This window comes from Microbacterium sp. 05N427 (genome assembly GCF_056397105.1).
The window spans coordinates 1-56,059 of the sequence record NZ_JBFTMT010000023.1 but is presented as its reverse complement, the minus strand read 5'-3'; the positions used below and the strand labels follow the sequence as shown (position 1 = coordinate 56,059).

The window sequence follows — 56,059 nt, the reverse complement described above, 5'->3', positions numbered from 1 at the left end:
TCACCAAGATCACCGGCCAGAAGCCGATCGTCACGAAGGCCCGCAAGTCCATCGCGCAGTTCAAGCTGCGCGAGGGGCAGCCCATCGGCGCGCACGTCACCCTCCGCGGTGACCGCGCCTGGGAGTTCGTGGACCGCCTCGTGAACCTCGCACTGCCCCGTATCCGCGACTTCCGCGGTCTCTCGGACAAGCAGTTCGACGGCAACGGCAACTACACCTTCGGTCTCACGGAGCAGAGCGTGTTCCACGAGATCGATCAGGACCGGATCGACCGCGTCCGCGGTTTCGACATCACTGTCGTGACCACGGCGAAGAACGACGACGAGGGTCGCGCCCTGCTGCGCCACCTCGGCTTCCCGTTCARGTCGGCCGACGCGCAGGCGTAACCGATCGAAGACGTCCTTCGTCTCGTCGCTTCGCTCCTCGCTCAGGAACCGGCCATTCGGATCCGGTTCCTGAGCGAGCGAGCGAAACGAGACGAAGGACGCTTGACGTACAATTGAAAATTGCGTGCTCATCGCAGGCCGTCTGCCGTGTAACGGCAGCCGGAACCTCATGAACGAAAGAAGACAACTATGACGATGACAGACCCGGTCGCAGATCTGCTGACCCGTCTGCGCAACGCGAACTCGGCGCATCACGACTCCGTGACCCTGCCGTCGAGCAAGCTGAAGACCCACATCGCTGAGATCCTCCAGCAGGAGGGCTACATCTCGGGCTGGGAGGTCACCGACGCGCGCGTCGGCACCAACCTCACCATCTCGCTGAAGTACGGCCCGAACCGCGAGCGGTCGATCGCCGGCATCAAGCGCGTCTCCAAGCCCGGCCTCCGCGTGTACGCGAAGTCGACGGAGCTGCCCAAGGTGCTCGGTGGCCTCGGCGTCGCGATCCTGTCCACCTCCTCGGGGCTCCTCACGGACCGCCAGGCTGAGCAGAAGGGCGTGGGCGGAGAAGTTCTCGCCTACGTGTGGTGATCTGAAATGTCGCGTATTGGACGACTTCCCATCGAGATCCCCGCGGGCGTGACCGTTTCGGTCGACGGCCGTGCGGTTTCGGTGAAGGGCCCGAAGGGCGAGCTCTCGCTCACCGTGGCCTCTCCCATCGAGGTGTCGGTCGAGGAGAACCAGGTTCTCGTCACGCGTCCGGATGACGAGCGCGCTTCGCGTTCGCTGCACGGGCTGACCCGCACGCTCATCAACAACGACATCATCGGCGTGACCCAGGGGTACTCCAAGGGCCTCGAGGTCGTCGGCACCGGTTACCGCGTGCAGCAGAAGGGCGGCTCGGTCGAGTTCGCCCTCGGCTTCTCGCACCCGGTTCTGATCGACCCGCCCGCCGGCATCACCCTGACGGTCGAGGGCAACAACAAGCTCACCGTCAGCGGTATCAGCAAGCAGGCCGTCGGTGAGGCGGCTGCGAACATCCGCAAGATCCGCAAGCCCGAGCCGTACAAGGGCAAGGGCGTTCGCTACGCCGGCGAGATCGTGCGTCGCAAGGCCGGAAAGAGTGGTAAGTAACCATGGCTATCAAGACGAAGTCCGACGCCCGCTCGCGTCGTCACGCCCGTCTTCGCAAGAAGATCCAGGGCACCGAGGCGCGCCCGCGCCTGGTCGTCACCCGTTCGGCCCGCCACGTCTTCGTGCAGCTGGTCGACGACAGCAAGGGCCGCACCGTGGCCAGCGCCTCCACCCTCGAGACCGACCTGCGCGGCTTCGGCGGTGACAAGACCGCCAAGGCCCGCAAGGTCGGCGAGCTCGTCGCCGAGCGTGCGAAGGCTGCCGGCGTCTCGGAGGCCGTGTTCGACCGCGGTGGCAACCGCTACGCCGGTCGCGTCGCGGCCATCGCCGACGGCGCCCGCGAAGGGGGACTGGCACTGTGAGTGACAACAAGGAGAACGAAGTGACCGAGACGGCTCCTGTCGTCGAGAACGCGGCCGGTACCGAGGCTCCGCAGCGCGATGAGCGCCGCGGCSGCCGTGGTGGCCGCGACCGCGGCCAGGGCGGCCGTGACCGCAACTCCCGCGACCGTGGGGACAACCAGTTCCTCGAGCGCGTGGTGACCATCAACCGCGTGTCGAAGGTCGTCAAGGGCGGCCGTCGCTTCAGCTTCACCGCGCTCGTCGTGGTGGGTGACGGCAACGGTCTCGTGGGTGTCGGCTACGGCAAGGCCCGCGAGGTTCCGCTCGCCATCTCGAAGGGTGTCGAGGAGGCCAAGCGCAACTTCTTCCGCGTGCCGCGCTCCGCGAGCACCATCCCGCACCCGGTGCAGGGCGAGGCCGCTGCCGGCGTCGTGCTGCTCCGTCCGGCTGCTGCCGGTACCGGTGTTATCGCCGGTGGTCCGGTCCGCGCCGTGCTCGAGTGCGCCGGTATCCACGACGTGCTGTCGAAGTCGCTCGGTTCGTCGAACACGATCAACATCGTGCACGCGACCGTGGCCGCCCTGAAGCAGCTCGAGGAGCCCCGTGCGGTCGCCGCGCGTCGCGGCCTCGAGTTCGACCAGGTCGCCCCGGCGCGTCTCGTCCGCGCAGAGGCCGAGGCCATCGCTGCGCAGAAGGCAGGTGCCTGATGGCTGCGCGCCTCAAGGTCACGCAGGTCAAGTCCAAGGTGAGTGAGAAGCAGAACCAGCGCGACACGCTGCGTTCGCTCGGCCTCAAGCGGATCGGCGACTCGGTCGTCCGTCCCGACGATGCCCAGACCCGCGGTTACGTCCGCACGGTCGCTCACCTCGTCAAGGTTGAGGAGATCGACTAATGGCTGAGAAGAAGGAAGCGGCCACCAAGACCGCCGCCAAGAAGCCGGCTGCCAAGAAGGCCGAGGAGACCACGGTCTCCCGTCCCGGCGTCCTGAAGGTGCACCACCTGCGTCCGGTCCCCGGCGCCAACACCGCGAAGACCCGTGTCGGTCGCGGTGAGGGCTCCAAGGGCAAGACCGCCGGTCGCGGCACCAAGGGCACCAAGGCCCGCAACACCGTTCGCGTCGGTTTCGAGGGTGGGCAGATGCCGCTGCACATGCGCACCCCGAAGCTGCGCGGGTTCAAGAACCCGTTCCGCGTGGAGTACCAGGTCGTGAACCTGGAGAAGCTCGCCGAGCTCTACCCGGCCGGTGGCGACGTGACCGTCGCCGACCTGGTCGCCAAGGGCGCGGTCCGCAAGAACGAGAAGGTCAAGGTCCTGGGCAACGGCGACATCGCCGTGGCTCTGACCGTGTCGGTCGACAAGGTCTCCAGCTCCGCTGAGCAGAAGATCGTCGCCGCCGGCGGATCCATCAAGTAACACCCGTCGAGAGGGGCCGGAGATATCTCCGGCCCCTCTTGCGTTACCCTGGGTAATTGACTGTCCCTCGTCGGGCGTCATCCCTTTGCAGGAAGGCAAGCTTTTGTTCAGCGCCATCGCGCGGATCTTCCGCACGCCTGATCTTCGACGCAAGATCGGCTTCACGATCGTGATCATCGCGATCTACCGCCTTGGATCCACCGTGCCCGCTCCGTTCGTGAGCTTCCCGAACGTCTCGGAGTGCCTCGCACAGAACAGCGGCACCGAGGGGCTCCTCGGGCTCGTCAACCTGTTCTCCGGCGGCGCGCTGCTGAAGCTGTCGATCTTCGCCCTCGGCGTCATGCCGTACATCACGGCCTCGATCATCACGCAGCTGCTCCGCGTGGTCATCCCGCACTTCGAGGCGCTGCACAAGGAGGGCCAGGCCGGTCAGGCCAGGCTCACGCAGTACACCCGCTACGTCACCATCGCGCTCGCGCTGCTGCAGTCCACGACCCTCGTCACGGTCGCGCGCACCGGCCAGCTGTTCGGCCAGACCGGCGTCGCAGCCTGCAACCAGCTGCTCACCAACGACGTGTGGTGGGCGCAGCTGCTCCTCATCATCACGTTGACGGCCGGCACCGGCCTCATCATGTGGTTCGCCGAGCTCGTCACGGAGAAGGGCATCGGCAACGGCATGTCGCTGCTGATCTTCACCTCGATCGCCGCGACCTTCCCCGGCGCCATGTGGGCCATCATGCAGACCAAGGGGTTCGAGGTCTTCCTGCTCGTCCTGCTCGTCGGCATCCTCGTGATGACGCTGGTCGTCTTCATCGAACAGTCGCAGCGTCGCATCCCGGTGCAGTACGCGAAGCGCATGGTCGGTCGCCGCACGTACGGCGGCACCAACACCTACATCCCGATCAAGGTCAACATGGCGGGCGTGATCCCGGTCATCTTCGCCTCGTCGCTGCTGTACATCCCGATGCTGGTCGCGCAGTTCAACATCCCGCAGGACGGCAAGACGCCGCCCGCGTGGGCGACCTGGATCATGACGTACTTCGTCAAGGGCGACCACCCGATCTACATGATCACGTACTTCCTGCTGATCATCGGCTTCACGTACTTCTACGTCGCGATCACGTTCAACCCGACCGAGGTCGCGGACAACATGAAGAAGTACGGCGGCTTCATCCCGGGCATCCGCGCGGGCCGTCCCACGGCCGAGTACCTCGACTACGTGCTCACCCGCATCACCCTGCCCGGATCCCTGTACCTCGGTCTCATCGCGCTGATCCCGCTGATCGCGCTGGCCACGGTCGGCGCGAACCAGAACTTCCCGTTCGGCGGCGCGTCGATCCTGATCATCGTCGGCGTCGGCCTCGAGACGGTCAAGCAGATCGATGCACAGCTGCAGCAGCGACACTACGAAGGGCTCCTACGATGACGGCATCCGCAACTTCCACCGCACGCCTGCTGATCGTGGGCCCGCAGGGCTCCGGCAAGGGCACGCAGGGAGTGCGGATCGCTGAGGGGTACGGGATTCCGGTGGTCTCCACGGGCGACATCTTCCGCGCCAACATCAAGGCCGGCACCGAGCTCGGCGCGCAGGTCACCGCGATCCTCGATGCGGGCGACCTCGTGTCGGACGAGCTGACCGGCGCGCTCGTGCGCGACCGCCTGTCCCAGCCCGATGCCGAGGCCGGCTTCCTCCTGGACGGCTATCCCCGTAATGCGGCGCAGGTCGAGCACCTGGATGCGTTCCTGGCCGAGTCGGACGCGGCGCTCGACGCCGTGATCGTGCTCGACGTGCCCCGCGAGGAGAGCATCGCCCGCCTCGCTCTGCGCGCGACGGAGCAGGGTCGTGCGGACGACACTCCCGAGGCGATCGCCCATCGACTGGACATCTACGAGGCCCAGACCGCGCCGATCCTCGACGCCTACGGCGCCCGCGACATCGTGGACACCATCGACGGCGTCGGCAGCCTGGACGAGATCTCCGAGCGCATCTTCGCGGCGCTGGCCGCCCGCGGCCTCGTGCGCACGGCTGCGGTCTGACGTGGCGTTCCGCCGTTCCATCTACAAGAGCCGTGCCCAGCTGGGGACGATGGTCGAGCCCGGCCTGATCACCGGTGCGGCGCTCACCGCGGTGCGCGCCGCCGTACGCCCCGGCATCACCACGGGGGAGCTCGACGCGATCGCCGAGCGCGTGATCCTGGATCGTGGCGCCGAGTCGAACTTCAAGCTCGTGCGCGGCTACCGGCACACCACCTGCATCTCGGTCAACGACCAGGTCGTGCACGGAATCCCCGGATCCCGCGTGCTGCAGCCCGGCGACATCGTGTCGATCGACTGCGGTGCGCAGTTCCGCGGCTGGAACGGCGACAGCGCGATCACCGTCATCGTGCCCGACGAGGCGCAGGCGGAGCTCGTCGCCGCGCGACAGGCCCTGTCGGATGTGACGGAGGGATCCATGTGGGCCGGGATCGCCGCGATGGCGTCCGCGAAGCACCTGGGCGACATCAGCGCGGCCATCGAGGACCACATCCTCGGCGCCGGCCCCTCATCCGTCTCGGGGAGGCCCTACGGGATCCTGCGCGAGTACGTCGGGCACGGCATCGGCCGCAAGATGCACGAGGCGCCGAGCCTGTTCAACTACCGCACGCCCGACCGCGGCGCTGAGGTGCGCCCCGGTCTCGTGCTCGCGATCGAGCCCATGGTGACCGCGGGCTCTGACCAGACCTACGTGGAGGACGACGACTGGACCGTCTCCACGACCGACGGATCCGACGGTTCGCACTGGGAACATAGCGTCGCCCTGCACGACGACGGCATCTGGGTGCTGACCGCGGCGGACGGCGGCGCCGCCGGCCTCGCCGCGTTCGGCATCACGCCCGCGCCGATCGCGTAGCTCGCGACTTCGCGAGAAATCAGATACAGCATGAGACCTGCCTTCTGCAGGTAGGTCTCATGCTGGATGTGGTTTCTCGCGCCTGGGAGGGCGGTGGCGCGTCAGTTCGCGCGGGCGACGCTGCAACGTCGCGAGCATGGCGGACTCACGCGGACGGACCAACGGCACCCCGGCAGCGTCCAGCGCGCGGCACAGCGGATCCACCTTCCACGCATCGGCGAGCTCCCAACGTGCGAAGGGGTGGTGGTGGCGCCGAACCCGATCCTCGCGCCGCTTCTCATCGCGCAGGTGCTCGGTGGCCTTTCCCGGATCCGTGAGGTCGTACTTGCCCCAGCCGTCGGCCTCGCCGACGGCGCCGACAGAGCGGAACAGGAAGTCGACCCGGTCCAGAACGCCCTCATAGTGGAACTCTTGCTGCAGATCCGGGTCCTCGTAGCCGCACCAGGAGATCACGGCGCGGCTGACGCTCTCGGCGGGCGACTCCGCGCGAGGGTCTACCCGGCCCCACAGCCATCGCAGTTGGGCGGAGCCTCGGCCGGCGACCTGCGCCGCAGCGTGTGTGCGCAACGCCGTCGATCCCAGTGCTCCGCCCTGCCTCGGCGAGATCGCGGCGTCGACGACCGCGAGGGCCTGCGCCGGCGGCAGGACCCGTGCCAGATCCACGGCGGTGTCGAGCAGTGACGTCACCCACAGCGCGCCTCGACGCTCGACGCTGCGCGGGTCTCTGCTGGTGTGCACGCAGACGTCGCCGTAGCGCCGAGAGTGCGCCCGCCCGGGCTCGAAGACGTGGATGTCCCGCGCTTCGCCGAAACGCGGCAAGCCGTGAGCGACCGCGGCGGACTCCAGGCAGAGCACGGCGTCCGGATGGGTCCGCGCGAAAGCGTGGACGCGCGCGGCGTAGCGATCCCAGGCCGGAAGCTCCGCGAACGGTGCGGCCGGCGCATAGACGCCCGGGCGAATCCGCGTGTGCGCGGGCGTATCGAGGGTGATCCCTCGGGCGCGCGCCTCACCCCGCGTCACGAGCGGCGCAGGGGAGGCGAGCACGGCGCGATCGGCGAGCAGCAGTGGCATCCCGCCAGCGTGCCCTGCCTGCGACAGCCAGCGGACACCGTTTCTCCAATCTGTGCGCAACCCGCAGTATCGCGCTCGTGTGGAGGGCACTCGCCTGCACACGAGAAACCAGATCCAGCGTGAGACCCACTGTCTGCAGGTAGGTCTCATGCTGGATCTGGTTTCTCGCTGGCTCCCACGGCCCTCAAAGGCAGGACACGGCACAATGGGGAGACACAGCTGAGCGGATCCGCCGGGCGGGTCTTGACTAAGGAGACACACACATGGCCGCTGCCAAGGGCAGGACCAACGGGTTCGCCATCGGAATCACCGCCGCGGTCGTCGCCGTGCTCATCGCACTCGTCGGCGTCGTCGTCTGGATGAACAACAAGGCCACGGACCCCGGTGCCGCGCCGAAGAGCGCGATCATCAACTCCGACACCGGCGCCGTGACCACCGGCTCCGGCAAGGACAAGGTCGCCGTCTTCGTCGACTTCCAGTGCCCGGTCTGCAAGAGCTTCGAGGAGCAATTCGGCAGCGACCTGCAGAAGCTCGCGAAGGAGGACAAGATCACGCTCGAGTACCACCCGATCGCGATCCTGGACCGCTTCTCGCAGGGCACGAACTACTCGTCGCGCGCGGCCGCGGCTGCGTACAGCGTCGCGCAGGAGAACCCGGACAAGTTCCTCGACTATCTGAACATCCTGTTCCAGAACCAGCCGACGGAGAACACGCCCGGTCTCACCGACCAGCAGCTGATCGACTATGCGAAGCAGGTCGGCGCCGACAAGGCCGAGGCCACGATCAAGGCGGCTACCTTCTTCAAGTTCCCGACTGCGCAGGCGTCGTCTCACAAGATCAAGGGCACGCCGACCATCGAGATCAACGGTGAGCGGCTCGACCTGACCAAACAGGCCGATCTCGCCAAGGTGCAGGCGATCGCGAGCCAGAAGTAACCACGCCGCATTTTGCGGATCCGCGGATCCGGACTACCATAGATCCTTGGTGCTTTGCGCCTTGGTCCGGCGTGTCCGGATCCGCATAGTTCCACCACCACCCAACCACCGCAGATCGACCGGTCTGCAGAAGCGTCAGCGAGGCTATGGCTAAGAAAGACGGTGTCATCGAGATCGAGGGCGTGATTTCCGAGGCGCTGCCCAACGCGATGTTCCGCGTTGAGCTGTCCAACGGACACAAGGTCCTTGCAACGATCTCCGGCAAGATGCGGCAGAACTACATCCGCATCATCCCCGAGGATCGCGTCGTCGTGGAGCTCTCGCCCTACGACCTCACGCGCGGTCGTATCGTCTACCGCTACCGCTAGACCGGTCGAGAAGTAACACCCCAGGCGCTCGCGCCTGCCCGGTGAAGACAGCGATAAGGAAAAAACATGAAGGTCAACCCCAGCGTCAAGCCGATCTGCGACCACTGCAAGGTGATCCGCCGCCACGGCCGCGTCATGGTGATCTGCAAGAGCAACCCGCGCCACAAGCAGCGCCAGGGTTGAGCAGCGGGCTCCGGCCCGACACTCTCGCAATCTCACAATTCAAAATGAAACGGCAGGATCAGACGCTTCGACGGGCTCAGCGGCCCGAAGAAGCCGACACCTCGGGCGGAGGCCCGGGCACCGATCCTGCTCCACACCTCCACAACACTCCAGGAGTTACCGCATGGCACGTCTTGCCGGCGTCGACATCCCGCGCGACAAGCGCGTGGTGATCGCCCTCACGTACATCTACGGCATCGGCCGTACCCGCTCGGTCGAGATCCTCAAGGCCACCGAGATCGACGAGTCGATCCGCGTCAAGGACCTCTCCGACGACCAGCTCGTCGCCCTCCGCGACCACATCGAAGGCACCTACAAGGTGGAGGGTGACCTCCGCCGCGAGGTCGCCGCCGACATCCGCCGCAAGGTCGAGATCGGCTCCTACGAAGGCATCCGCCACCGTCGTGGCCTGCCGGTCCGCGGTCAGCGCACCAAGACCAACGCGCGCACCCGCAAGGGCCCCAAGCGCACCGTCGCCGGCAAGAAGAAGGCCCGCTAAGCGGCGGCCAGGGAATAGGAGAAAACTTTCATGGCTGCACCCAAGGCCGCCGCGCGCAAGCCGCGCCGCAAGGAAAAGAAGAACATCGCGCTGGGCCAGGCCCACATCAAGTCGACGTTCAACAACACGATCGTCTCGATCACCGACCCGTCCGGCGCGGTCATCGCCTGGGCTTCCTCCGGTGGCGTGGGCTTCAAGGGCTCGCGCAAGTCCACCCCGTACGCCGCCGGCATGGCCGCGGAGTCGGCTGCCCGTCAGGCCGCCGAGCACGGTGTGAAGAAGGTCGACGTGCTCGTCAAGGGTCCGGGCTCCGGCCGCGAGACCGCGATCCGCTCGCTGCAGGCCGCCGGCCTCGAGGTGGGCTCGATCCAGGATGTGACGCCGCAGGCGCACAACGGCTGCCGCCCGCCGAAGCGCCGTCGCGTCTGACGCGTTCTGAGGATCCTCGGATCTCGATCCTGTCGAGACCGGGGATCCTCGCCCGCGTTCTTCCACAACTCAAGACCTCACCCACACGTGTCATATAGCGGGCACGTGATCGAAAGGAACACACAGTGCTCATCGCACAGCGTCCCACTCTCACCGAGGAAAAGATCTCCGAGAACCGCAGCCGGTTCGTCATCGAGCCGCTCGAGCCCGGTTTCGGTTACACGATCGGCAACGCGCTGCGTCGCAGCCTGCTCTCCTCGATCCCCGGCGCGGCCGTGACCAGCGTCCGCATCGACGGCGTCCTCCACGAGTTCAGCACCATCCCCGGTGTCAAGGAGGATGTCACCGAGATCATCCTCAACATCAAGCAGCTGGTCGTCTCCTCGGAGCGCGACGAGCCCATCACCGCGTACCTGCGTAAGACGGGTGCCGGCGAGGTCACCGCGGCGGACATCTCCGCTCCGGCCGGCGTCGAGGTGCACAACCCCGAGCTGGTCATCGCGACCCTCAACGACACCGCCAAGTTCGAGCTCGAGCTCACCATCGAGCGCGGCCGCGGCTATGTCTCCGCAGCGCAGAACCGCAGCGAGTACGCCGAGGCCGGCCAGGTCCCGATCGACTCGATCTACTCGCCCGTGCTCAAGGTCAGCTACCGCGTCGACGCCACCCGCGCCGGCGAGCGCACCGACTTCGACAAGCTCGTGCTGGACGTCGAGACGAAGAACTCGATCCTCCCGCGCGACGCGGTCGCTTCGGCCGGTCGCACGCTGACCGAGCTGTTCGGTCTGGCCCGCGAGCTGAACGTCGAGGCCGAGGGCATCGAGATCGGCCCCGCGCCGGTCGAGGCCGTGCTCTCGAACGAGCTGTCGATGCCGATCGAGGACCTCGATCTGTCGGTCCGCTCGTACAACTGCCTCAAGCGCGAAGGCATCAACACGGTGTCCGAGCTCGTCGCCCTCTCGGAGACGCAGCTCATGAACATCCGCAATTTCGGACAGAAGTCGGTGGACGAGGTGCGCGACAAGCTCGTCTCGCTCGGCCTGTCGCTGAAGGATTCGGTGCCCGGTTTCGACGGCGCCCACTTCTACGRCGGCTCCGAAGACGAGTCCTTCTGATACCCGAACCTTTCCGATCCAGGAGTAACAACAATGCCTAAGCCCACCAAGGGTCCCCGCCTCGGAGGCGGCCCGGCCCACGAGCGTCTGCTGCTTGCGAACCTCGCTGCGCAGCTGTTCGTTCACAAGTCGATCAAGACCACCGAGACCAAGGCCAAGCGCCTGCGTCCGCTGGCTGAGCGCCTCGTCACCTTCGCCAAGCGCGGCGACCTGCACGCACGCCGTCGCGTGCTGACGGTTCTGCGCAGCAACAAGGAGGCGACGCACATCCTGTTCGCCGAGATCGCGCCGCTCGTCGCCGAGCGTGAGGGCGGCTACACCCGCATCACCAAGGTCGGCAACCGCAAGGGCGACAACGCGCCCATGGCCGTGATCGAGCTCGTGCTCGAGCCCGTCACCCCCAAGGTGAAGAAGGCCGCCGCGAAGCCCGCCAAGGCTGAGAAGGCCGCTGCTGCTGAGGCTCCGGCCGAGGTCGTCGAGGTCCCCGTGAGCGGATGCCATAGGGTGCGCTCACGGGGACGACTCGGAATGTGGTGGGGGGTTCACGGGAGCGGCGGGCCGGGCTTCGTGGCTCCCCGCCAACATCCCACTCCCGCCGCCGGCTCCATCTCCGCGTCGTCCCCGTGAGCGGACGCCATAGGGTGCGCTCGTGGGGACGACCCGGAATGTGGAGGGGTCAGGGGGCGGCGGGGCAGATCACGAGGCCGTTGGCCGCCGCGAGGGGGGATCCGGTCGCGCAGGTGCCGTAGCCGAGGGTGGGCGTATGGCGCATCGCGGGGGCGTCGAACAGCCCCACGTGGGCGCCGGTGAACATGACGGACGAAACCGCGCCGCCCCAGGGCTTCGCAGCGAGCCACTCCACGTCGTTGTCGCGCACCCACTCTGCGAGCGGCGTGATCGCGGCCCGCTGCTGGGCCAGCGACTCGGCGGGGGCCCGGGTGGCGCGCACGGTGTCTCCGACCGCCCCGCCGGACACCACGGCGACCAGTGCGACGGCGGCGGCGACCGCTGTCGCGCGGATGGGGCCGCGCATGCCCGAGGCCCCGCGCCGCCACAGCGCCACCACGGCGCGCACCGCGATCGCGGCGAGGATCGGAGCGAAGGCGAACACGCCCACCGAGGGATGACGCACCCACAGCGGCAGCTGAGCCGCCTGCGCCCACCAGCCCACGAAGGCGAGCAGGCCGACGGCGGCGCCGAAGCCGATCGCGAGCAGCTGCGGATCCCGCTCCCACCAGCGCGGGCGGTGAGAGCGCGGGTGGTGCGGCCGCGGGAGGGTGCCGGAGCCCTGCGGATCCGCGTCGAGCCGGAGCGGGCGAGCGCCGAGTCCGGCGTCCGCACGCCTGCCCGGCAGCGCGGCCCACAGCACCACGACGCCGACGAGCAGAACTGCGATGACGACGAGCCACCACGGCACGAACCAGGATCCGGCCAGCGTGCCGAGCTTCTGCGGCACCGTGGTCGGCTCGATGTGCTGGCCGCCGCTGAGCAGGAAGACGCCCAGCGCGCGCACGTGGCCGGCGTAGCCCCTGAAACCGAGCGAGACGAGCGCGATCAGCTCCATCAGCACGGTGGGCGCGGCCACGAACACCAGTGGCACGATCGCACGACGCAGGGTCGCACCGAGCCTCCGCCGGAACGGAGCCGCGGGTGTCAGCAGGAACAGAGCGATGGCGAAGGCGGGCAGCGCGAGCAGGGCGATGAGCTTCGCCTGCACCGCCAGCCCGAGCAACAGCCCCGCGAGCCAGGCGCGCCGCGGGAGCACGATCAGCGCCCACACGATGAGCGCCGCCGCGGCGATCTCGCCGAGCAGATCCGCGGGGCCCTGGATCGGGGAGATGCTGTCTGCCGTGTTGAACGCGAGCGGGAGCGCCACGGCGATGAGGGCGCCGAAGCGGCCCGCCAGGCGTCGTCCGAGCACGCCGAGTCCGACCAGCAGCAGCACCCAGTATGCGAGCGGCACGAGTCGGGCGCCGATTACCGGATCCACGCCCAGTGCCAGCACCCCGGCGACCGGCAGCAGCACGACCGGACCGGTGGAGATCCGCGGATCGAACGGCGTCAGGGTCGAACCCGACAGCGTGCCGTCGCTGGCGTAGCCGAGGCCGGCGAGCAGGTTGCGGGGAACGGTGAGGTTGAAGGCCTCGTCCTCCCAGAATCGCAGCACGGTCAGGCTGTGCCACATCACGGTCGCGTTCGCGACGATCAGCAGCCCGAGCAGGATCCAGAATGCGATTCCGGAGAGGCGTTGCGTCATACGGATCCGGATCCTTCGAACTCGAGGGCGCGCAGCGGTGCTCCAGGGCGCAGCGACCACATCCAGGCCTCGCGCAGCGCGCTGAGGGCGAAGAGCACGAGCTTCTTGGGCGGCAGCGAAGGGCGGGAGACCTTGCCCCACATCGTTCCGGTGCTTGAGGAGCCACGGCGCGGGATGCTGCGCACACGCAGATAACGCACCGCGAATCCGGCGCGCACCTCGCCGAAGGAGAAGTGCACGTGCGGCACGAGGGCGTCGGACGGCACGGCGTTCACGAGGATCTGCAGCGCTTCGGGGCGGTACGCGCGCAGAGGAGTGTTCACGTCGGGGACGCCGCGTCCGACCACGACCGCGGTGAGCAGGCGCACGCCCGCGGTGAGCAGACGGCGGTACCACGCATCGGTGCGGGAGTGGCGGACGCCGTGCACGACGTCCGCGCCGGTGCTGCCCAGGGCGCGCACGGTGGACGCGATCTCGGATCCGAGGAACTGCCCGTCGCCGTCGACGTGCACGATCGCATCGGGGGAGAGCGCGAGGCCTCCGCGGTACGCGGCGAGAGCCGTGGGGCCGTGGCCGCGGTTGGCCGGCTGGGTCTGCACGTCGATGTCGTCGATGCCGGACAGCGCGCTGGCCGTTCCGTCGGTGGAGCGGTCGTCTGCGACCACGAATGTCACGCGCTCAGCGAGCGGGGCGACCGCGGCGCGGATCTCGTCGATGAAGCCGCCGATCCCCTCGGCCTCGTTGTAGGCCGGCATCACGACGGCCAGATGGGCGTACTTCACTCGAACCTCGAGCCTTCTCCTGGAGGGCCCGTCCGGGCCGGGGCGGGACCTCCCGGAGCCACGGCGGCACCGGCGGAGTCTTCGCGGAGGACGGAGCGGGGATCCGCCCCGTTCGCGCTGACGTCCTGGGCCGCACCGTCTCCCGGGTATTCTAGTAGGGCTATGGATCGCCGCTCACGGTTGCGCCGTCTGGCGGGGGTCGGCACCCGCTTCCTGATCGTCGGCGGTATCAGCACGGTCATCGAGGTCGGCGCGTTCAACCTCTTCGTCTTCACCTTCGGGTGGGATCTCGTCGTCGGCAAGATCGCTGCGAGCCTGGTCGCCCTGGTGAACGCGTACATCGGAAACCGCGAGTGGGCGTTCCGCGGGCGCGACCGGCGCGGACGCGTCGCCGAGATCGTGCTGTTCATCGCGGTCAACCTGGTCTGCACCGTGCTCGGCGCCGGCATCGTCTGGCTCGGCGCCGATGTGGTCGAGGGCATGACCGGCCACGCGCCGGGGCCGGCGATGGTGAACCTGATCAACCTCGGCAGCATCGCGGTGATCGTGCTGGTGCGCTTCGTGCTGTACCACTACATCGTCTTCCGCCACATGCCCAAGGCCCTGCCCGCCGCGGCGGACACCGCGCGAGACTCCTGATTCTGCGTGAGACACCACGCCAGGTGTGGTGTCTCACGCAGAAAGTGATGTCTCACGCAGGGCGTGCGCGCAGGTCCTTGCGCAGGATCTTGCCCGAGGCGGACTTGGGGATCGCATCGATGAATTCCACGAGGCGCACCTTCTCGTGCGGGGCGACGTGGGCCGCGACGTGCGCCTTCACGCCCTCGGCGTCGAGCTCCGCACCCTGCTGCAGCACCACGAACGCCTTCGGCACCTCCTGGCCGTCCTCGTCCGAGACGCCGATCACGGCGGCGTCGGCGATCGCGGGGTGCTCGAGCAGTACGGCCTCGAGCACAGCGGGCGCGACTTGATAGCCCTTGTACTTGATGAGCTCCTTCAGGCGGTCCACGATCCGGAACACCCCGCCCGCCGTCACGGTCGCGACGTCACCGGTGTGCAGCCAGCCGTCCGCATCCAGCATGTCGGCAGTGGCGTCGGGACGGTTGAGGTACCCCTTCATGACCTGCGGTCCGCGGATGAGCAGCTCTCCGGGGTCGCTCGCGCCATCGGCAGGCACGACGACGTCGGATCCGTCCTCGGCGAGCAGGCGGGCCTCGGTGTTCGGGATCAGCAGCCCGACCGAGGAGAGGTCGATGTCGTCGCGCTCCACCGGGATCGTGTGCGTGACGGGGCTGGTCTCGGTCATGCCGTAGCCCTGCCGCACGGTGCAGTCCAAGCGCTCCGCGACCGCGTGTGCGAGGGCGCCGTCGAGCGGTGCCGCGCCGGAGAACACGACCTTGACCGCGCTCATGTCGTACTGCGCGACGAGCGGATGCTTCGCGAGCGCGACGGCGATGGGCGGCGCGATGAAGAGCCAGCTCGTGCGCTGCTCCGCGATGATGCGCAGGAACTCGACCAGATCGAACTTCGGCATCGTGACGAGCGTGGCGCGCAGCCGCACGGCGAGGTTGAGAAGCACGGTCATGCCGTAGATGTGGAAGAACGGCAGCACGGCGAGGATCCGGTCTTCGTCGGTCAGCTCGATCGAGACCGTGCTCTGCGCGACGTTCGCGACGAGGTTGCGGTGCGTGAGCATCACGCCCTTGGGGCGCCCCGTCGTACCGGAGGAATAGGGGAGCACCGCGACATGTGTGGCGGGGTCGAACGTGATCTCGGGGGCGTGGTGCCCTTCGGAGAGCAGGTCTCGCAGCGAGGGGTGGCCCTCGGCGCCGTCCAGGACGATGAGCTGATCGGCGGGCAGGCCCAGCTGGGCGGCGGCGGCCTCGGCCTGCGGCAGCAGCGGGCTGACCGTGATCAACCAGAACGCGGAGGCGTCGCGCAGTTGGTTCGCGATCTCGTCCGCGGTGTACAGCGCGTTGATCGTGGTCGCCGTGGCGCCGGAGCGCAGGATCCCGTGGAACACCGTCGCGAACGCCGGCACGTTCGGGCAGAGGAGCCCGATCGCGTCTCCGACTCCGATCCCGCGCGCGGCGAGCGCCCCCGCGAAGAGGTCGATCTGTCCGATGAGCTGGCGATAGGTGGTCTCGGCACCGGACATGCCGTCGACGAGCGCCACCCGGTCGAGGTCGTGCTCCGAGATGTCGCCGAAGAGGTACTCGTGGATCGGGACCGCGGGGATCTCGATCTCGGGGTGGATGCTGCTGACCATGGGATCTCCTTCGATCTCGGTCGCGTGCGGTCGGGTGCCGCGTCGCTTGCGATTCAGTGTCGCATGAAATGGCACTGGGTGTCAGGGCTGGTTTCGGGGCCTTCCGTGGGCCGGCAGAACTCCGCGAAGCGGATCCCGAGCGAACGCCTGCAGAGCGACTCGGCAGGGCGCGGGCGGCCCCGGGTACCCTGGATCCGTGCGCATCCGTCTCGACATCGCCTATGACGGCACCCATTTCCGGGGCTGGGCGAAGCAACCGGGACTGCGCACCGTGCAGGGCACGATCGAGCAGGCGCTCGCGCGCATCCTCGGGCCGTCGGCCAGTGGCGACGCCGCGGACGGACTCGATCCGCGCCTCGTGGTCGCCGGACGCACCGACGCGGGCGTGCACGCCACGGGGCAGGTCGCCCACGTCGATCTCGACGAGCAGCAGTGGGCCCGTCTCAGCACCCGCAACGGGCGGGCAGCGGCGGATCCGGCCGCTTCGCTCGCATCGCGGATCCGCGGAGTGCTCGGTCAATATCCCGACGTCACGGTGTCGCGCACGTCGTCGGCCCCGGAGGGTTTCGACGCCCGGTTCTCGGCGGTGTGGCGCCGCTACCGCTACCGCCTCGCCGATGCGCGCGCCGGCTACGACCCGCTGCTGCGGCATGACACGACCACCATCCGAGGGGCCCTCGACGAGGCCGCCATGGACGCCGCCGCGCAGACCCTCATCGGCCTGCACGACTTCGCCGCGTACTGCAAGCCTCGTGAGGAGGCCACCACGATCCGCACGCTGCTCGACTACCGCTGGACGCGCGACGCGACGGGAGTGCTCGTCGCCGAGGTGAAGGCCGATGCGTTCTGCCACAGCATGGTGCGCGCCCTCGTCGGCGCGTGCGCGGCCGTGGGGGAGGGGCGTCTCGAGGTGGCCGACCTCGGCCGCCTGCGCGATGAGCTCACCCGGACCAGCGAGTTCACAGTGCTCGCCGCACGCGGCCTGACGCTCACCGAGGTGGGGTATCCCGCCGACGCGCTGCTCGCCGCCCGCGCAGATCAGACCCGCAACCGGCGCGACCGTGACGACTGAGCGGCGGATCCGTAACACCGGGTGAATACCGTGCGCTCGCCCAGGGTAAGAGGAGAGCGCGCGAGTAGCGTGGGGATGTGCGGATCATCTCCTACAACCTGCGCAAGCACAGGGCGGCGCATGAGCTCGACGACCTCGTCGACGCTCATGACCCCGATGTGCTGTGCCTGCAGGAGGGGGACACCGCCTCGCTGCCGGAGCGTGCAGGAGGGCTGACGCTCGCGCACACCACGCAGCGCAATCGGCTGGGGCTGGCCATCTATTACCGTTCCAGCGCGTACCGCCTCGTCGACATGGCGGCGGTCTCGGTCAAGAAGTCGCTGCACGACCACGTGCTCCGTCCCGCCCACGAGCGCCTCCTCGGCGTGCGCCTGCGCGACATCGACGCCGGACGCGACTTCCTCGTCGCGTCGCTGCATGCGGCACCCCTGACCGCACGCAATGCGCTGCGACGGGACCAGATCCGCGCGGCGCTGTCGGAGCTCTCCGAACTCGGCTGGGGCCTGCCGCAGCTCATCGTCGGCGACTTCAACTACCCCGTGTTCAAGGAGCGGCTGAGCGAGCACATGCGCGATGTCGGGTACGAACTCGTCATGAGCGATCAGCACACCTACACGCGGTACCGGGTTTTCCGAGGGTTCTACGACTTCGCCGCCGCCTCCGGGTTCATCGTCGAGTCCGTGCGCACCCTGCCGCAGGGGGAGTCCGACCACCTGCCGATCCTGGTCACGGCGACGCCGAAGTAGCCTGCGCCGCGACGATCCTGCGTCGTCCCGCTCGCGCGCCGGACCGAACTCAGGATGGATTGCCTCCCAGGCTGTGAAACCGGGCCAGAATCCGCGGATCCGCAGAATCCATCCTGAGTACGGTACGGGCGGTTTCCGGCACCGCCAGCCGATCGTTCATCCGGAGGTCACTCGGCGGTCGCCTCGAAGCCGTCTGCGCGAGAGGGGACCGCGCTGAACTCGTCTCATGCGGATGTCTGTGATCGGCTGCGGGTATCTCGGGGCCGTGCACGCGGCGGCCATGGCGTCGATCGGCCACCAGGTGGTGGGGATCGACACGCATCAGGGCAAGGTCGCGGCGCTTGCCGAGGGGCGCGCGCCGTTCTTCGAGCCCGGACTGGACGAGCTGCTGGCCGCCGGCGTCGAGAGCGGGCGCTTGACCTTCTCCTCGGACATCGCCCAGGCGCGTGGCGCGCAGGTGCACTTCCTCGCCGTGGGCACCCCGCAGCAGGCCGACTCGTCGGCCGCTGATCTGCGCTACGTGCATGCCGCGCTGGACGCGCTGCTCCCGCAGCTGCGTCCCGGCGACGTGGTGGCGGGCAAGTCCACCGTGCCCGTCGGCACCGCCGCCGCGCTCGCCGCAGCGGTAGCCCGGACCGATGCGACCCTGGTCTGGAACCCCGAGTTCCTCCGTGAGGGGTGGGCGGTGCACGACACGCTCCGCCCCGACCGCCTCGTGGTGGGGGCCGCTGCAGACGACACCGGTGCCCGTGCGACGGAGGTTCTGCGCGAGGCGTACTCCGAGGCGATCGCCGCCGGCAGCCCGTTCCTCGTGACGGACCTGGCCACGGCCGAGCTCGTGAAAGGCGCGGCGAACGCCTTCCTCGCCACGAAGATCTCGTTCATCAACGCGATGGCCGAGATCGCCGAGGCCTCCGGAGCCGACGTCACTCTGCTCGCTGACGCGATCGGCCATGACGAGCGGATCGGCAGGCGATTCCTCGGCGCCGGGATCGGCTTCGGCGGCGGCTGTCTGCCGAAGGACATCCGTGCGTTCGCGGCGCGGGCGGAGGAGCTCGGCCGCGGGGCGTCCGTCGGATTCCTCCGCGAGGTCGACGCGATCAACCTTCGTCGACGCGAGCATGCGGTGCGGCTGGTCGTCGACGCGTTCGGCGGCAACGTCGTGGGACGGCGGATCACGATGCTCGGCGCCGCGTTCAAGCCGCACAGCGACGATGTGCGCGACTCCCCGGCGCTCGAGGTCGCGACGCGGCTGCGCGGGCTCGGGGCGAAGGTGACGGTGACGGATCCGGAGGCGATCCCGAACGCGAAGCGCCTGCACCCGCAGCTCAAGTACAAGGCCGACCGCGACGAGGCGATTCGCAAGGCGGAGGCCCTCGTGCTGGTCACCGAATGGGACTTGTACCGCCGTGAGCTGGATCCCGCGCACGCCGCGACCCTGGCGGCCGGGCGCATCATCGTCGACGGACGCAACTGCCTGGATCCAACCGCGTGGCGCGCGGAGGGCTGGACGTATCTCGGGATGGGGCGTCCGTAGCGCACGCCAGACGAGCACGCCACGCATCCCGAGGATCGGCAGGCGACACGCCCCGAGCGCCCACCGCTTTGTCGATAGAGTCGAGTACCGCATCGACGTGGGAAGGCGGGGGACAGATGCCGGATGACGACCCGCCCCGGGACGGGGCCGGCGCCGCAGAGACTGCGGGCGCCGATCGTCTGCAGCCCGAAGACGGACGCGACTTCGATCTCTCCTCGCTGTTCCCGCACGAGCATGAGGAGACGCTCGACGGCGTCCAGCACGATGACGTGGGCGCCCTGTTCGGGGATCGGGCTCCGACGCCATCGCGTCCAGAGACGCTGCCGGCGCCGGTCGACGACGACCTGCGGCTGACCCCCGCAGCCGTTCTCGTCGACACCGCCGAGGGGCACCTGTTCGACGAGGCCGCGACAGAGGCGCACCCCTACACGCATGCGTTCCCTGCTCCCGTGCCCGCCCGGCCCGAGCCGCAGCACGCCCAGGCCTACGGCTTCGCGCGCCCGCAGATGATCGCGATGGCCATCGGGCTCGTGATCACCGCCGCCGGTGCCGGATGGGCCCTCGCGTCGCCCGTCGCATCAGCCCCTGTGGCCGTGCAGGCGTCTCCGACCGCGACGGTCGACCCCGACCGCGTGGCGAAGGTCGACGGATCGGTCGACGCGCTCGTGGCCGCCGTGGCGGCCGCGCAGGCGAGCGCGGACTCGTTCACGGCGCCGCTGGCGGCGATGGCCGGATCCAGCGATGAGTCAGCCAGGCTCGCGGCGGACGCCGCCCGTCAGGCGTACGTCGCGGCGCTCGCCGCCGTGAAGGTGCCCAAGCCTGCCGGCAAGGACGCGACCAGCGCGTCGCTGGACCAGCTCGAGCGCGACGTCACCGCGGCGAACGCATCGCTCAGCGCCGCGACCGCCAGCTTCCGCGCCGCGATCACGACTTTCCGGCAATCGCTCCCGGCGTTCGCGGCGACCGCTGTCGCCGACAATGCCGACGCGGCGGAGCCGTTCCGCACTGCCGTCACCGACGCGGCCGCAGCGGCCGCGGCGGCGGATCCGTTCGGCCCGACCCCGTTCGCGGCGATGGATGCCTGGCGCAGTGCGCTCGCCGCACTCATCGCGGACCAGGCGCGCGCTGTCGCCGAGGCGGGATCGAGTGGATCCGAGGAGTCCGGTGGATCCGGCGGGAGCGGGGGAACCTCGGACGGCACCACGACCGAGCCGACGACACCGCCCGCACCGGAGACGACGACGCCGACGACGCCCCCGACCGATCCCGGGGCCACCGTTCCGCCGCTTCCGGTGGATCCTCCGCCGACGCCCTAGGTCGTGCGGGAGCGCCAGGGGCCTGCTAGTTCTTCCCCGGCACGCATCCGGGGGTGTCGATCGTGACGGGCGTCGCCTTGACCATCGGCGTGTGGCGGACCTCGAGCGCACCGTAGGTTCCTGCTGCTGCGTTGAACGACGCCACAATGGTCGCGGTCTGCCCGGGCGATGTCTTCACGTTCACCTTGACCGCGGTGCGGCCCAGGTGCGACTGCCCCGCGACGCCCACGGGCTGGCCGTTGATCGTCAGGCCGGTCAGGGTGGATCCGACCGGCCCGTAGAGGTACATGTCGGTCGACACGTCGCCTTTCGGGAAGAAGCGCCCTGGTGCGATGTACACGGGCAGACTCGGTATCGTCGCCGGATCCAGCGTGTTCTGCATCGTGACCGTGGTCGTGAACAGTACCGGCGTGCTCTTCTGGCATTGGGTGCTGGACGCCGAGATGCCCATCTGCATGTAGTAGTCGAGCTTGCCCTCGGTCACGTCGTCGATGTAGACGCCGACGGCGGTGGTCTTGGCGTTGTCGGAGGGCATGCTGCCGCCGACGGGTGTGCCTGCCAGCAGGTCGGCCTGCGCCTTGTCGCCGGGGGAGTACATCAGGCGGCCCTCGTTCGAGGCCTGGACGAGGGCCGTCAGAAGAGCCTTGGGGTCGGCATGCGTGGTGAGCAGCGCGTCGAACACGCTCTTGGCCGCGGCGGCGAAGAACTGGTCCTGCACGGCGGGATCCGGATACTTGGCATAGACCTGGTTGAGCAGCAGAGGCACCGCGCTGTCGGCGGTGAGGGTCTCGCCGAACGGGGCGGGCATCGTCACCGGGCCGATGGCGCGCAGCAGATAACTGAGCGCGACCGGATCGAACGACGCGACGGCGTCGATCGGGGTGCCGAACGACTCGGCCCAGTACGCCCGCACGATCTGCGCCGTCTCGCTGAAGTCGGGCGAGAGGGTGGAGTCCTGGATGTAGCGCCCGATCTTCGTGCCGTACAGGGCCTCGGTCTCGGGATCGAGCGGGATGATCGGATCCGTGCGCCCGTTGTGGAAGTCCTGCGAACCGGCCTGCTGCGTCATCGAGATCTTCCCGTTCTCGGCGGTCAGCAGCGCGATCGCGGCAGGGTTGCCGCCCGTGCCGCGGGACTCCGCGTTGTTCTGGAAGATCAACAGGTAGTGCTGCGGCCCATCGGCGCCGAGCGCCTTGGGCAGGATCGTGAGCGCGTTGTGGATCGGGGTCACCGTCGGCTCGATCTTCGCCATGGCGGCGTCGAGTTTGGCGACGCCCGAGGCGACCTGGGGGATCAGCGCGGAGCGGTCGAGTTTGTCGAGGCTCGTGCGGATCCGGGTGACGCTCGTGTTGGCGATCTCGATCGTGGTGGCCAGCTTCTGGAGGTTCGCCACGTCGATGGCACCGTCCTTCGGCATCAGCGCCTTCAGATCGATCGCGGTGAGCGGCGTGATCGCGTGGATGACGAGGTCGTTGACGGATCCGGCGACCACACGCGCGGCGACGAGGTTCGGCCCCGCCACCGGCACCCATTCCGCGCTCTTCCACAACTGGCCGGTGGTCTCCTTCTCGGCGGAGGCGGTGAGCTGCGAGATCCGGGCGATCGTGGCCTTGGCACCCGCCGTGTCACCGTCGAGCATCTGCTGCTGCACCGAGTCGACGAGCGGGATCGCCTTCTCGAGGTCGGCTTTGGCCGCCATGGCGTGCCCGTACAGCTGCTTCGCGGCGAGGAAGCCCGCGATGGCGAGGCCGATCAGCACGAGCAGGATCACGATCGGCACCCAGAACCGGGCGCTCTTCAGCAGCGGACGACGCGGCCGACGCCGAGTCGTTGCGGATCCGCTCGGATGCGCGGAATCGTCCTCGGGAGGCGCGAACAGGTCGTCCGCCTCGGGTGCGGATGCTGCCTTGGCACGATGCGGATCGTGCGCGTTGCGGGCGTGCATGGCTCGGCTCGGACGAGAGCTACGGCACCACGGGTCGGGTGTTCATGTCGCCATTGTGATCCTCGTGAGAGGCCACCGCTACTGGCAGAAGAGGCGGCTCCCGTCGCGGCGATGCGCCAGAGGCGTGCGTGGGGCTATTCGACGATCGTCGCGACTCGCGTCGTCACCAGACCGCCCTCTCGAAGGCTCGCGAGGAGGTCGATCACGTCCGCGCGGATCTCATCGACATCGACCTCGAAAGCCATGGCGATGTTCGCCAAAAGCTGCTCGGCGTCGATCGGACCGTTCGCATCCAACTCGTCCCAGATGAACGCCGCTGTGCCGAGCAGAGCCGTGGGATGGGAGGTCTCCGACTCAAGGTCGAGCGCCACGATTCCGTCGGCGTTCGCGGTCCAGGCCACGGCATCGGCGATGCGCCATTGCCGTGTCTCGCTGTGACCCATAGGGCCAGCCTAGCGAGGCGTTGCGGCGGTGTAGGCGTCCCAGTCTGCACCACAGGACGTTGGGCGCACGGATGCGCCTCGCTCCCGCTCCGCCGGCTGCGGCGCTCCCGGCGGTCCTCCGGCGCGCGACGTTGTCAGAAACATGCGAAATGCGAACGAAGAACAGTCGCGAAGCGTCACTTTACGGACGATGTCACTCGGCGTTCTCACAGCTATGAGATCCTGGAAGAGCGGGGGGTGGTACGGGGCGATGCTCCGCGCCTCGGGATTGCTGACGACCAAGCGTCCGCGCGTAGACGCGTCGCGGAAACGATGAGGGGGATTCGCGGTGCAAACCGGCAACCGAGACGAAACTGCGACGACGACCACGCGCGCGCTGGTGACCCAGCAGCGGCGCCGACGGTCGGTGGCTGCGTTGGACGCGTTCGCCTGGGTGCTCGGAACGTTCCTGGCCGTTGGTCTGCGAGTCGACTTCACCTTGCAGCTCTCCGGTTGGATCGCCACTCTCGCCCTCGGAGTGGTCGCCGCCGCGATCCAGCTGATCGTCGGGTACATGATCGCTCTGTATCGCGGCCGCTACCCGTACGGCTCGTTCAGCGAGGTATGGACGATTGCGCTCATCGTCGCCGGGATCACACTGTTCCTCTCGGTGGTGGTCGTGCCGTTCGGGAACCTGATCGGCGTTCCCCGCGCGACCGTGCTCCTGGCCGGCCCGTTCGTCCTCCTCCTCATGTTCGGTGTGCGCTACGTCGCCCGTCTTACCGTCGAGCGTTCGCGAAAGCCCTCCAGCAGCGCCGAGCGCACGCTGGTGCTCGGCGCCGGCTACCTCGGCGACCGACTGCTGCACACCATCACCACTGACCCCGGCTCGCCGATCCTCCCGGTGGGCCTCATCGACGATGACCCTGCCAAGAAGAATCTCCGCTTGCGCGGCGTGCCCGTGCTCGGGCGTCGCGCGCAGCTCGCGGAGATCGCCGCGCAGACCGGCGCGACCAGGCTCGTGATCGCACTCGGCAACGCCGACAGCGTGCTGTTGCGCGAACTGAGCGACGCGGCCGATGCCGCAGGCATGAGCGTGTCGGTCACGCCCACCATCACCGACTACATGCTCGACGGACGCGCCACGGTCGATGTCCGCGACATCGAGATCGAAGACCTCATCGGCCGTCACCCGGTCGACACCAATGTCGAGCTCATCGCCGGGTACATCACCGGCAAGCGCGTGCTCGTGACGGGGGCGGGCGGATCCATCGGGTCCGAGCTCTGCCGCCAGCTGGCGAAGTTCGGCCCCAGTGAACTGATCATGCTCGACCGCGACGAGACGGGGCTGCAGACCGCTCAGCTCGGGACCACCGGCAACGGCTTGCTCGACTCCAACGAGGTCGTTCTGGCGGATATCCGCGATGTCGCCGTGCTGAACGCCATCTTCGAGGAGCGTCGCCCGGAAGTCGTCTTCCACGCGGCCGCGCTCAAGCACTTGCCGATGCTCGAGCAGTACCCCGACGAGGCCTGGAAGACGAACGTGCTGGGCTCGCTCAACGTGCTGCAGGCCGCGCGGAGCGTTGGTGTGAGCCACTTCGTCAACATCTCCACGGATAAGGCGGCGAACCCGACGAGCGTGCTGGGGCACTCCAAGCGCGTTGCCGAGAAACTCACTGCCTGGGCGGGCGAAGAGACCGGCATGCAGTACCTCTCGGTGCGCTTCGGGAACGTGATCGGCAGCCGCGGATCGATGCTTCCGACGTTCCAGCGTCTGATCGCTGACGGACGGCCGATCACGGTCACTCACCCGGACGCGACCCGGTACTTCATGACGATCCCGGAAGCATGCCAGCTGGTGATCCAGGCCGGCGGAATCGGTCGCGCCGGCGAGGTCCTCATCCTGGATATGGGCGAACCGGTCTCGATCCTCGAGGTCGCCAAGCGCATGATCTCGATGTCAGGCAAGGACATCGAGATCATCTTCACCGGTCTCCGCCACGGCGAGAAGCTGCACGAGGAGCTGGTCGGAGCCCGCGAGAACCTCGAGCGTCCGTTCCACCCGCAGATCTCACACGCCCATGCGGACATGATCAGCCCCGAACGCCTGGACAAGACAGGCTGGGAAGCACGCATGAAAGCGGAACCGCGCAACAACGACACCGCTGTCATCGATCGCGTGGCCGTGGAGCAGGTCATCAACGGCGCCGCGCGCGCCCCCCAGGAGGCACCCTCGAATGGCTGACCGGATCTACATGTCGTCGCCCGACGTGACCGAGCTGGAAGAGCAATCGATCATCTCGGCGATCCGTTCCGGCTGGATCGCGCCGCTCGGCCCCGACGTGGACGCGTTCGAGCGAGAGCTGGCGGAGCGGCTGGGCGTTGCGCACGGCGTCGCGCTGAGCTCCGGAACCGCCGCGCTGCACCTGGGCCTGCTGACCCTGGGCGTCAAGCCCGGAGACGTCGTCGTGACGTCGACCATGACCTTCGCCGCGACCACCAACGCGATCGTCTACACGGGAGCTGAGCCCTACTTCGTCGACGCCGACCCGCAGACCGGCAACATGGATCCCACCCTGCTGCGGGAGGCTCTGAAGACACTGCGCGATGCGGGCGAGCATGTCGGCGCGATCGTCCCCGTCGATCTGCTCGGCAAAGCCGTGGACTACACGATGATCCTCGCGATCGCGGAGGAGTTCGGCGTTCCGGTGCTCGCGGACGCGGCGGAGTCGTTGGGAGCATCCCACGCCGGTCGCGCCGCGGGGAGCTTCGGCCGGGCATCGGCCGTCTCCTTCAACGGCAACAAGATCATGACCACCTCGGGCGGCGGGATGCTGCTCACTGACGACGCTGATCTCGCGCATCACGTGAGGTATCTCGCCACGCAGGCGCGTCAGCCCGTGGCGCACTACGAGCACATCGACGTCGGATACAACTACCGCATGAGCAACCTGCTCGCCGCGCTCGGGCGCGCACAGCTCTCCCGGCTCGATGCGATGATCGCGCGACGCCGGGAGATGCGGGAGCTCTACAAGCAGCTCTTCGCGACCGTCGACGGCGTCGAGGTCTTCGGTGCCGAGGGCGACGAGCATGACAACGTGTGGTTGACATCGATCCTGGTCGATGAGAAGCGGACGGGCTGGGCCCCGTCAGACCTCTCCGCGGCGCTCGCGAAGGACGACATCGAGAGCAGGCCGCTCTGGAAGCCGATGCACAGGCAACCGGTGTTCGCTCACCTTCGCGGCGTCATCAACGGCACCTCGGAGCGGCTGTTCGAGTCGGGGCTCACGCTGCCCAGCGGGTCTGCCTTGACCGAGCCGCAACGCGCTCGTGTGGTCGAGGGCATCACGACCTTCGTCGGCGGGCGCTGATCCGTGGCCGGCGGCACCCGTCCGTACGACTTCCTCAAGCGCCTGCTGGACATCGTGGCATCGGCGGCGGCGCTTGTCCTGCTATCGCCCGTGCTCGCGATCGTCGCGGTCACGGTGGCGATCCGTCTCGGCCGGCCCGTGCTGTTCGTGCAGCCGCGACCCGGCAGGAACGGGCGCATCTTCCGGCTGCGCAAGTTCCGATCGATGCGCGACATCGACGAATCCAAGGGGCTCGTGAGCGATGCGGATCGGCTCACGCCCTTCGGCCGTGCGCTGCGGTCGACGAGCCTCGACGAGCTGCCCTCGCTGTGGAACGTGCTCCGCGGCGACATGAGCGTCGTCGGACCGCGTCCGCTGCTGGTCGAGTACCTGCCGAAGTACACCCCGGAGCAGGCGCGTCGACATGAGGTTCGTCCGGGCATCACCGGCCTGGCTCAGGCCAGCGGGCGCAATGCCCTCAGTTGGGAAGACAAGTTCGCCCTCGACGTCCAATACGTCGACAACCGTAGTCTGGAGCTTGATGCCCGCATCATCCTCGCGACGATCCGCTCGGTGATCGTGCGAGAAGGCATCTCGGCGGAAGGACAGGCGACGATGACGAAGTTCGGTGAGGCCGATGGCTGATGGCATCATCGTCATCGGCGCCGGAGGCTTCGGTCGAGAGACGCTCGACGTGATCGAGGCGATCAACGCCGTCACCCGAGACCCTGTCTGGGATGTCATCGGTGTTGTGGATGACGCACCTGCCGAGATCCAGGTCGAGCGGCTTCGCGACCGTGAGATCCGTCTCCTGGGAGGGAGCGACGCGAACCGCGAACTGTTCGACGGCACGCACTACGTCGTGGGCATCGGCTCGCCCCGCGTGCGGGCACGCATTGCGGAGAAGGTCGAGGCCTGGGGAGCGCGACCGGCGGCCTTGGTGCACCCGTCGGCATCGGTGGGGACGCGCGTCACCTTCGCCGCAGGTTCAGTGGTGTGCGGCGGCGTGCAGATCTCCACGAACGTACGGCTCGGTCGGCACGTGCACATCAACCCGGGCGCGATCATAGGTCACGACTCGACGCTCGACGACTACGTATCGGTGAACCCCGGCGCGATCATTTCCGGCGAGGTGTCCGTTCGTGCCAGGGCTCTGATTGGGGCCGGCGCGACAGTTCTCCAGGGGCTTCACGTCGGAGGCGATGCGCTCGTTGGCGCCGCGGCCTGCGTGACGAGAAGCGTGCCTTCAGGCGCGACGGTCGTGGGCGTGCCAGCGCGGAAGGTCGAGGTCGGCTCTTGACTCGCTCTGCGCGGCCACGAATATTGATTGTCGTGACGGCCGCGGTAACGGCGCGCCTTTTCATGCGTGGGTATGCGGAGTTCTTGGCACGAGTGGGCTATGAGGTTACCCTCGTGGCCGACGATCTTACGGGTCTCGAGGGCGAGCTCACCGGCAGTGGAGTCAGCGTACACTCGCTTCCGATGTCTCGGGATCCGGATCCGATCCGAGATCTGGTCAGCTTGGCCAGGATTGGACGTCTCATCGCTCGTCTGAGGCCAGATGCCGTCATATATGCCACCCCGAAAGCAAGCCTCCTGACTTCTATCGCAGCTCGGCTCTTCCGAGTGCCGGTTCGGATCTACGAGCTATGGGGCATCCGATTTGAKACCTCGAAAGGGCTGGCACGGAGGTTGTTTCGAGCGATCGAACAGGTCGTTGCATCGTGTTCTACAGCGATCGTGGCGAACAGTGCCAGCCTCGCCGCACGGGCAGTCGAGCTCGGGATCACGCGTGGCGACCGTGTCGTAGTTCTGGGTCATGGTTCCTCGCACGGCGTTGACTCCGAGCGATTCTCTCGGCGGACGACATTTCCAAAGTTGGACGCCGCTACCGAGCAATTCCTCAGTGATACGTCCGGACTGACCGTGGGGTTCGTCGGCCGTCTACACCCAGATAAAGGCATCGACACGTTGCTTGCAGCGGCCGCGAAGGCGGCTGCGGATGGGGGCATGCGGATTCTGCTCGTTGGCGGTGACGAGGGGATTTCGCTCACGATCCCGGATGGCATCGCCGTTCATCTCGCGGGTGATGTCGGGGATGTAAGACCGTATCTGGCCGCCTTCGACGTCCTCGTCCTGATGAGCCTTCGCGAGGGCTTCCCCAACGTGGTTCTTGAGGCTGCTGCCATGGAGGTCCCGGCCATTGTGTCCAACGCTACGGGGTGCGTCGATTCGGTGATCGACGGAGTAACGGGGCGCATTGTGGCAACGGGAGACGTCGCGAGCCTCAGCCAGACCCTTACTGAGCTCGCGCGTGACGCAAAAATCCGCCGTTCGCTCGCGTTGGCCGCGCGACGCCGGGTACTCGAAGATTTCGATCCCGAGGCAGTCTGGGGGCTAGCGGAGTCTCATCTGCGCACACAGCTCGCCAAGTCGTGCCGCGGCGTGGGTACCTCGGCATGAGGGTAGGCAAGGCTGGAAGAGGATTCGCATTCCTCATGTCTGGAACGGTCGCTGCTCAGGCGGTGTCCCTTCTCGCTCTCCCTTTGCTTTCGCGGCTGTATCCACCGTCTGACTTCGGTATATTCAGCTTCGTCCTCGCCCTGACGGCAGTCTTAGCGCCGATCGCTGGACTGCGGCTGGAGACCGCTGCAATGCTGCCCCCTGATGTTGACGGGGTGCGGGCAATTGTCCGAGTCTGCCTGACAAGCATCGTGGTGTTCACAGCCGGCACGATCGTGGTCATCGAAGCCATCAGAGCCTTTGGCTGGATCGACCCCGGCGAGAATTATCCCTTCCTAGGCGTCTGGGTGGGCGGGCTGGTCCTTCTGACCGCGCTGTTCTCCCTCATGAGTCAGCTGGCTCTTCGTGACCATCGTTACGGATCTGTCGCGGCGCGCACACTTCTGCAGTCGACTGGTACTGCTGTGAGTCAATTCGGGCTCGCCTTTGTCCTGCGTAATGCCACAGGTCTTCTGACTGGACACGCGATCGGCCGAGCGGTCGGTATCCTGCCCCTCTGGCGAGAGACACGACAGTACTTCGGATCCGTTGGGCCTGGGGCGCACCGCGGGGTCTGGCGAAGCTACTGGCGCTTCCCCGCAGTCTTCACCCCATCTGCTCTCCTGAATGCTCTCGGTACTCAGGCACCCGTGATCTTCGTGGTTGCATGGTTCGGCGCAGCAGATGGCGGTCAGATCGGTATGGCTGATCGGATCGTCGGACTCCCTCTTGTGCTGGTCGGAGCTGCTGCGGGGCAGGTTCTCGAAGCGGAGGTCGCAAAGCGACTCAGGGAGGGCGCTCATGGCATGCGTTCGATCTACCTACGGGTGAGCGCAATGCTCAGCGGCGTCGGGCTCATCGCAGGTTTGGGATTCGGCTTGCTCGGTGCCTGGCTGATACCGATCCTCCTAGGCGAGCAGTGGCACGACGCCGGCGTCGCTGTTCAGATCATGGCTTCGGCTGCCGCGATACGGCTCGTTGGCAGCCCCCTAAGCAAGTTCATTCTGCTTTATCAGCGTTCGATGGCTAACACGATTCTGGATGTGGTGCGCGTCCTGCTCGTGGGCGGCGCTTTCGCTGCGACGATGCTAATGTCGTTGGGGCTCTTCCCCGCGCTCTGGGCTATTTACTCTGCGCTCGGGATCACCTATTTGATTACGTGGATGTACGGATTGGCCCTAACGGGGAAATCGCCAGTGCCGAAAGTGCGTTCAGCGACATCCAGCTCGTGAGCGCCAAAGCAAGTAGCGTGCGGCACGGATGATGCGCTGCGGAAGTAGCCCGCTAACGACTGAACGCAGAATGCGGAGATACTCGACGGGCCCAGCCCCGAGGCGCCGATAGTAGTGGAGGCGAACGGCGAGCTCTCCTCCACGGTTCCTGATGTGTCTCTTCTTTAGGTCTTGAAGGTCCACGCGGTAGTGATAGAGCGGCGAAGGGATCACATACAGCCGCATACCGGCGAGCAAGAGCTCGCACCACAGCGCCAAGTCTTCCGCACGATGTCGGTCGGGATAGCCGCCTACCGCCGCAATGTCAGCGCGGCGCATCATGCTCGCTGCATGGATTGGTGCGGACCCTCGCATCACATCCCGACGAGTCTTCTCGCCTTGGCGGCCTATCCGGATCGCGGGCATCGTGCTGGAGAACTCGATTGCGCACGATGAGGTGACCGAGTACTGGATGTGGGCGACCATGAACTCATGCAGCGTCGCGATGTACTCCGGGCTAACCCAATCATCGGGGTCAATCCGTACGATGAACTCGCCTCTCGCCGCCTGCAACCCATGGTTCAACGCTGCTGCGAAACCTCGATTGCCCGGCGGATCGGCATACGTCAGGACCTTCAGGCGCGGGTCGTCAAACTCCTTGACGAGGTGCCTGACGTCTGTCGCTGAACCGTCATCCACGATCAGGAACTCGAAATCTGCGAAGGTCTGTGCAAGCATCGATGCGATCGAGATACGCAGATGCTCGAGCGGCGTGTTGTACTCCGCCATTAGGACTGTCACGGCAACCACGTCCGAACTCCGTTCCCGCGCGCTGCACGCGACCCAACGTCTACGATGCTAGCGGCGATCGAACTCGCTCGTCGGCGCTTAGTATTGTTCTCGGCGGCCCCCCCGCCGAAGCTCAACTTTCTGGAGAGGGGCGTGCATGGCTGGTCCGCTCGTCACGATCGGTATACCTCTTGTCAACGAGGACGTCGTCGAGATCGAACTCGCAGTTCGTTCCGTCTATGCACAAGGACTCTCGGACTGGGAGCTCGTCTTCTTCTGCGACGGAAGTTCAGAGGAGAGGGTGCGCATGCTCGATTCAATCGATGATGAGCGCGTCTCGATTGTGGTGAACGAGACGTCTCAAGGGATTGCTTCGAGCCTCAACAGGCTTGCTGACATGGCCAATGGGAAGTACATCGCGATTCTTGCCGCGGACGACATGTGGACGCCAGATCGCCTCGAGAGGCAGATAGCTCGCATGGAGGACGCTGATCCGCCTGACGTACTCGCAGCGCAGATGGTCGTGATCAGCGACAGCAAGACGATCGAGGGAGCCCAGAAACCGGCGCGGGTACCCGATTCCTCTCGCGGTTGGGTGGAGGGAACTCCGATCTCTCACGCGACCGCCGTGGCAACCACCGGCTGGTTTCGGGATCACCCGTATGACACGAGTCTAATCCGGGCCCAAGACCGCGCGTTTTGGATCCGCTCGCACAAGGGGAGCCGAATCGAGATCCTGAATGACGCTGTGTATTATTACCGCGTTCCGAAGCCGTTGAGCTACCGGAAGTATGCCTGGGGTAGCAAGTACGCGCGACAGGTGATCTGGCGCTATGGTCGGGAAGTCTGCTCCACCCCCACGGTCGCGATCATCTATGCGAAGTCCTTGGCCAAGCAGGCTGTCATAGCCCTCGCATCGATGCTCGGGCGATCGGATCGGCTCTACTACCGCAGGATCGATCCCATCTCGCCCGCAGAGATCGAGCGACACAACCTCAGCCTTGACACCATACGGCGGACGGTAGTGCCGGGTTGGCCACAGCCGGGTGCTCCAACATGATCGTGCTGCAGAACTTATCGTTGCCGGAGTTCGACCTGCGCAGCCTGGGACACTCATGGTTCTGATCTTCGCTTTCTTCACGATCGTTGTTGCGCTAGGGTTCCTGTTCCTCCGGATGAGGCGCCGGAATGTCACGAGTTCCGTTTTTTGGTTCGTGGTGCTCAGCCTCGTCTTCTTCCTGTTCTCTTTCCTCACGGTCTGGTCGGACTCCGGGTTTGACGAATCCGACGGTCTCTCGGACGGCGTGGTGGCAGTCAGCCTCGGAGTACTCGCGTTCATCGGCGGGTCTCTACTGATGACCGCGTTGATAGGTCGAGCGGCGGTACCACAGCCTGCGCACAAGGCTGAAGAATCTGAAGTGAACCGGACTCGAAGGGAGCGGCGCGAGAATCGCGGCCTCGTCGCGGTCGCCGCCGCGATCCTGATTCCCTCCTGGATCTACTTCGCACTACTCGGCGAGGTACCGCTATTCATGGGCGTGAACGACGTCGTGAACAGCGGGTATGCGGGTCTTGGAGCCCTGCAGACCTATCGTCTCGCGCTTACTCCTTATCTCACCGGTGCATCGATACCGTTCAAGGGCCTCTTCGATATCGCCAGAAACTATGGAACGCTGTTCATCGTCGGAATCAGTACAGTGCAGCTTCTGCGAGGGCGAGGAAAGACGCTTCGAATCTTCCTAGTGATTGCTTCAGTGGTGACCGGTTTGGCGGCCGGGCAGCGCTGGCCCATGATCTATCTGGTTGTGACAGCAGTTGCGGCGATCTACGCACTTTCGGCGTTCGGCATTCGACCCCGAGGGCGCCGCGTGCTGGGCTTCGGTGCCGCGCTCATCGCTGTGGGTATGGTGATCACGCTCCTCCAGAAGCGGACCACGGAGATCATCGATAACCCGGCTACCGCCCTCTCCTTCGTGTTCGAGAACCTCTACCAGCGCATCGTCTTCGAGCAGAGTGCGACGCCGATCTTGAGCTTCCAGAATCGGATCTTCACAGGAGGCGAACTCCAGGGGGCCAGTTATTGGCAAGCAATACGTGCGAACATGCCCGGCTCGGACGTCAACAACTTCGAGGTCGACTTCTTCGCACGTGTATACGGAGGGCATGGTGGATATACGGCCGCACCCGGATTCTTCACGGAGGCGTATATCAATTTTGGCTTCCTCGGAGTGATAGTCCTCTCGTTGATTTGGGGAATGCTGCTGGCTCGCATCGACACGCTTTCATGGTGGGATAGGGACGTCGCGTTCCGGCCAGGACTTAAGAGTGCTGTCGCTGCGCTGTTGGCAGGAACGACGTTCGCAGGCAGTGGACTTCTCATCGGCGGAGCGTTGTTGTTCATCTATGTCTGGGTCGTCTACCGGCTCGCGGCTGGAGGACGGGATCCTTCAGAAAAGCGGTGGACACGTCAGGAGGCGGCAGCGAGTCGACTGGACAACTCCTTAGCCGGGCATCATGTTCCCATATCTGCGGATGGCGATCACTCCTCGCCTGATGGTCTCTGGGGGGCGTCTTTCCACCGGCAAGGCACCGCGAATCGTCCGCCTGCGTGAGGCGTCAGTGCCAATATCTCTAGGATAGAAGCGTGGGGCCGGGAAACTTCGAACTGCGCGACGCAACACCGTTAGCGCACGCGCTGGCGGCGAGCATCGCTCGAGACCGCAATATCCGGTTGCTCAGCATCAAGGGGCCGGTTGCAGAACACCACCTGTTACGGGGGCCCAGAACGTCGGCTGACGCGGACGTTCTGGTCGAGCCCGAACACTTCTCGGAGTTCTGCGAGGAGCTCGAACGGCGTGGTTGGCACACGCGGACAGGGCGTGAGACCCCGTCCCTCCTTCCGCAGCATTCGATCACCTACATCCATCCTGAATGGCCTTGCGACTTCGACGTGCACTGGATGTTCCCAGGCTTCTTTGCGGACCCGCTCGTTGTCTTCGACGTGTTGTGGGCAACGCGCGTAGACGTCGCCGTTGCGCACATTCCAGTGACGGCACCATCCAAAGCGGGTTCTGCAGTTGTCATGGCGCTCCACGCGGCACGAGATCCCCGGATGGAACGGCATGCCGAAGAGCACCGACTAGTCATGTCAGCGCTCTGCAGTACTTTCACTGAGAGCGAGCGACGAGAGTTTGTTGAGATCACCCGCGCGGGTTCGGCAGGGTGGGCTCTCCGTGACCTATTCGCAGATGCTGGGCTTGAGCCCGTGGATGACGATGTTGACGATCGGAGTCGCCAGCTCTGGGACAGCTTTGTAGGAAACGTCGATGACGCCTCGAGTCTTGCCTGGTGGAGCGAGGTTCGTGCGGCGCGGTGGTGGCAGAAGCCTTCCTGGATCGTTCGTGCAGTTTGGGTTTCGCGTCGCGACGTCCCGAGAAACGACCCCGGCACGCTACCGAGCCACCGGGAGTTCTGGGCATACCAGCTGCGTCGGTGGGTACGGGGTTGGCGAGCCAGCATGAGGTTTTTCGACACTTCCAGATGAGACAAGCGTCGCTCCGGATTTGTGACGCGCCGTGCCGCCGATGGCATCTCCATATCCATGGCCGTCGTGGTCCTGGGAAAGTGCGGGCCACCCCCCTATGTATAGTCCGCGCCCGTCAGGCCGACGTGATCGGCGTTGACGTCAGCCAGAAGGCCGTCGACGAGATCAATGCCTGCCTGGAGCCGTTCCCGGCGGAGCGTACTCGCAGGAGAAGGTCGACGACCTTATCCCGTTGGGTCGTCTCCGCACGACCACGGATTGCTCCGAGGCGATCCCGGGCGCTGACGCTGTCGTCGGAGCCGCATTGGAATCGGCTCGGCTCAGGAGACCTGCACGATCGGCTAGGTCCTTTGGCTGTGAACGCGCACGAGGGAACTGCTGCCGGTGATGGTTGGATGGACCCATGAGTAGCACGCCCCCCTCGCGCCGCGAGCTCCGCGATCGGCAGGCGGAACGCCACGAGTCCAAGCCCCGGCGTCGTCGTCGGAAATGGCCCTGGATCGTGGGCGGCGTGTTCCTCCTCCTCATCGTGGTGGCTGTCGCCGGCGGGATCATCGGCAAGCAGGTCTACGACAAGGCGATGTCGGCCCGCGGTCATCTCGAGTCCGCGATGACCGGCGTGCAGCAGGTGCAGAAGTCCGTGCTCGCCGGTGACCTCGGCACGGCGGCGAAGGGTTCCGCCGTCGTCTCGGCTCAGACCGAGGCCGCCGTCGCGGCGACCAGGGGCTGGCAGTGGGAATTCGCAGAGAAGCTCCCCTTCGTCGGCTCCAATCTCTCGGCGGTGCGCACTGTCGCCGAGGTGACCGATGGGCTCGCGACCGACGTGGTGCGCCCCGCCGCGAGCGTGAAGCTGAGCGATCTGAACATCGCCGATGGACGGATCGATCCCGCGGCGATCACCGCGCTCTCGAAGACCTTCGACTCCGTCGACGCGGGGATCCAGAAGGCGACCGCCGCTCTCCGCAAGGTCGACAAGGGCCAGCTCGTCGGCCAGGTCGCCGACGGCGTCACCAAGCTCGACACGGAGCTGACCAAGCTGCGGCCGACCATGAGCACCGCGCGGGAAGTATTGAGCGTCCTGCCGGACGCGCTCGGCGCGAAGGGCCCCCGCACCTACCTGCTGATGTTCCAGGGGAACTCCGAGGCGCGGAGCCTCGGCGGCAACGCGGCGCAGTTCCTGCCTATCACGGTCGACAACGGCACGATCACCCGTGGCACGGTCGTGAGCAGTGCCGACTTCAAGAGTCAGGGCAGTCCGGATCCGGTCGTGGATCTGGACCCGCAGGCCGTCAACATCTTCGGCGACAAGATCGGCCGTTACACACCCGATTTCACGATGGTGCCGAACCTGCCCGACGCGGCGCGGATCCTGCGTGCCTGGTGGGCGCGCGATATCGGGACGAACTTCGACGCGGTGCTGTCAGTCGACCCGGTCACGCTGTCGTACATCCTCGAGGCAACAGGTCCTGTGACGCTCGCGACAGGCGATCAGCTGACAGCGCAGAACGCGGTGCCGCTGCTCCTCAACCAGGCGTACTTCAAGTATCCGACGGGGGCGGAGCAGGACGCGTTCTTCGCCTCAGCCGCTGACACGATCTTCTCCGCCGTCACGTCGGGCAAGGCCTCGCCGGTCAAACTGATCCAGGCCCTGTTCCGAGCGTCGGACGAGGGGCGACTCCTCTATCTGAGCACTGATCCGCAGCAGACCAAGCTGGTCGACAACTCCCGGATGAGCGGCATCATGCCGACGACCGACAAGGAGCAGAGCGTTCTCGGCGTGTATCTGAACGACAACACGGGGTCGAAGAAGAGCTACTACCTCGACATGAAGATCGATGCCTGCCGCACCGATCAGGTCGTCAAGGGGACGATGACGCTCACATCGACCCTGACCGAGGAGCAGGCGAACAGCCTGCCCTACTACATCAAAGGCCCGTACTTCGCGGCCGGCGACATCAGCAGCTACGTCGTGTTCTACGGGCCGGCCGGCGGTTCCCTGTCCAGCATCACCATCGACGGGCAGCCTGCGAACATCATCAGTCAAGGTGAACACCTCGGGCGTCCTGCTGTGAAGGTCGAGATCCGGAGCCACTACGCCGACGCCCACACCGTGAACGTCGAGTTCAAGGCGCCGGGGCCCGGCGGGCCCCTCAAGGTCTGGACGACCCCGATGTCCCGGGCGACCCCCACGACCGTCGAGCCGACCTGCAAGTAGTGCGGGCTCAGGACTCGCTGTCGGCCGCTGGCCGGCGGCGGATCGCCCGAGCGATCACCAGGCCCACAGCCGTACCGAGGGTGTTCGCGATCACGTCGGAGAGCGTCGAGTAGCGGCTCGGCATGGTCAGCTGGACGAGTTCGATGATCGTGCTCGCGGCGCATCCCGCCGCGACGATCGCCACTGCAGGCATCCGCCGCCAACCCACGGCGAGGAGCAGTCCCAGCGGCACGAACAGCGCGATGTTCGCCGCGAACTCGAAGACCGTGTAGGCGGCGGCGACCGGGACGCCCCAGGTCGCAACCAGCCGCGCGAGCACCGCGACGACGCCCGTCACCTTGCCGGCTTCGTCCGCAGGCAGCCAGGTGAGCAGCAGCACGGCGATCCCGTACGGCACGAGCAGGATCCGAGCGGTCAGGGCGATGCGGCGGGTCGCGGGGCGCGACAGGCCTCGCACGTCGGAGGTCGGCGGGGAGACAAGGGGCACGAACAGCAGGATAGGCGGCCCGGCATCCTCAGACCTGAACGAACTCCCGCAGCTCGCGGGCGAAGCGGTCCGCCCCGAACCTCTCCGTCAGGATCTGTGCGTCGAACGGTGCGAGGCGCAGCGCGGCGTCGATGGCCGCAGCAAGATCGTCGGGATCCGTGGATGCGGCTATCACCCCCGAGACGCCCGGCACGATGGCTTCGATCTGCCCTCCGATCGGTCCCGTGACGACAGGAGTGCCCGCGGCCTGCGCCTCGACGGGCACGATCCCGAAGTCCTCGATGGGAGGGAACACGAAGACGGCGCTACGCTGCATGAGCGCATACATGAGCGCGTCCGAAGGGCCGATCACGAACTCGACAGGTATGTGCGCCTCGTCTGCGCACGCGCGGAGGCGCAGCTCATCCGGTCCCCGCCCGGCGATGACCGCGGGCAGACCCGCGCGATCGGCGGCGGCGATGACGAGATCCAGGGCCTTGTACGGAGTGAACCGCGACGCGCCCATGACGAAGGTCTCCGGGAGCCGTTCGAGGATGCGGCGCTCCTCGGCGTCGAGGACCTGCGCATCCCAGTCCGCCCGGGCGCGGATCGCCTCGACGGCCACGGGCGGGTGGATCACGGTCGCGTCGCGTCGCCACGCCCGCGCGATCCGGTCGCGGACGAAGTCGCTGTTCGCCGCGATCGACGTGGCCTCCTGCGCTCGGCGACGGTCGATGCCGCGGAACAGCGGCGAGGCGGCGCGGACGATCGCGTGCCGACCGCGCTCATCCGACTCCGGATCCCAGAGGTAGCGGGCGGGACTGTGCGCGTAGACGAACTTCGGCACCGACGGATCGGGCACGCGCACGTGGTGGGCGAAGACGTAGGAGCTGGCCAGCACCCAGTCGAGGTCGTCATGCACCGGGGCGCGGCGCCACGTCGCATCCAGCAGGGGGAGGGCTGCGGCCTTGTGCCGCCGGAAGGGGGTGCGGGAGAGCCAGGATTCGGAGACGCGCCCTGCGGCGAACCGGCCTGGGGCGTCGTCCCACAGGCAGAAGATCTCCGAGTCGCGGAAGACCTCGCCCATGGAGTCCAGAACCCGCTCTGCGCCCCCGGACTTCTCGATCCATTCGGTGACGATCAGCCCGGCCATGTCGCGCTCGCAGCGGGTCAGTAGGCGCCGGCGCCGGTGAGGACCACGCGCATCGTGCGCCAGAGGATCACCAGGTCGCCGGTCAGCGACCAGTTCTCCACGTAGAAGAGATCGAGTCGCACGCTGTCATCCCAGGACAGGTCCGACCGCCCGTTGACCTGCCACAGACCCGTGATGCCTGGACGCACGAGGAACCGGCGCTGCGTGCGGTGGTCGTAGTGCTCCACCTCGGACGTGAGCGGCGGGCGCGGGCCGACGAGGGACATGTTGCCGCGCAGCACGTTGACCAGCTGCGGCAGTTCGTCGAGGCTGTGCCGGCGCAGGGCGCGTCCGACCGCCGTCACCCGAGGGTCGTTGCGCATCTTGAAGAGCACAGCGTTTCCGTCGCTCTGGTCGAGCAGCGAAGGCAGCTGATCCTCCGCGTTCACGACCATGGTGCGGAACTTGAGCATCTCGAAGCGCCTGCCGCCGACCCCGATGCGCTGCTGGCGGAAGAGCGCCTTCCCTCCGTCCTGACGGACGCACACGGCGAGCACCGCGAAGATCGGGCTCAGCACGACGAGGGCGAGCACGGAGCCCACCACGTCGAACGTGCGCTTGGCGAGGTACTTCGTTCCCTCGAAGACGGGGTAGTCGACCTGGATCAGCGGAAGGCCCGGCGCGGGGATGGAGTGCAGCCGCGGGCCGGCGATGCCCGTGAGGGCGGGAGCGACGAGCAGCTCGATCTTCGCCGCCTCCAGCTCCCAGCCGAGCTCCTGCAACTCCTCCGGGCTGAAGCGATCGGATCCGCTGTAGACGACGGTGTCGGCACCCGAGGCGAGAACCGCTTCGAGCGCCCTGTCGAAGCCGGCCAGCACCGGCACCCCCGGGAGGAGATCCTGGTCGGTGCCGTTCTCTGTCAYGGCGCCGAGGAGCTGCACGCCCAGGCCAGGCTCGCGCATGATCGATGCGCCGACATGGCGGGACTTCTCGCGTTCGCCCAGCACCACGGCGTGATGCGCGAAGCGGCCACGGGTGCGCTGAGTGAGCAGCCAGCGCCGCCACTGCCAGCGACCGAGGAACAGCAGGACGAGCCCGATCGGGAAGGCGACCAGCACATAGCCGCGGGCGAGCTGCAGCTGGAACCCGAAGGCGAGGATCGCGAGCACACCGAACAGCCGGATCGTCGCATCCGCGACCCGCTTGTACTCGAGCGAACCGCCGCCGACGACCTTCGCGTTCCGCGAGCCGGACAGCTGCAGCGAGAGCGACCACACCAGGGCCAGCGCGATCGAGAACATCGAGTACTCGAGCTCCGCGTTCAGGAGGTTGAGCCCCACGACGCGGGAGTCACCGAGTCCGAATCGCGCGACCTGCGCGAAGGCGACCGCCGCGCAGACGATGACGGTATCGGTGACGGCGAGGCGCTTCGCGTACGCGTGGCGCCAGAGGGCGACGGTGTGCGCCGTCGCTACGAAATCGACTTTTCCAGACACTCCCCAGAACTCCCCAGAACCGTTCCCACAACGGCGGATGGCAGGGGCCATCCTCCCAGGACCACGGACTCTCCCAAAGACCCGTCGTCCATCCCTGATCGGCGGCTGCTCGTTCGGACTGAGAAGCTTTCGAGCCGGGGTCACATCCTCCCAAAGGATGCGACGTGGCTTCATGGTAGCCCCGAGAGGCCGCGGAAGCCAGAGTGCGGAATATCGGATTTCGCGGGGGCTCTCGGTTCGGTGCCGGTGCGGTCGGTTCAGCGGGCGGGGCGGCGACGTCGGAGCGCGTCGACGACCTCGATCACGAGCAGCCCGATGCAGGCGCCCGCGGTGTTCGCGATGACGTCCGCGACGGTGGCGCTGCGATCGGACAGGAACAGGCCCTGCACCGACTCGATCAGGCAGGTCGCGAGGAATCCGATCGGGACGACCAGATGGCGATGCCGGGGGAGGAGCATCGCGAGGAAGAGCCCGAGCGGGATGAACATCGCCACGTTCGCGATGAACTCGACGCGCACGAGCGTCAGCCCGGGGAATCCCACGGTCACCCTGCGGATCCAGGGGTCGAGGGCGGAGAGGAACGGCTCGGGCCAGAACACGATCACCGCGACGACGATCGCATACGCGATCATCCAGAACAGTGCCCGGCGCAGCCGAGGCTGCCCGGGCACTGCTCCGGTGGTGTTCTCAGAGAGCGAGTCGCTCACGCACGACCTCGGCGAGCTGGTGCGCGTACTCGTGCGCGGACTTCTCGTCTGCGGCCTCCACCATCACCCGCACGAGCTGCTCGGTGCCGGAGGGGCGCAGCAGCACCCGGCCGGTGTCGCCGAGCTCGGCCTCGACGGCCTTGACGGCCTTCTGCACGTGCTCGTCGTCGGTCTTGGTGCGGTCGACGCCCTTGACGTTGACGAGCTTCTGCGGGTAGACGGTCATGACCGACGCGAGCTCGGCCAGCGTCTTCTTCTGGCGTGCCATCTCGGCCACGAGATGCAGGCCCGTGAGCACGCCGTCGCCAGTGGTGGCGAAGTCGCTCATGATGACGTGGCCGGACTGCTCACCGCCCAGCGAGTAGCCGCCGGCGTTCATGTCCTCGAGCACGTAACGATCGCCGACCGCGGTCTGGCGCACGGTGATGCCCTGCTCTCGCATCGCGACGTGCAGACCGAGGTTGCTCATCACGGTGGCGACGAGGGTGTTGTCGACGAGGCGCCCGCGATCCTTCATCGCGACCGCCAGGATCGCCATGATCTGGTCGCCGTCGATGATGTTCCCGTCGGCGTCGACGGCGAGGCAGCGATCCGCGTCGCCGTCGTGCGCGATGCCCACGTCGGCGCCGACGCGCACGACCTCGGCGGCCAGCTTGTCGAGATGCGTGGATCCGACGCCGTCATTGATGTTGATCCCGTCGGGATCCGCGCCGATCACGGTCACCTTGGCGCCCGCGTTGTTGAACGCCTCGGGGGAAGCGCCGCTGGCGGCCCCGTGCGCGCAGTCGAGCACGACGTGGAGGCCGTCGAGACGATGCGGAAGCGACGCCAGCAGGTGCATGACGTAACGGTCCTCGGCGTCGGAGAAGCGGCTGACCCGCCCGACGTCCGCGCCGGTGGGGCGCAGCTTCTCGCCGGCCATGGCCTCTTCGATGCGCTTCTCGACGAGGTCGGGGAGCTTCACGCCTCCGCGGGCGAAGATCTTGATGCCGTTGTCCGGCGCCGGGTTATGCGACGCCGAGATCATCACGCCGAAGTCGGCGTCGATGTCGGCGATGAGGAACGCCGCGGCCGGGGTCGGCAGCGTGCCCGCGTCGAGCACGTCCACGCCGGAGGAGGCGAGACCCGCCTCGACGGCGGCGCTGAGGAAGTGTCCCGAGATGCGCGGGTCGCGGGCGACCACGGCGGTGAGACGCTTGCCGGCGGCCTTGCGAGCCTCGGCAATACGGCCCTGGCCCAGGACGACAGCAGTCGCCTGGGCCAGGGTGAGCGCGATATCGGCGGTGAGGGGGCCGTTGGCCAGCCCCCGCACCCCGTCCGTACCGAACAGAGCCATAGAGGTCTGTGCGGCTTAACGCTTCGAGTACTGAGGCGCCTTGCGGGCCTTCTTGAGACCGGCCTTCTTGCGCTCCTTGACGCGAGCGTCACGCGAGAGGAAGCCGGCCTTCTTGAGGGTCGGCCGGTTGTTCTCCTCATCGATGCCGTTCAGCGAACGGGCGATGCCGAGGCGCAGCGCGCCGGCCTGGCCCGAGGGGCCTCCGCCGGAGATGCGGGCGATCACGTCGTAGGCGCCCGTGAGGCTGAGCACCGTGAACGGGTCGTTGATCAGCTGCTGGTGCAGCTTGTTCGGGAAGTAGTCCTCCAGCGTGCGGCCGTTCACCGTGATGGTGCCGGAGCCGGGGATGAGGCGCACGCGGGCGATGGCCTGCTTGCGTCGGCCCACGGCAGCGCCGGGGACGGTCAGAACGGGACGCGGAGCGGTCTCGACGGCGGCGGCCTCAGGGGTCTCGGTCGAGAAGGTCTGCGGGAAATCGGTGGTGTCGTTGTCAGCCACGAGTATGTCCTTATTCGTAACGGCGCTTACTGGGCGACCTGGTCGAGGGTGTACGTCTTCGGCTGCTGAGCGGCGTGCGGGTGCTCGGATCCGGTGTAGACCTTGAGCTTCGCCAGCTGCTGGCGGCCCAGGCTGTTCTTCGGGAGCATGCCGCGGATGGCCTTCTCCACAGCGCGGACGGGGTTCTTCTCGAGCAGCTCGGAGTAGGCGACGGCCTTGAGCCCGCCCGGGTAACCGGAGTGGCGGTAGGCGATCTTCTTCTGGAGCTTCTGACCCGTGAGCGCGACCTTGTCGGCGTTCACGATGATGACGAAGTCACCCGAGTCGAGGTGGTTGGCGAAAGTGGCCTTGTGCTTGCCGCGCAGGAGCGCTGCGGCGTGCGAGGCGAGACGGCCGAGAACGACGTCGGTCGCGTCGATGACGACCCAGTCACGCTGGATCTGCCCGGCCTTCGGGGAGTAAGTGCGCGTCACAATAGTGCTGCTTTCTTGATCGAACGGAGAGGTTCGTGAATCCCACTCCGGGGTGGTTCTCATCGATCCCCGAGCTTGTCGAAGGGCCGAAGGGGAACACGCCAGTGGAGGGCTCACGTTCGTGCGTGCGACCAGCAGTGATCGCACACCAAAGAGAAAGACTACGGCATGGATCCGCATCCTCCAAAACGGCGAGCGCCCGCTGACGCCGGCATCCGCCGGGTTCGTCCCGCAGGAGCCCATGCGCGGCTTTGCCCGAGACGCTTTCGGTCGCGTGCGTTGTGACGTAGTCTGCACAGTGCAGCCGACCCGAGGCTGCGATGCCTGTGGGAGGCACCTGCTGTGCCACTGGGGAGGCACTGATGAGTGACGCTGCACGACCGCTCAGGGCGGTCGAGACGCCGACGATCGATGACCGCGCTGAGACGCGTGCTCCTGCGGCGCTCGCGCCGCTCGCCGAGCGGGCGGAGCCGTGGGTGCTCGCCGACGCCGCGCGCTGGGCCGTGCGCCGGAGCCCTGCCCGATTCGAGCGCGTCTACATCGCCGCGAACAACGGCGGGATCGGCGGGGGCGAGGTCATGCTGCTGCGCCTGGCCGGTGCGATGCAGGCGCTGGGCGTCGACGTCACGGTGGTGGCGCCCGCACCGTCTGCGGTGCTGAACGAGGCCGTGCGCCGCGGACTGCCCGTGATCGGGCTCCCGGCCCGCAAGCGCCTCACCTGGATGTGGGCGCTGCGGCGGTGGGACCGCGCGCGCCCTGACGGCCTCCTCTGGTGCAACGGGCTCGTGCCGTCGCTCGCGACCGCACGCCGTCCTGGCCGGCTGGTGCATCTGCACCAGGAACCGGCCGGTATCCGCCGGATCCTGGCGAAGCTCGCGCGACGCGACGCTGTGTCCACGCTGGTGCCGTCCCGCGCGATGCTGGAGACCGTGCCGGACGCGTTGGTGCTGCCGAACTGGACCGAGCAGATCCGCCGGGCGAGGCCGACCCCCGACAAGGACGGGCGGATCCGCATCGGCTTCCTGGGACGTCTCGGCCTCGACAAGGGCGTGCACATCCTGGCCGATGCCCTCGGGGTGCTCGAGGACCGCATGCCGGGCCGCTTCCGGCTCGTGCTCGCGGGGGAGCCGCTGTTCGTGCCAGAGGAGGACCTCGAGGTCATGGAGGAGGCGCTCGGACCGGTCGCCCGTCTCACGCACCGCGCGGGCTGGGTCGACGCCGCGGACTTCTTCGACACGATCGACCTGCTCGTGGTGCCGTCGATCATCGCGGAGTCGTTCGGCCTCGTCGCCGCCGAGGCGATGGCCGCCAGGGTGCCGCTGATCGTGAGCGACGCGGGGGCGCTGCCCGAGGTCGTCGGGGATGCCGCACAGGTGGTGCCGGCGGGGGATGCCGCCGCGCTCGCGGAGCGGATCGCGGCCCTGGCGACAGGCGAGACGAGGGCCCACCGGGGTCCGCTGTTCGAGCGCTGGTTCGCGGAGTTCTCTCCGGCCGCCGGGGCGGCGCGGATGCGGGAACTGGTCGACACCTTGGGCGTACGACGGAGCGCGCTGCCGCACGCGTGACGGCGGCAACGCCGACGTCGCCCCGCGGACGCGGCGTCCCTGGGCGTGCGTGGCGTCGTTGGGCGTGCGGGCGTGCCTGCATGTGCGTCGGCGCCCCCTCGCAGCGTCCACGCCCCCTCGCAGAGGCGCACGCCCGAGGGGGCGTGGGTGCTCTGAGGGGGCCTCGACGCAGTGTGGATGCCACCTGAGACGCAGAAGGGGCCCGCCGAGGCGCAGAACGGGGCCCGTGAGGCGGTGTAAGTCCGTGAGGCGGTGTAGCCCGTGCTGGCGTGCTGTAGCCCGTGCTGGGGTGCGTCGCGGACGTTCCCGGGTCTGCTCACGCTCCCGCCGCAGCCTCTGGCCACGCAGCATCGCGACGCCCCCTCGCAGCGTCGACGCCCCCTCGCAGCGGCGCACGCCCGTGGGGGCGTGGGTGCTCTGAGGGGGCCTCGGCGCAGAGGCGCAGAGGCGCAGAGGCGCGGAGGCGTGCGCGGGCGGGGTTCCGCGGGCAGGCCTCGAAGCGGGGGCACCGGTGCAGTCCAAGCCGCGGTCCATGGAAGCGGGAGAACCCCAGCTCATCGCTTCCTGGCATGGACTGCACCGGCTAGAACACCGAGGAGGGGGAGGAACCTCGGCTGTGCTCACTCTAGGGGTGCGGTGCGGTTTCCGCACCTGCAAGTCTTGACGGATCCGGCCGGACGGAATCTGCGGCCTGTTCAGGTGCCGTCGACGACCACCAGGCCGTCGGCGAGGAGGTCGGCGAGGAACGCGGAGACCGCGGATTCGTCGAACGGGGATCCCGACGCGTCCGCGCCGAGTTCGGTGTGGATGCGGGTCAGTTCGGCGGCGATCGCCCTGGCGTCGCCGATGCCGTCCGAGACGAGCATCCAGATCAGCCAGCCGGTGTCGGTGAACTCGAACTGCGCACCCGAGCCGAGATGCGCGGCCCAGACGACGTGGTCGGGGCCGTCGTGCTCGGAGGCCTCGATCCAGGCCGCCTGCGGGGAGATGCGGTAGCCGCTCATCGCCGTGCACCGCGCAGACGCGCTCCGAGGACTGTGCCCGCCAGGCGGAGGCGCGCGAACTGCGCGCGCACGACGTCGCCCCGACGAGGCTCATGGCCGAGGCGCAGCGCGAGATGGGTGCGGTTGACCCGCAGCGACTGCCGCAGCACCCGCAGCTTCGCGCCCGCCCCGGCCGCGGAGCGGAACCGCGCCGACCACTCGTCCAGCCGATCGCCGTCGCTGCGGGACCAGAACGTCCACAGGGCGAAGTCGGGCGCGTCGCGGTGCTGAGCCAGTTCGCCGATCCCCGCCGCCAGCGCCGTGGTGGCCTGCAGCTCCTCGGYCAGCGCCCGCACCTCGCGCTGCACGTCGTCACCGCAGCGCGCCCATGCGTCGGCGCGCTCGGAGCCCTGGGAGCGGGCGGCGTGCGTGGTCTGCACGAGCACCTGACCGGCGGGGGAGAGCACGGTGCACGGCCGGTGCGCGATCGGTGCGGTGCCGCGATCCCGCCAGAGCCGCTCGAACACGGCCTCAGGATCGGCGCGAGGCCCGGGAAGGGTGCGGTGCAGATCGACGAAGCTCCAGGACGGGTGCCGGAAGTTCGCCGCGTGCTCGAACGGCGAGCCCTCCTCGAACCCCGTGTACAGCGACCATCCGTGCGCCTGGAGTGCGGCGATCAGCCGGTCCAGATGCGCCGGGCGCACGAGCACGTCCACGTCCGCGGAGCGATGCATCCCCTCGCGCAGCGCGTCGTCGGTGGCCGGACCCTTGATGTGCAGCAGATCCACTCCTGCGGCGTCGGCCACGCGCTGCACCATCGCGTGCGACAGATGCACGTTCGCCCACGCCGGCACGCGCGCGGTGACGCCCGTCGACGAACCGCTCGTGCGTGCGATGGCCACGCGCCGATTCTAGGACGAGGCGTGCGCAGGCGTCGCGCAGGGGTCGCGAGCGGGCGCTCCGGCCGGTGATATTTCGGTTAGTGCGTTCCGGCGATGCGTCGGCATAGACTACGGGCGAGCGCTACTGGGGAGTTGGCGCCCGCGGTGTTCGGTACACCCTCCCCGCAAACGGAGGAGCTGCTCGTGACAGTGCTCGACTTCCTCGTGCTGATCCGTCGAGGGTGGTTCTTCCTCGCGCTCGGGTTGCTGTTCGGCGCCATCGGCGGTTTCGTGACCGCCCAGCTCACGCCACCGGTCTACACGGCCCAGGCGACCGGATTCATCGCCGGCACCGGCGGAGCCGTCATCGCCGGGACCAACCTCGCGATCGATCGCGCCGGCGCCTACATGCCTCTGGTCGACACGGCCCAGGTGCGCGAGGAGATCGCGAAGGACGCGAAGGTGCCGCTGTCGAAGCTGAACGGCTCGCTCAGCGCGCAGGTCGTGCCGGGAAGCACGATGGTGAGGGTCACCGCGAATGCGCCGGACCCGCAGAGCGCGTTGCGGCTGGCCAACGGCGCCCTGCATGCGCTCGCCAACGTCGTGGCCCGCATCGAGGACGCCGCCGGAGCCGGGGCGACCCCGCCGCCGGGCAGCACCGTCGTGCCGAACGAGGGCATCGTGATCGTGCCTCTCGACCAGGCCGTGGCGCCGACGGTGCCGTCGGCGCCGGACAAGCGCGCCATGATCATCGCGGGGGCGTTGATCGGCCTGGGCGTGGGACTGCTGCTCGTGCTGCTGCGGCGTGCCCTCGACGTACGGGTGCGGGCGCACACGGACGTCGCGGCGATCGTGGGGGCCGGCGTGCTCGGCCGCGTGCCGAAGTTCGATCCAGACGGCCACAGGAAGAAGGATGCGATCGCGCGCGCCGTCGCCCACGAGGCGCATCGGCAGATCCGCACCGGGCTGCGCTTCGCGAGCGTCGATCAGGAGGTGCGCGTGGTCATGGTCACGAGCGCCAACCTCGGGGAAGGCAAATCCAGCACATCTCGCACGCTCGCCCGTGTGCTCGCCGAATCCGGTCAGCGCACGCTGGTGATCGACGGCGACCTGCGCCGTCCGACCGTCGCGGAGGGGTTCGAGCTCGACGGGACCGTCGGGCTCAGCGAAGTCCTCAGCGGGCAGATGCCGATCGGGCCCGCGATCAGGCAGACGTCGGATCCGAATCTGTTCGTGCTGCCCGCCGGAGGGATCCCGCCGAACCCGTCGGAGATGCTGGGCTCGACCGCCTTCCAGCGACTGCTGGGAGAGCTCCGGCGCGACTTCTTCATCGTCATCGACGCGCCGCCCGTGCTGCCGGTGACGGACGCGAGCGTGATGAGCGCGTTCGTGGACGGCGTGGTGCTCGTGATCGCCATGGGGCGCACCCGCAAGACCGACGTCGTTGAGGCGCGCACGCAGCTCGCCCAGATCCGGGCACGGATCCTGGGCGTCGTGCTCAACTTCGTGTCGATGCGCAACAGCGCCAACGGCTATGGCTACTACCGCAAGAACAGCCACTACTACGTGCAGACGAGCCGGCATGACGACGCCGCGGGCGACGATGAGGTCGACGCGCTGATCTCCGAGGCGGAGCTCTCGCCGGCCGCGTTCGACGGGGAGGACTCAGCGCCGGAGGGGGGCGACGCGGAGGACAAGGGCACGAGCAGGGAGAGACGCGCCGGGCGCTCCCGCACGGTGGCGGACGACGCGGCGAGTTCGACGAGGGCGACTCATGCCCGTCCGCGGATCGCGCAGACGGGGCAGCGCAACACCCCGGTGCGCGCCCGTCGTGCCAAGGACGCGAACGACCTCGATCCCGACGCCACGGCGTGACGGTGCGAAACCGTCAGGTGAGGTGAGGAGCGTGCACACCGAGGGCAGGGGCGGCGGCGGGGTCGGGGTGCCGGGAGAGCCCCGTGTGCAGGGCCGTCGCCATCACGAGCGCCCAGCCGATGGTGAGGAACACCTCGCCCAGCTGCGTCGCCGTGACGAGGACCACGATCGTGGACGCCTCCATCGCCTGCATGCTGAACGAGCTGGGGTCGGCTCGCAGGGGACGCAGACCGATCCATGCGGTCAGGCTCACGACGAGGATGAGCGCGAAGAAGCCGCCTTCGACGAGCAGCGTCGCGTAGGAGTCGTGGAAGAGGAACGTCTGGCCGGTCGACATCGTCACGAACGCGGTGCCGAGGCCGGATCCCTGCGGAGGGGTCTCGGCGAGTTTGCGCGCCACGCTGTCGGCGATCTGGGCCCGCAACTGATCCGTTCCGGCGCGATCGGAGAACACACTGATCTGCGCGAGGTTGTCCTGCAGGTAGGAGATGCCCAGCCACAGGGCGGCCGCGCCGAAGAGACGGGTCAACAGCCGGYGGCGCGAGAACACGGCGAGCCAGACCAGGGCCGCCAGAAGGCCCGCCATCGTCGTGCGCGATCCGGTGAGGACCGTGAGACCGGTGAACAGGACGAGTGTTGCCGCCCGCGCCCAGCGGGAGGTCTGCGTGGCCGCGAGCAGCAGCCCGCCGATCGCGTAGAGCAGACCTGCGGCGTTCTTGTCGCCGACGTAGCCGGAGAGGAACTGCTGGTAGTCGTGCGGCGCGAGCCCCGCGTAGAACAGGACCGCGTTGAGCACGAGCCCGCACGCGAAACCCTCGATGAGGGCGACGAGGCGCAGCCGCCCCGTCCCCGCGAAGACGGTGAACACGAGCAGAAGCCCGAGCCGGATGAGGCGCTGGCGCCAGTCGGACGCACCCGTCATGGGCGCAGCGGACGCCGAGACGACGAGGTCGTAGATGATCAGCGCCACCGCGGCGGCGATGAACAGTCGCAGCTGCGGGGAGACGAAGCGCGGTCGGCGGGTCGTCGCGACCGCCACGAGCACGAACATCGCGAAATAACGGATCGGCACATCCACGGGCAGGCCGGGCAGGTTGTAGCCGGCGGCGAGCAGGATCGCCATCGTGAACTCGAGCAGCGGGGTCTGGGCGAGCCAGCGCTTCGACGCGGTGAGGGCTTCCGCGCCCCAGGACGCGCCGCGGTCCGTCGCGTTCTTCGGCGCCGCTCGACCGTCGGCGCGGGGCGGCGGGACGAGGGGCGGCGGGACGAGGGGCGGCGGCTTCCTGCCGTCTCCGGTACGGTCCGCGCGCCCGCGGCGTCCGTATGCGGCAGAAGGCGGGTCCGACATGGTCTGATTGTGCCAGGTCGGGACCGCGCGGGGGAGGCCTCATGAGCGACCTCGACGTCTCAGAAGGCCGCAGGCCGCGCGGGATCTCCGTCGTGGTGCCGCACTACGGGGATCCGGCTCCGACGCTCGCACTGCTGGACGCGCTGCGGACCCAGATCGACGCGCCCCCGCTGCAGCTCATCGTCGTGGACGACGCGTCGCCCGGACCGTTCCCGGATGCGGCCGGGGTGACGGTGCTGCGTCGCGAGACCAACGGCGGATTCGGCGCGGCCGTCAACACCGGGGCGGCCGCCGCTGCGGAGGAGCGGCTGTTCGTGCTGAACAGCGACCTGCAGGTGGATCCATCGTTCGTGTCCTCGCTCGTCGCGGCGGCGGATCCGTGGCCGCGGACCGTGGCGGCGCCGATGGTCGTCGGCCTCGACGGCGCCACCCAATGGTCGGGCCGACGCTGGCCGCGCACCCGTCACCACGTCGTGGAGTGGCTGACGCCGCTCGCCCGATTCCGGCCGCGCCTGCACGAGGCCGTCGGGCACGACACCCGCTGCGTGGCCGGCGCAGTGCTGCCGGTGGACTGGGTTCTGGGCGCCGCGCTGCTGATGCCCGCGGACGCCTTCCGCGCGATCGGCGGCTTCGACGAGCGGTACTACATGAACGTCGAGGAGGTCGACCTGCAGCGGCGGCTGACCGCCGCCGGGGTGCCCTCGGTGTTCCTCGGCACCGTGCAGGTGCGGCATGAGGGCGGCGGCTCCTCGGACTCCGCCCGACGCGTGCGCTGGGTCACCCAGGCGCGGATCCGCTACGCCGAGAAGTGGGGCGAGCGCCCCGGCCTGCTGCGGTTCGGGCTGCGGGTGGCGAGCGCGGTCAACCTCGCGTTCAACGCCGGACGTCGGATGTTCGGGCGGGACGTGCGGCCCCTCCAGACATATCGGCGGGAGCTCGCGGCGATCCGGCCCGAGAAGGTCGGATCCGGGAACGGCGGTGCACGATGAAGGTGCTCCTCGTCAGCCCGGTGTTCCACGGATACTGGAGCGCCTTCGCCGCAGCGCTCGAGGCGCTCGAGCTCGACGTGACCGTGCACTGCTACGACGGCGGCGGGATCGGCAACGCCCTCGCGCATCGCGCGCCGGGATCCGCTCTCGCCGCCCGGGTGCGCGCCGCCGCGACCGCCGCCGCGATCCGCGCGCTGACGGAGGCGGATCCCGATGCCGTCCTCGTGGTGAAGGGCGACGCCCTCGAGGCGGACTGGTGGCATGCGCTCGCCGCGTCGCGTTCGCAGAGCGCACTCTGGCTCTACGACGAGCTCGCGCGCATGCGCTACGACGACGAGACCCTCGGCACGGTCGACCGCGTGTTCAGTTACAGTCCCGATGACACCCGCACGCTGCAGGGCAGGGGCATCGCTGCCGCCGTGCTGCCGGACGGCTTCGACGCGCTCACCGCGTTCTTCCCGCGCCCCAGCCACCGCACGAGCTTCATCGGCGCGCGCTACCCGGAGCGGGAGCGCCTGCTGCGGGTGCTCTCCGACGCCGGTGAGGCCGTCGAGGCGTACGGACGGGAGTGGTCGCGGAGCCCGTGGGACGTGCTGCGGACCACCCGCTGGCGCGGAGCGGGCGTGCCCGCGCACGGCGACGTCGACCGGTCCACGTACTTCGGTGTCATGGCCGGCAGCGCGGCCACCCTCAACATCCACGGCGACGGACACGACGGCTTCTCGATGCGCACCTATGAGGCGCCGGGCGTCGGCGCCCTGCAGCTCATCGACCGGCCCGACGTCGCCCAGCACTACGAGGTCGGATCCGAGACGCTCGTGTTCCGCAGTGACGACGAGCTCGTCGACCAGGTGCGTCGCGCGCGGCGGGACGAGAGCTGGGCGCGCGGGATCCGTGAGGCCGGACGGCGGCGCACGCTCGCCGAGCACACGCTCGTGCACCGTATGCGGGAGGTGCGTGCGGCATGGGCCTGAGCGGAGTCTCGACGTCCGCCGGGCTGCGGTTCCCGGCGGATCTGGATGCGTGGCGGCTCTGGCAGCGCAGCCGGCACGCGGTGCGCCGCGTACGCGATGCACTGCGTCGCCCCGCCCCGCCGTCCTCGTTCGCGCTGCATGTGCGCGGAGCGGATCCCGCCGTGCTGTTCGCGCTCGATGCGGTGACCCCGACCGCACTCGCCTCGGTCCTCGAGCCGCTGGCGCACCTCGGGGACGCCCCGGCGGCGGTCATCGCTCCGGCGGACGTCTCGGCGCGGCTGCCCGGCGAGTGGCGGGTGGAGCCGGTGGATCCCGCGGAGGCGCCCGCGTCTCTGCGGGCGGTGCGGGCGGTCGTCTCCGCCGGGCACTTCCTGCCGGTCGGTCGCGCCGCGTTCGCATGGTCTCGGGCGCGCGGCTGGCACTACCTCGTGGTGCAGCACGGACTGCTCACCCCGTTCATGGCGCCACTGCCGGAAGGCGCGCACCTGCTCGCGTTCTCCGAGCGCGACGCCGACTACTGGCGCTCAGGGCGCACCGACGTGACGAGCGAGGTCGTGGGCAGCCAGCTGCTGTGGTCGGCGTCGGGGAACGCGGGCGCGGGGCGGGCCCTCGCGGACGCGCCCCCGGTCTTCCTCGGGCAACTGCACGGGGCTGAGCTGCCGCGACGGATCAGCGCGGCCACCGCGACGGCCTTCTGCCGAGCGCACGGGGCGCTGTACCGCCCGCACCCCGCCGAGGTCGACCGCCTGTCCCGCTGGCAGCATGCACGGTGGCGGCGGCAGGGGATCTGCTTCGCCGAATCGGGCCCGCTGTCGGCGTCGCCGGGGGCCGTCGTGTCGATCTTCTCGACCGGCGTGCTCGAGGCCGCGGCCGCGGGCCGGGACGCCTGGGTCACCTGCGTGCGCCCGCCCGACTGGGTGCGGGAGTTCTGGGACCGGTACGAGCTGAGCGCGTGGGGCGGCTCCGCCACCCCCGCCCCGCCACGCCCCGACGTCGAGCCCGCCAGGGCGATCGCCGCTGCGGTGCGGGGCCTCACGGAAGAAGGACGACGATGAGCATCCTGTGCGTGATCCCCGTGCGCGGCGGATCCAAGGGCGTGCCGGGCAAGAACGCCAGGGTCGTCGCCGGCAAGCCTCTCGTGGTGTGGAGCATCGAGCAGGCGCTCGCCGCCTCGCTCGACGTGCTCGTGTCGACCGACGATCCGGAGCTCGCCGCGATCGCCCGGGAGGCCGGCGCCGACGTGCCGTTCCTACGGCCCGCAGAGCTCGCACAGGACAGCACTCCCACGGAGCCGGTGATCCTGCACGCGATTCGGCACCGGGCCGCCGAGGGCCGCCGTCCCGACGTGGTGATGCTGCTGCAGGCGACGTCGCCCGTGCGGCTGCCCGGCACGCTCGCCCGCGCGGTGCGCGAATTCACCGAGACCGGGGTGGACAGCCTCGTCGGTGTGGTGCCGCAGACGCCGTTCTTCTGGCACCCGGCGGCCGACGGCGGCAGCGCGACCGCCGAGTACGACCCCGCGGCGCGTCCGCTCCGGCAGGCTCTGAGAGCGGACGACTACTTCTACAAGGAGACCGGATCCCTCTACCTGACCCGCACCGAGCTGTACGAGCGGGAGGACAACCGGATCGGCGGGCGCGTGGGTCTCTTCGTCATGGACGAGGCCGAGGGCGTGGACATCGACACGCTCGTGGATCTGCGGATCGCGGAGCAGGTGCTCGGGGATCTCGGTGCCTCGGCGGGCGGATCCGGCGAGAAACCACATTCGGCACGAGACGACAGCCGTGACGTGGTGTCTCGCGCGGAAAGTGATGTCTCGCGGGGAGCACAGACGGGGGAGCGCTCATGATCATCGAACGGGACATCGCACCGTACATCGTGTTCGGGGAGGATCCGATCCTCACCGGTCTCGCGAAGATCAACGCGAACAGGCAGCGGATCGTGTTCTGCGTCGACGCGCACGGGATCCTCCTCGGCTCGCTCTCCGACGGAGACTTCCGGCGCTGGCTGATCGCCAACCCCGACGCCTCGCTCGACGTCTCGTGCGCCGCGGTCGCGAACCGTGAGGCGCGCACGGTGCCTCGCGGCACCCCCGTCGCGGAGATCGCACCGCTGCTGGGCCGCGACGGCGTGCACCACGTGCCGATGGTCGATGACCGCGGGCACCTCTGGGCGATCGCCGTCGACGAGACCGGCACGCTGCGGATCGGCGGTCACGAGATCGGATCCGGTCATCCGACGTTCGTGATCGCCGAGATCGGCAACAACCACAACGGATCCGTCGATCTCGCCAAGCGGCTCGTGGATCTGGCGGTCGAGGCCGATGCCGACGCGGTGAAGTTCCAGCTGCGCGACATGGACGCGCTGTACCGGCAGCGCGGGGCCGCGAGCTCGGGCGAGGACCTCGGCGTGCAGTACACGCTCGACCTGCTGCGACGGTTCTCCCTGCCCGCGGAGAGCCTGTTCGAGGTGTTCGACCACGCCCGCGCGGCCGGCGTCGATGTGATGTGCACCCCGTGGGACGCTCCGAGCGTGCAGGCGCTCGCCGACTACGGCATCCCCGCCATGAAGATCGCCTCGGCAGACCTCACCAACCACGCACTGATCCTCGACGCGGCAGGGCGCGGGGTGCCGCTCGTGCTCAGCACGGGCATGTCGCGGGAGAGCGAGATCCTCGAGACCGCGGCGCTGCTGCGCGGCCAGGGCGCGCCGTTCGCCCTGCTGCACTGCCAGTCGACCTACCCCGCGCCGTACAAGGACCTCAACCTCAGCTACCTCGACCGGCTCGCCGAGATCGGTCAGGGCGTGGTCGGCTACTCCGGGCACGAACGCGGCTGGCACGTGCCCGTGGCCGCCGTCGCGCGGGGTGCGCACATCATCGAGAAGCACTTCACCGTGGACCGTTCGATGGAGGGCAACGACCACACGGTCTCCCTGCTGCCGGACGAGTTCCGGATCATGGTCGAGCAGATCCGCGACATCGAGGCGTCGATGGGATCCGGATCCCCGCGCACGGTCTCGACGGGTGAGCAGATGAACAGGGTGACCCTGGCGAAGTCGCTCGTCGCCGCGCGGCCGCTCGCCGCCGGCGCCGTGATCGCGGCGGCGGACGTGGCGGTGAAGAGCCCGGGACGAGGGCTCCAGCCCAACGTGCTGGCGCAGCTGCTCGGCCGCACGCTGCAGCGGGACATGGCCGACGGCGACTTCTTCTTCGACGGGGATCTGCGCGATGCCGCCCCCGCCGGCCGGGCCTTCGCATTCCGCCGGCCGTGGGGGCTGCCGGTGCGCTACCACGACGCCGTCGCGCTCAGAGAGCAGTCCAACCCCGACTTCCTCGAGTTCCACTTCTCCTACAAGGACCTCGAGGTCTCGCCCTCGGACGTGTTCGCCGAGCGGCTGCCGATCGCGTTCACGACGCACCTGCCCGACCTTTTCTCGGGCGACTTCCTCGTGGATCTGGCATCCGAGGATCCGGAGATCTGGGAGCGCTCGATCCGCGAGGTGCAGCGCACGATCGACATTACCCGGGACCTCCGCCGCTGGTTCACGGCGGAGACGGATCCGGTCATGGTCGTGACGATGGGCGGCTTCACGAAGGACCGTCACCTGCCTCCGTCCGCCCGCGGCGCGAAGTACGCCCGCATCGCCGATGCGCTCGCCCGGCTCGACACCGACGGCGTGCGGGTCGCCGCGCAGACCCTCCCGCCGTATCCGTGGCTCATGGGCGGGCAGCAGTTCCACAACCTCTTCGTGGATCCGCGCGACACCGCTCGGTTCGCCGCGGAGACCGGCACCCCGCTGGTGTTCGACACCTCGCACACGAAGCTCGCCACGACGTGGCTGGGCATGGCGTTCTCGGAGGCGGTCGATCTGCTCGCCCCGCACACGATCCACCTGCACCTGGTCGACGCGACCGGCGTCGACGGGGAGGGCGTGCAGGTGGGTGAGGGCGACATCGACTGGCCCGCGTTCGGGGCGCAGCTGGACGCGCTCCTGCCCGGGGTCACGTTCATCCCGGAGATCTGGCAGGGGCACGTCGACAACGGCGCGGGCTTCTGGACCGCGCTCGACCGGCTGGAGGCGTGGTTGTGAGGATCGGCTTCCTCACCCCGTGGCGGACGGACGACCCGGGGGCGTGGTCGGGGATCATCCGCCCGATGCTCGACGCCCTCGCCGAGGTCGCCGAGGTCGTGCCGATCTCGACCCACGATGTGCCCGCGGCGCTGCTCGACCGGGCCGCGGCGCGGCTCTCGCGCCGACGGTACCTGTGGGACTTCGGACTGGCGACAGCGCGCGCCCGCGGACACGTCGCCGCGGAGAGGCTGCGGGCCGCGCACGTCGACGTCGTGTTCGCGGTGGCCGCGTCGGTGGACGTCGCCCGTCTCGGCGGATCCGTGCCGGTCGTGCAGTATGTGGACGCCGCCTTCGACGACATGAAGGACCGGTACTCCGTGTTCACCGGGCTGAGCCGGCTGTCGGCGGTGCAGGTGCGACGGATCGGGATGCTGGCGGCGCGCCGCACGGCGGGGTACGTGGCGGCCTCGCAGCGGGCCGCGGACGGGCTCGTGCGGGCAGGGGC

57 protein-coding genes (1 of these 57 cut by a window edge) are annotated in these 56,059 nt (G+C 68.3%); 40 read left to right on the top strand and 17 right to left on the bottom strand.

The genetic code is table 11. The features are described from left to right. The 10 genes from rplE to map all read left to right on the top strand — a co-directional run. Window positions 1-386, top strand: partial view of a 50S ribosomal protein L5 gene (rplE, locus tag AC1DG4_RS17715; RefSeq protein ID WP_477421385.1) — the 3' portion only. The gene continues 205 nt to the left of window position 1, outside the view; only the last 386 of its 591 coding nucleotides appear in the window; its start codon lies beyond the left edge, outside the window; its stop codon occupies window positions 384-386. A 189-nt stretch (window positions 387-575) separates the two neighbouring features. After that, window positions 576-974 carry a 30S ribosomal protein S8 gene (gene rpsH, locus AC1DG4_RS17710; RefSeq protein ID WP_045271051.1) on the top strand — a complete coding sequence of 133 codons (399 nt, stop codon included), beginning with the start codon at window positions 576-578 and terminating at the stop codon, window positions 972-974. Window positions 975-980: 6 nt separating this feature from the next. Continuing rightward, window positions 981-1,517: a 50S ribosomal protein L6 gene (gene rplF / locus AC1DG4_RS17705; RefSeq protein ID WP_477376131.1), complete on the top strand. Its 537-nt coding sequence runs from the start codon at window positions 981-983 to the stop codon at window positions 1,515-1,517. A 2-nt stretch (window positions 1,518-1,519) separates the two neighbouring features. Further along, window positions 1,520-1,879 (top strand): 50S ribosomal protein L18, encoded by a 360-nt coding sequence (gene rplR / locus AC1DG4_RS17700; RefSeq protein ID WP_477421384.1) that lies wholly within the window; start codon window positions 1,520-1,522, stop codon window positions 1,877-1,879. Then, window positions 1,876-2,565 (top strand): 30S ribosomal protein S5, encoded by a 690-nt coding sequence (gene rpsE, locus AC1DG4_RS17695; RefSeq protein ID WP_477421383.1) that lies wholly within the window; start codon window positions 1,876-1,878, stop codon window positions 2,563-2,565. Before rplR ends, rpsE begins: the two co-directional genes overlap by 4 nt. Next, a complete protein-coding gene (gene rpmD / locus AC1DG4_RS17690) occupies window positions 2,565-2,750 on the top strand; it encodes a 50S ribosomal protein L30 (RefSeq protein ID WP_018171461.1) in 186 nt (61 codons plus the stop codon). Before rpsE ends, rpmD begins: the two co-directional genes overlap by 1 nt. Further along, complete coding sequence (gene rplO / locus AC1DG4_RS17685) at window positions 2,750-3,271, top strand: 50S ribosomal protein L15 (protein ID WP_105686040.1); 522 nt, start codon at window positions 2,750-2,752, stop codon at window positions 3,269-3,271. The genes rpmD and rplO overlap by 1 nt, the downstream gene beginning before the upstream one ends. Before the next feature lie 103 nt (window positions 3,272-3,374). Beyond that, complete coding sequence (gene secY / locus AC1DG4_RS17680; protein ID WP_477376136.1) at window positions 3,375-4,697, top strand: preprotein translocase subunit SecY; 1,323 nt, start codon at window positions 3,375-3,377, stop codon at window positions 4,695-4,697. Beyond that, window positions 4,694-5,308 carry an adenylate kinase gene (locus AC1DG4_RS17675; protein WP_477376137.1) on the top strand — a complete coding sequence of 205 codons (615 nt, stop codon included), beginning with the start codon at window positions 4,694-4,696 and terminating at the stop codon, window positions 5,306-5,308. The genes secY and AC1DG4_RS17675 overlap by 4 nt, the downstream gene beginning before the upstream one ends. Before the next feature lies 1 nt (window position 5,309). Then, entirely contained in the window at window positions 5,310-6,161 is an 852-nt protein-coding gene (map, locus tag AC1DG4_RS17670) for a type I methionyl aminopeptidase (RefSeq protein ID WP_477376139.1), read from the top strand. A gap of 57 nt (window positions 6,162-6,218) precedes the next feature. On the opposite strand, the gene AC1DG4_RS17665 is transcribed toward map, so the two are convergent. Continuing rightward, window positions 6,219-7,232, bottom strand: a complete 1,014-nt coding sequence (locus AC1DG4_RS17665) for a hypothetical protein (RefSeq protein ID WP_477376140.1) — start codon at window positions 7,230-7,232, stop codon at window positions 6,219-6,221. 263 nt (window positions 7,233-7,495) lie between these two features. Here AC1DG4_RS17665 and AC1DG4_RS17660 point away from each other — a divergent pair, with 263 nt between their 5' ends. From AC1DG4_RS17660 to rplQ, 7 genes are all read left to right on the top strand, one after another. Next, window positions 7,496-8,167, top strand: a complete 672-nt coding sequence (locus AC1DG4_RS17660) for a DsbA family protein (RefSeq protein ID WP_477376142.1) — start codon at window positions 7,496-7,498, stop codon at window positions 8,165-8,167. Between the two features lie 146 nt (window positions 8,168-8,313). Next, window positions 8,314-8,535, top strand: a complete 222-nt coding sequence (gene infA, locus AC1DG4_RS17655; RefSeq protein WP_017201569.1) for a translation initiation factor IF-1 — start codon at window positions 8,314-8,316, stop codon at window positions 8,533-8,535. A gap of 66 nt (window positions 8,536-8,601) precedes the next feature. Next, window positions 8,602-8,718 (top strand): 50S ribosomal protein L36, encoded by a 117-nt coding sequence (gene rpmJ, locus AC1DG4_RS17650; protein WP_005050492.1) that lies wholly within the window; start codon window positions 8,602-8,604, stop codon window positions 8,716-8,718. Between the two features lie 163 nt (window positions 8,719-8,881). After that, complete coding sequence (rpsM, locus tag AC1DG4_RS17645; protein ID WP_440734021.1) at window positions 8,882-9,256, top strand: 30S ribosomal protein S13; 375 nt, start codon at window positions 8,882-8,884, stop codon at window positions 9,254-9,256. A gap of 30 nt (window positions 9,257-9,286) precedes the next feature. After that, window positions 9,287-9,685: a 30S ribosomal protein S11 gene (rpsK, locus tag AC1DG4_RS17640; RefSeq protein ID WP_017829189.1), complete on the top strand. Its 399-nt coding sequence runs from the start codon at window positions 9,287-9,289 to the stop codon at window positions 9,683-9,685. Between the two features lie 125 nt (window positions 9,686-9,810). Then, window positions 9,811-10,800: a DNA-directed RNA polymerase subunit alpha gene (locus AC1DG4_RS17635; RefSeq protein ID WP_477421382.1), complete on the top strand. Its 990-nt coding sequence runs from the start codon at window positions 9,811-9,813 to the stop codon at window positions 10,798-10,800. A gap of 33 nt (window positions 10,801-10,833) precedes the next feature. Further along, window positions 10,834-11,427, top strand: a complete 594-nt coding sequence (rplQ, locus tag AC1DG4_RS17630; protein WP_477421381.1) for a 50S ribosomal protein L17 — start codon at window positions 10,834-10,836, stop codon at window positions 11,425-11,427. 49 nt (window positions 11,428-11,476) lie between these two features. Here rplQ and AC1DG4_RS17625 read toward each other — a convergent pair whose 3' ends face one another. Further along, window positions 11,477-13,057: a hypothetical protein gene (locus AC1DG4_RS17625; protein ID WP_477376147.1), complete on the bottom strand. Its 1,581-nt coding sequence runs from the start codon at window positions 13,055-13,057 to the stop codon at window positions 11,477-11,479. Beyond that, window positions 13,054-13,839 carry a glycosyltransferase family 2 protein gene (locus AC1DG4_RS17620; RefSeq protein ID WP_477376149.1) on the bottom strand — a complete coding sequence of 262 codons (786 nt, stop codon included), beginning with the start codon at window positions 13,837-13,839 and terminating at the stop codon, window positions 13,054-13,056. The genes AC1DG4_RS17625 and AC1DG4_RS17620 overlap by 4 nt, the downstream gene beginning before the upstream one ends. 162 nt (window positions 13,840-14,001) lie before the next feature. Here AC1DG4_RS17620 and AC1DG4_RS17615 point away from each other — a divergent pair, with 162 nt between their 5' ends. Beyond that, entirely contained in the window at window positions 14,002-14,478 is a 477-nt protein-coding gene (locus AC1DG4_RS17615) for a GtrA family protein (RefSeq protein ID WP_477376151.1), read from the top strand. Window positions 14,479-14,530: 52 nt separating this feature from the next. Here the strand turns inward: AC1DG4_RS17615 and AC1DG4_RS17610 are convergent, their stop codons facing one another. After that, window positions 14,531-16,108, bottom strand: coding sequence for an AMP-binding protein (locus tag AC1DG4_RS17610; protein WP_477376153.1), 1,578 nt, complete (start codon window positions 16,106-16,108; stop codon window positions 14,531-14,533). 196 nt (window positions 16,109-16,304) lie between these two features. Between AC1DG4_RS17610 and truA the strand changes: the two genes are divergently transcribed. From truA to AC1DG4_RS17590, 4 genes are all read left to right on the top strand, one after another. Next, a complete protein-coding gene (gene truA, locus AC1DG4_RS17605) occupies window positions 16,305-17,180 on the top strand; it encodes a tRNA pseudouridine(38-40) synthase TruA (RefSeq protein ID WP_477376155.1) in 876 nt (291 codons plus the stop codon). 77 nt (window positions 17,181-17,257) lie between these two features. Then, window positions 17,258-17,926, top strand: coding sequence for an endonuclease/exonuclease/phosphatase family protein (locus AC1DG4_RS17600; protein ID WP_477376157.1), 669 nt, complete (start codon window positions 17,258-17,260; stop codon window positions 17,924-17,926). A gap of 226 nt (window positions 17,927-18,152) precedes the next feature. Beyond that, entirely contained in the window at window positions 18,153-19,463 is a 1,311-nt protein-coding gene (locus AC1DG4_RS17595) for a UDP-glucose dehydrogenase family protein (RefSeq protein WP_477376159.1), read from the top strand. A gap of 116 nt (window positions 19,464-19,579) precedes the next feature. Continuing rightward, complete coding sequence (locus tag AC1DG4_RS17590) at window positions 19,580-20,779, top strand: hypothetical protein (RefSeq protein WP_477376160.1); 1,200 nt, start codon at window positions 19,580-19,582, stop codon at window positions 20,777-20,779. 25 nt (window positions 20,780-20,804) lie between these two features. Here the strand turns inward: AC1DG4_RS17590 and AC1DG4_RS17585 are convergent, their stop codons facing one another. Continuing rightward, the gene (locus tag AC1DG4_RS17585; protein ID WP_477376162.1) at window positions 20,805-22,724 is read right to left on the bottom strand and encodes a DUF4012 domain-containing protein; all 1,920 of its coding nucleotides are present in this window, start codon (window positions 22,722-22,724) and stop codon (window positions 20,805-20,807) included. Window positions 22,725-22,858: 134 nt separating this feature from the next. Then, window positions 22,859-23,167: a PqqD family protein gene (locus tag AC1DG4_RS17580; RefSeq protein WP_477376164.1), complete on the bottom strand. Its 309-nt coding sequence runs from the start codon at window positions 23,165-23,167 to the stop codon at window positions 22,859-22,861. Between the two features lie 406 nt (window positions 23,168-23,573). Between AC1DG4_RS17580 and AC1DG4_RS17575 the strand changes: the two genes are divergently transcribed. From AC1DG4_RS17575 to AC1DG4_RS17550, 6 genes are read left to right on the top strand one after another with little or no spacing between them, the layout of a single operon-like run. Next, window positions 23,574-25,391 (top strand): polysaccharide biosynthesis protein, encoded by a 1,818-nt coding sequence (locus AC1DG4_RS17575; RefSeq protein ID WP_477376166.1) that lies wholly within the window; start codon window positions 23,574-23,576, stop codon window positions 25,389-25,391. Next, complete coding sequence (locus tag AC1DG4_RS17570) at window positions 25,384-26,517, top strand: DegT/DnrJ/EryC1/StrS family aminotransferase (protein ID WP_477376168.1); 1,134 nt, start codon at window positions 25,384-25,386, stop codon at window positions 26,515-26,517. Before AC1DG4_RS17575 ends, AC1DG4_RS17570 begins: the two co-directional genes overlap by 8 nt. 3 nt (window positions 26,518-26,520) lie before the next feature. Continuing rightward, window positions 26,521-27,141 (top strand): sugar transferase, encoded by a 621-nt coding sequence (locus AC1DG4_RS17565; protein WP_477376170.1) that lies wholly within the window; start codon window positions 26,521-26,523, stop codon window positions 27,139-27,141. Next, the gene (locus tag AC1DG4_RS17560) at window positions 27,134-27,796 is read left to right on the top strand and encodes an acetyltransferase (protein WP_477376172.1); all 663 of its coding nucleotides are present in this window, start codon (window positions 27,134-27,136) and stop codon (window positions 27,794-27,796) included. Before AC1DG4_RS17565 ends, AC1DG4_RS17560 begins: the two co-directional genes overlap by 8 nt. 32 nt (window positions 27,797-27,828) lie before the next feature. Then, window positions 27,829-28,959, top strand: a complete 1,131-nt coding sequence (locus AC1DG4_RS17555) for a glycosyltransferase (protein ID WP_477421380.1) — start codon at window positions 27,829-27,831, stop codon at window positions 28,957-28,959. A 35-nt stretch (window positions 28,960-28,994) separates the two neighbouring features. Beyond that, a complete protein-coding gene (locus tag AC1DG4_RS17550) occupies window positions 28,995-30,230 on the top strand; it encodes a lipopolysaccharide biosynthesis protein (protein ID WP_477376176.1) in 1,236 nt (411 codons plus the stop codon). On the opposite strand, the gene AC1DG4_RS17545 is transcribed toward AC1DG4_RS17550, so the two are convergent. Beyond that, window positions 30,210-31,019 (bottom strand): glycosyltransferase family 2 protein, encoded by an 810-nt coding sequence (locus tag AC1DG4_RS17545; RefSeq protein ID WP_477376178.1) that lies wholly within the window; start codon window positions 31,017-31,019, stop codon window positions 30,210-30,212. The genes AC1DG4_RS17550 and AC1DG4_RS17545 overlap by 21 nt on opposite strands. Window positions 31,020-31,155: 136 nt before the next feature. Here AC1DG4_RS17545 and AC1DG4_RS17540 point away from each other — a divergent pair, with 136 nt between their 5' ends. From AC1DG4_RS17540 to AC1DG4_RS17525, 4 genes are all read left to right on the top strand, one after another. Beyond that, window positions 31,156-32,058: a glycosyltransferase family 2 protein gene (locus AC1DG4_RS17540; protein WP_477376179.1), complete on the top strand. Its 903-nt coding sequence runs from the start codon at window positions 31,156-31,158 to the stop codon at window positions 32,056-32,058. 55 nt (window positions 32,059-32,113) lie between these two features. Continuing rightward, window positions 32,114-33,610: an O-antigen polymerase gene (locus AC1DG4_RS17535; RefSeq protein ID WP_477376181.1), complete on the top strand. Its 1,497-nt coding sequence runs from the start codon at window positions 32,114-32,116 to the stop codon at window positions 33,608-33,610. 32 nt (window positions 33,611-33,642) lie between these two features. After that, window positions 33,643-34,542: a nucleotidyltransferase family protein gene (locus AC1DG4_RS17530; protein WP_477376183.1), complete on the top strand. Its 900-nt coding sequence runs from the start codon at window positions 33,643-33,645 to the stop codon at window positions 34,540-34,542. Window positions 34,543-34,945: 403 nt separating this feature from the next. Then, the gene (locus AC1DG4_RS17525) at window positions 34,946-36,757 is read left to right on the top strand and encodes a DUF4012 domain-containing protein (RefSeq protein ID WP_477376185.1); all 1,812 of its coding nucleotides are present in this window, start codon (window positions 34,946-34,948) and stop codon (window positions 36,755-36,757) included. Window positions 36,758-36,764: 7 nt separating this feature from the next. On the opposite strand, the gene AC1DG4_RS17520 is transcribed toward AC1DG4_RS17525, so the two are convergent. From AC1DG4_RS17520 to rplM, 7 genes are all read right to left on the bottom strand, one after another. After that, the gene (locus AC1DG4_RS17520) at window positions 36,765-37,244 is read right to left on the bottom strand and encodes a VanZ family protein (protein ID WP_477376187.1); all 480 of its coding nucleotides are present in this window, start codon (window positions 37,242-37,244) and stop codon (window positions 36,765-36,767) included. Between the two features lie 28 nt (window positions 37,245-37,272). Beyond that, entirely contained in the window at window positions 37,273-38,376 is a 1,104-nt protein-coding gene (locus tag AC1DG4_RS17515; RefSeq protein ID WP_477376189.1) for a glycosyltransferase, read from the bottom strand. Between the two features lie 17 nt (window positions 38,377-38,393). Next, window positions 38,394-39,851, bottom strand: a complete 1,458-nt coding sequence (locus tag AC1DG4_RS17510; protein WP_477421379.1) for a sugar transferase — start codon at window positions 39,849-39,851, stop codon at window positions 38,394-38,396. 257 nt (window positions 39,852-40,108) lie between these two features. After that, a complete protein-coding gene (locus tag AC1DG4_RS17505; protein WP_477376192.1) occupies window positions 40,109-40,558 on the bottom strand; it encodes a VanZ family protein in 450 nt (149 codons plus the stop codon). Next, window positions 40,539-41,894, bottom strand: coding sequence for a phosphoglucosamine mutase (glmM, locus tag AC1DG4_RS17500; RefSeq protein ID WP_477376194.1), 1,356 nt, complete (start codon window positions 41,892-41,894; stop codon window positions 40,539-40,541). The genes AC1DG4_RS17505 and glmM overlap by 20 nt, the downstream gene beginning before the upstream one ends. Before the next feature lie 15 nt (window positions 41,895-41,909). Beyond that, window positions 41,910-42,392, bottom strand: coding sequence for a 30S ribosomal protein S9 (rpsI, locus tag AC1DG4_RS17495; protein WP_477376196.1), 483 nt, complete (start codon window positions 42,390-42,392; stop codon window positions 41,910-41,912). A gap of 26 nt (window positions 42,393-42,418) precedes the next feature. Next, the gene (rplM, locus tag AC1DG4_RS17490; protein ID WP_477376198.1) at window positions 42,419-42,865 is read right to left on the bottom strand and encodes a 50S ribosomal protein L13; all 447 of its coding nucleotides are present in this window, start codon (window positions 42,863-42,865) and stop codon (window positions 42,419-42,421) included. A 362-nt stretch (window positions 42,866-43,227) separates the two neighbouring features. Here rplM and AC1DG4_RS17485 point away from each other — a divergent pair, with 362 nt between their 5' ends. Beyond that, on the top strand, window positions 43,228-44,430 hold the full coding sequence (locus AC1DG4_RS17485) for a glycosyltransferase family 4 protein (protein WP_477376200.1): 1,203 nt from the start codon (window positions 43,228-43,230) through the stop codon (window positions 44,428-44,430). 695 nt (window positions 44,431-45,125) lie between these two features. Here the strand turns inward: AC1DG4_RS17485 and AC1DG4_RS17480 are convergent. Further along, window positions 45,126-45,434 (bottom strand): hypothetical protein, encoded by a 309-nt coding sequence (locus tag AC1DG4_RS17480; RefSeq protein WP_477376202.1) that lies wholly within the window; start codon window positions 45,432-45,434, stop codon window positions 45,126-45,128. After that, the gene (locus AC1DG4_RS17475) at window positions 45,431-46,315 is read right to left on the bottom strand and encodes a nucleotidyltransferase family protein (RefSeq protein ID WP_477421378.1); all 885 of its coding nucleotides are present in this window, start codon (window positions 46,313-46,315) and stop codon (window positions 45,431-45,433) included. Before AC1DG4_RS17475 ends, AC1DG4_RS17480 begins: the two co-directional genes overlap by 4 nt. A gap of 183 nt (window positions 46,316-46,498) precedes the next feature. Between AC1DG4_RS17475 and AC1DG4_RS17470 the strand changes: the two genes are divergently transcribed. Beyond that, window positions 46,499-48,169 (top strand): tyrosine-protein kinase domain-containing protein, encoded by a 1,671-nt coding sequence (locus AC1DG4_RS17470; RefSeq protein ID WP_477376205.1) that lies wholly within the window; start codon window positions 46,499-46,501, stop codon window positions 48,167-48,169. 13 nt (window positions 48,170-48,182) lie between these two features. Here the strand turns inward: AC1DG4_RS17470 and AC1DG4_RS17465 are convergent, their stop codons facing one another. Next, window positions 48,183-49,517, bottom strand: a complete 1,335-nt coding sequence (locus tag AC1DG4_RS17465) for an O-antigen ligase family protein (RefSeq protein WP_477421377.1) — start codon at window positions 49,515-49,517, stop codon at window positions 48,183-48,185. Window positions 49,518-49,558: 41 nt separating this feature from the next. Between AC1DG4_RS17465 and AC1DG4_RS17460 the strand changes: the two genes are divergently transcribed. The 6 genes from AC1DG4_RS17460 to AC1DG4_RS17435 form a co-directional block, all read left to right on the top strand. Beyond that, complete coding sequence (locus AC1DG4_RS17460) at window positions 49,559-50,506, top strand: glycosyltransferase family 2 protein (protein WP_477376209.1); 948 nt, start codon at window positions 49,559-49,561, stop codon at window positions 50,504-50,506. Continuing rightward, window positions 50,503-51,480: a CgeB family protein gene (locus tag AC1DG4_RS17455; RefSeq protein WP_477376211.1), complete on the top strand. Its 978-nt coding sequence runs from the start codon at window positions 50,503-50,505 to the stop codon at window positions 51,478-51,480. The genes AC1DG4_RS17460 and AC1DG4_RS17455 overlap by 4 nt, the downstream gene beginning before the upstream one ends. Next, a complete protein-coding gene (locus AC1DG4_RS17450; protein ID WP_477376213.1) occupies window positions 51,471-52,535 on the top strand; it encodes an RNA-binding protein in 1,065 nt (354 codons plus the stop codon). Before AC1DG4_RS17455 ends, AC1DG4_RS17450 begins: the two co-directional genes overlap by 10 nt. Beyond that, complete coding sequence (locus AC1DG4_RS17445; protein WP_477376215.1) at window positions 52,532-53,329, top strand: acylneuraminate cytidylyltransferase family protein; 798 nt, start codon at window positions 52,532-52,534, stop codon at window positions 53,327-53,329. Before AC1DG4_RS17450 ends, AC1DG4_RS17445 begins: the two co-directional genes overlap by 4 nt. After that, complete coding sequence (locus AC1DG4_RS17440) at window positions 53,326-55,572, top strand: N-acetylneuraminate synthase family protein (RefSeq protein ID WP_477376216.1); 2,247 nt, start codon at window positions 53,326-53,328, stop codon at window positions 55,570-55,572. The genes AC1DG4_RS17445 and AC1DG4_RS17440 overlap by 4 nt, the downstream gene beginning before the upstream one ends. Then, window positions 55,563-56,059, top strand: a 497-nt coding sequence (locus tag AC1DG4_RS17435; RefSeq protein WP_477421376.1) for a hypothetical protein, incomplete at its 3' end; no start/stop codon positions are given. The genes AC1DG4_RS17440 and AC1DG4_RS17435, both read left to right, overlap by 10 nt.

What these genes read in the sequence shown, in the direction of transcription:
- rpsH (WP_045271051.1), top strand. Translation starts at nt 576, where the DNA reads ATGACGATGACAGACCCGGTCGCAGATCTGCTGACCCGTCTGCGCAAC.
- rplF (WP_477376131.1), top strand. Translation starts at nt 981, where the DNA reads ATGTCGCGTATTGGACGACTTCCCATCGAGATCCCCGCGGGCGTGACC.
- rplR (WP_477421384.1), top strand. Translation starts at nt 1,520, where the DNA reads ATGGCTATCAAGACGAAGTCCGACGCCCGCTCGCGTCGTCACGCCCGT.
- rpmD (WP_018171461.1), top strand. Translation starts at nt 2,565, where the DNA reads ATGGCTGCGCGCCTCAAGGTCACGCAGGTCAAGTCCAAGGTGAGTGAG.
- rplO (WP_105686040.1), top strand. Translation starts at nt 2,750, where the DNA reads ATGGCTGAGAAGAAGGAAGCGGCCACCAAGACCGCCGCCAAGAAGCCG.
- AC1DG4_RS17675 (WP_477376137.1), top strand. Translation starts at nt 4,694, where the DNA reads ATGACGGCATCCGCAACTTCCACCGCACGCCTGCTGATCGTGGGCCCG.
- AC1DG4_RS17665 (WP_477376140.1), bottom strand. Translation starts at nt 7,232, where the DNA reads ATGCCACTGCTGCTCGCCGATCGCGCCGTGCTCGCCTCCCCTGCGCCG.
- AC1DG4_RS17660 (WP_477376142.1), top strand. Translation starts at nt 7,496, where the DNA reads ATGGCCGCTGCCAAGGGCAGGACCAACGGGTTCGCCATCGGAATCACC.
- infA (WP_017201569.1), top strand. Translation starts at nt 8,314, where the DNA reads ATGGCTAAGAAAGACGGTGTCATCGAGATCGAGGGCGTGATTTCCGAG.
- rpmJ (WP_005050492.1), top strand. Translation starts at nt 8,602, where the DNA reads ATGAAGGTCAACCCCAGCGTCAAGCCGATCTGCGACCACTGCAAGGTG.
- rpsM (WP_440734021.1), top strand. Translation starts at nt 8,882, where the DNA reads ATGGCACGTCTTGCCGGCGTCGACATCCCGCGCGACAAGCGCGTGGTG.
- rpsK (WP_017829189.1), top strand. Translation starts at nt 9,287, where the DNA reads ATGGCTGCACCCAAGGCCGCCGCGCGCAAGCCGCGCCGCAAGGAAAAG.
- rplQ (WP_477421381.1), top strand. Translation starts at nt 10,834, where the DNA reads ATGCCTAAGCCCACCAAGGGTCCCCGCCTCGGAGGCGGCCCGGCCCAC.
- AC1DG4_RS17625 (WP_477376147.1), bottom strand. Translation starts at nt 13,057, where the DNA reads ATGACGCAACGCCTCTCCGGAATCGCATTCTGGATCCTGCTCGGGCTG.
- AC1DG4_RS17615 (WP_477376151.1), top strand. Translation starts at nt 14,002, where the DNA reads ATGGATCGCCGCTCACGGTTGCGCCGTCTGGCGGGGGTCGGCACCCGC.
- AC1DG4_RS17610 (WP_477376153.1), bottom strand. Translation starts at nt 16,108, where the DNA reads ATGGTCAGCAGCATCCACCCCGAGATCGAGATCCCCGCGGTCCCGATC.
- AC1DG4_RS17595 (WP_477376159.1), top strand. Translation starts at nt 18,153, where the DNA reads ATGCGGATGTCTGTGATCGGCTGCGGGTATCTCGGGGCCGTGCACGCG.
- AC1DG4_RS17590 (WP_477376160.1), top strand. Translation starts at nt 19,580, where the DNA reads ATGCCGGATGACGACCCGCCCCGGGACGGGGCCGGCGCCGCAGAGACT.
- AC1DG4_RS17585 (WP_477376162.1), bottom strand. Translation starts at nt 22,724, where the DNA reads ATGCACGCCCGCAACGCGCACGATCCGCATCGTGCCAAGGCAGCATCC.
- AC1DG4_RS17580 (WP_477376164.1), bottom strand. Translation starts at nt 23,167, where the DNA reads ATGGGTCACAGCGAGACACGGCAATGGCGCATCGCCGATGCCGTGGCC.
- AC1DG4_RS17570 (WP_477376168.1), top strand. Translation starts at nt 25,384, where the DNA reads ATGGCTGACCGGATCTACATGTCGTCGCCCGACGTGACCGAGCTGGAA.
- AC1DG4_RS17560 (WP_477376172.1), top strand. Translation starts at nt 27,134, where the DNA reads ATGGCTGATGGCATCATCGTCATCGGCGCCGGAGGCTTCGGTCGAGAG.
- AC1DG4_RS17550 (WP_477376176.1), top strand. Translation starts at nt 28,995, where the DNA reads ATGTCTGGAACGGTCGCTGCTCAGGCGGTGTCCCTTCTCGCTCTCCCT.
- AC1DG4_RS17540 (WP_477376179.1), top strand. Translation starts at nt 31,156, where the DNA reads ATGGCTGGTCCGCTCGTCACGATCGGTATACCTCTTGTCAACGAGGAC.
- AC1DG4_RS17535 (WP_477376181.1), top strand. Translation starts at nt 32,114, where the DNA reads ATGGTTCTGATCTTCGCTTTCTTCACGATCGTTGTTGCGCTAGGGTTC.
- AC1DG4_RS17525 (WP_477376185.1), top strand. Translation starts at nt 34,946, where the DNA reads ATGAGTAGCACGCCCCCCTCGCGCCGCGAGCTCCGCGATCGGCAGGCG.
- AC1DG4_RS17515 (WP_477376189.1), bottom strand. Translation starts at nt 38,376, where the DNA reads ATGGCCGGGCTGATCGTCACCGAATGGATCGAGAAGTCCGGGGGCGCA.
- glmM (WP_477376194.1), bottom strand. Translation starts at nt 41,894, where the DNA reads ATGGCTCTGTTCGGTACGGACGGGGTGCGGGGGCTGGCCAACGGCCCC.
- AC1DG4_RS17485 (WP_477376200.1), top strand. Translation starts at nt 43,228, where the DNA reads ATGAGTGACGCTGCACGACCGCTCAGGGCGGTCGAGACGCCGACGATC.
- AC1DG4_RS17480 (WP_477376202.1), bottom strand. Translation starts at nt 45,434, where the DNA reads ATGAGCGGCTACCGCATCTCCCCGCAGGCGGCCTGGATCGAGGCCTCC.
- AC1DG4_RS17460 (WP_477376209.1), top strand. Translation starts at nt 49,559, where the DNA reads ATGAGCGACCTCGACGTCTCAGAAGGCCGCAGGCCGCGCGGGATCTCC.
- AC1DG4_RS17455 (WP_477376211.1), top strand. Translation starts at nt 50,503, where the DNA reads ATGAAGGTGCTCCTCGTCAGCCCGGTGTTCCACGGATACTGGAGCGCC.
- AC1DG4_RS17450 (WP_477376213.1), top strand. Translation starts at nt 51,471, where the DNA reads ATGGGCCTGAGCGGAGTCTCGACGTCCGCCGGGCTGCGGTTCCCGGCG.
- AC1DG4_RS17445 (WP_477376215.1), top strand. Translation starts at nt 52,532, where the DNA reads ATGAGCATCCTGTGCGTGATCCCCGTGCGCGGCGGATCCAAGGGCGTG.
- AC1DG4_RS17440 (WP_477376216.1), top strand. Translation starts at nt 53,326, where the DNA reads ATGATCATCGAACGGGACATCGCACCGTACATCGTGTTCGGGGAGGAT.